The organism is Sphingobacteriales bacterium, assembly GCA_016711285.1.
GTDB lineage: Bacteria > Bacteroidota > Bacteroidia > Chitinophagales > UBA2359 > JADJTG01.
On record JADJTG010000016.1, the window covers coordinates 1 to 57671 of the forward strand.

52 protein-coding genes, 2 tRNA genes and 2 pseudogenes (1 of these 56 running past the window's edge) are annotated in these 57671 nt (G+C 41.4%); 26 read left to right on the forward strand and 30 right to left on the reverse strand.

All coding sequences use genetic code 11. The features are described 5' to 3' along the window. Window positions 1–145: 145 nt before the first annotated feature. Window positions 146–505 (forward strand): sugar transferase, encoded by a 360-nt coding sequence (locus tag IPL35_15235; GenBank protein ID MBK8444669.1) that lies wholly within the window; start codon window positions 146–148, stop codon window positions 503–505. 118 nt (window positions 506–623) lie between these two features. Here the strand turns inward: IPL35_15235 and bioA are convergent. Beyond that, window positions 624–1941 (reverse strand): annotated as a pseudogene (bioA, locus tag IPL35_15240) (adenosylmethionine--8-amino-7-oxononanoate transaminase). 134 nt (window positions 1942–2075) lie between these two features. After that, window positions 2076–2670, reverse strand: a pseudogene (locus IPL35_15245) (glutathione peroxidase). Window positions 2671–3019: 349 nt separating this feature from the next. On the opposite strand from IPL35_15245, the gene IPL35_15250 reads away from it, so the two are divergent. The 7 genes from IPL35_15250 to IPL35_15280 all read left to right on the forward strand — a co-directional run bounded on the left by IPL35_15250 (window position 3020) and on the right by IPL35_15280 (window position 6598). After that, complete coding sequence (locus tag IPL35_15250; protein MBK8444670.1) at window positions 3020–3418, forward strand: hypothetical protein; 399 nt, start codon at window positions 3020–3022, stop codon at window positions 3416–3418. Beyond that, window positions 3333–3857 (forward strand): hypothetical protein, encoded by a 525-nt coding sequence (locus IPL35_15255; protein ID MBK8444671.1) that lies wholly within the window; start codon window positions 3333–3335, stop codon window positions 3855–3857. The genes IPL35_15250 and IPL35_15255 overlap by 86 nt, the downstream gene beginning before the upstream one ends. Then, window positions 3832–4080 carry a hypothetical protein gene (locus IPL35_15260; GenBank protein ID MBK8444672.1) on the forward strand — a complete coding sequence of 83 codons (249 nt, stop codon included), beginning with the start codon at window positions 3832–3834 and terminating at the stop codon, window positions 4078–4080. Before IPL35_15255 ends, IPL35_15260 begins: the two co-directional genes overlap by 26 nt. Before the next feature lie 32 nt (window positions 4081–4112). Next, window positions 4113–4544, forward strand: coding sequence for a hypothetical protein (locus IPL35_15265; GenBank protein MBK8444673.1), 432 nt, complete (start codon window positions 4113–4115; stop codon window positions 4542–4544). A 97-nt stretch (window positions 4545–4641) separates the two neighbouring features. Then, entirely contained in the window at window positions 4642–4968 is a 327-nt protein-coding gene (locus IPL35_15270; protein MBK8444674.1) for a hypothetical protein, read from the forward strand. A gap of 19 nt (window positions 4969–4987) precedes the next feature. Continuing rightward, window positions 4988–5461: a hypothetical protein gene (locus IPL35_15275; GenBank protein MBK8444675.1), complete on the forward strand. Its 474-nt coding sequence runs from the start codon at window positions 4988–4990 to the stop codon at window positions 5459–5461. Window positions 5462–5464: 3 nt separating this feature from the next. Then, a complete protein-coding gene (locus tag IPL35_15280) occupies window positions 5465–6598 on the forward strand; it encodes a glycosyltransferase family 4 protein (protein MBK8444676.1) in 1134 nt (377 codons plus the stop codon). Window positions 6599–6673: 75 nt separating this feature from the next. Here the strand turns inward: IPL35_15280 and clpP are convergent, their stop codons facing one another. The 3 genes from clpP to IPL35_15295 all read right to left on the reverse strand — a co-directional run bounded on the left by clpP (window position 6674) and on the right by IPL35_15295 (window position 8963). Further along, a complete protein-coding gene (gene clpP / locus IPL35_15285; GenBank protein ID MBK8444677.1) occupies window positions 6674–7375 on the reverse strand; it encodes an ATP-dependent Clp endopeptidase proteolytic subunit ClpP in 702 nt (233 codons plus the stop codon). Between the two features lie 45 nt (window positions 7376–7420). Beyond that, window positions 7421–8665: a hypothetical protein gene (locus IPL35_15290; protein ID MBK8444678.1), complete on the reverse strand. Its 1245-nt coding sequence runs from the start codon at window positions 8663–8665 to the stop codon at window positions 7421–7423. Window positions 8666–8881: 216 nt separating this feature from the next. Further along, window positions 8882–8963: transfer RNA gene (locus tag IPL35_15295), tRNA-Leu, on the reverse strand. A gap of 136 nt (window positions 8964–9099) precedes the next feature. On the opposite strand from IPL35_15295, the gene der reads away from it, so the two are divergent. Beyond that, window positions 9100–10410, forward strand: a complete 1311-nt coding sequence (der, locus tag IPL35_15300) for a ribosome biogenesis GTPase Der (protein ID MBK8444679.1) — start codon at window positions 9100–9102, stop codon at window positions 10408–10410. 95 nt (window positions 10411–10505) lie between these two features. Next, window positions 10506–10589, forward strand: a tRNA-Leu gene (locus tag IPL35_15305). 77 nt (window positions 10590–10666) lie between these two features. On the opposite strand, the gene IPL35_15310 is transcribed toward IPL35_15305, so the two are convergent. After that, window positions 10667–11302 (reverse strand): META domain-containing protein, encoded by a 636-nt coding sequence (locus IPL35_15310; protein ID MBK8444680.1) that lies wholly within the window; start codon window positions 11300–11302, stop codon window positions 10667–10669. Between the two features lie 555 nt (window positions 11303–11857). Then, window positions 11858–12022 carry an IS1 family transposase gene (locus IPL35_15315; GenBank protein ID MBK8444681.1) on the reverse strand — a complete coding sequence of 55 codons (165 nt, stop codon included), beginning with the start codon at window positions 12020–12022 and terminating at the stop codon, window positions 11858–11860. A 42-nt stretch (window positions 12023–12064) separates the two neighbouring features. Here IPL35_15315 and IPL35_15320 point away from each other — a divergent pair, with 42 nt between their 5' ends. Further along, entirely contained in the window at window positions 12065–12487 is a 423-nt protein-coding gene (locus IPL35_15320) for a GNAT family N-acetyltransferase (protein ID MBK8444682.1), read from the forward strand. 100 nt (window positions 12488–12587) lie between these two features. On the opposite strand, the gene IPL35_15325 is transcribed toward IPL35_15320, so the two are convergent. The 4 genes from IPL35_15325 to IPL35_15340 form a co-directional block, all read right to left on the reverse strand. Beyond that, the gene (locus IPL35_15325) at window positions 12588–13931 is read right to left on the reverse strand and encodes an MFS transporter (GenBank protein MBK8444683.1); all 1344 of its coding nucleotides are present in this window, start codon (window positions 13929–13931) and stop codon (window positions 12588–12590) included. 92 nt (window positions 13932–14023) lie between these two features. Then, on the reverse strand, window positions 14024–14680 hold the full coding sequence (locus IPL35_15330) for a hypothetical protein (protein MBK8444684.1): 657 nt from the start codon (window positions 14678–14680) through the stop codon (window positions 14024–14026). 47 nt (window positions 14681–14727) lie between these two features. After that, window positions 14728–15936 carry a hypothetical protein gene (locus IPL35_15335; GenBank protein MBK8444685.1) on the reverse strand — a complete coding sequence of 403 codons (1209 nt, stop codon included), beginning with the start codon at window positions 15934–15936 and terminating at the stop codon, window positions 14728–14730. 221 nt (window positions 15937–16157) lie between these two features. Next, window positions 16158–18797 carry a TonB-dependent receptor gene (locus IPL35_15340; GenBank protein ID MBK8444686.1) on the reverse strand — a complete coding sequence of 880 codons (2640 nt, stop codon included), beginning with the start codon at window positions 18795–18797 and terminating at the stop codon, window positions 16158–16160. A gap of 182 nt (window positions 18798–18979) precedes the next feature. Here IPL35_15340 and IPL35_15345 point away from each other — a divergent pair, with 182 nt between their 5' ends. Beyond that, window positions 18980–19987 carry a LacI family DNA-binding transcriptional regulator gene (locus IPL35_15345; protein MBK8444687.1) on the forward strand — a complete coding sequence of 336 codons (1008 nt, stop codon included), beginning with the start codon at window positions 18980–18982 and terminating at the stop codon, window positions 19985–19987. 113 nt (window positions 19988–20100) lie between these two features. On the opposite strand, the gene IPL35_15350 is transcribed toward IPL35_15345, so the two are convergent. Next, window positions 20101–20979: a transposase gene (locus IPL35_15350; GenBank protein MBK8444688.1), complete on the reverse strand. Its 879-nt coding sequence runs from the start codon at window positions 20977–20979 to the stop codon at window positions 20101–20103. A gap of 165 nt (window positions 20980–21144) precedes the next feature. Continuing rightward, window positions 21145–22089 carry a dihydroorotate oxidase gene (locus tag IPL35_15355; GenBank protein MBK8444689.1) on the reverse strand — a complete coding sequence of 315 codons (945 nt, stop codon included), beginning with the start codon at window positions 22087–22089 and terminating at the stop codon, window positions 21145–21147. A gap of 222 nt (window positions 22090–22311) precedes the next feature. Here IPL35_15355 and pyrF point away from each other — a divergent pair, with 222 nt between their 5' ends. The 3 genes from pyrF (at window position 22312) to IPL35_15370 (ending at window position 27479) form a co-directional block, all read left to right on the forward strand. Beyond that, a complete protein-coding gene (pyrF, locus tag IPL35_15360; protein MBK8444690.1) occupies window positions 22312–23715 on the forward strand; it encodes an orotidine-5'-phosphate decarboxylase in 1404 nt (467 codons plus the stop codon). Between the two features lie 215 nt (window positions 23716–23930). Further along, on the forward strand, window positions 23931–25976 hold the full coding sequence (locus IPL35_15365; protein MBK8444691.1) for an alpha amylase C-terminal domain-containing protein: 2046 nt from the start codon (window positions 23931–23933) through the stop codon (window positions 25974–25976). Window positions 25977–26237: 261 nt separating this feature from the next. Continuing rightward, on the forward strand, window positions 26238–27479 hold the full coding sequence (locus IPL35_15370; protein MBK8444692.1) for a hypothetical protein: 1242 nt from the start codon (window positions 26238–26240) through the stop codon (window positions 27477–27479). Here IPL35_15370 and IPL35_15375 read toward each other — a convergent pair. From IPL35_15375 to IPL35_15385, 3 genes are read right to left on the reverse strand one after another with little or no spacing between them, the layout of a single operon-like run. After that, a complete protein-coding gene (locus tag IPL35_15375) occupies window positions 27476–28741 on the reverse strand; it encodes an ABC transporter permease (protein MBK8444693.1) in 1266 nt (421 codons plus the stop codon). The two genes, IPL35_15370 and IPL35_15375, sit on opposite strands and share 4 nt — an antisense overlap. Window positions 28742–28747: 6 nt before the next feature. Then, window positions 28748–28990, reverse strand: a complete 243-nt coding sequence (locus IPL35_15380) for a hypothetical protein (GenBank protein MBK8444694.1) — start codon at window positions 28988–28990, stop codon at window positions 28748–28750. Continuing rightward, complete coding sequence (locus IPL35_15385) at window positions 28987–29811, reverse strand: N-acetylmuramoyl-L-alanine amidase (GenBank protein ID MBK8444695.1); 825 nt, start codon at window positions 29809–29811, stop codon at window positions 28987–28989. Before IPL35_15385 ends, IPL35_15380 begins: the two co-directional genes overlap by 4 nt. A 179-nt stretch (window positions 29812–29990) precedes the next feature. Between IPL35_15385 and IPL35_15390 the strand changes: the two genes are divergently transcribed. After that, complete coding sequence (locus IPL35_15390) at window positions 29991–30458, forward strand: hypothetical protein (protein MBK8444696.1); 468 nt, start codon at window positions 29991–29993, stop codon at window positions 30456–30458. A gap of 20 nt (window positions 30459–30478) precedes the next feature. Then, on the forward strand, window positions 30479–32593 hold the full coding sequence (locus tag IPL35_15395) for a hypothetical protein (protein MBK8444697.1): 2115 nt from the start codon (window positions 30479–30481) through the stop codon (window positions 32591–32593). Between the two features lie 47 nt (window positions 32594–32640). Here IPL35_15395 and IPL35_15400 read toward each other — a convergent pair whose 3' ends face one another. Continuing rightward, window positions 32641–35058 carry a M1 family metallopeptidase gene (locus tag IPL35_15400; GenBank protein ID MBK8444698.1) on the reverse strand — a complete coding sequence of 806 codons (2418 nt, stop codon included), beginning with the start codon at window positions 35056–35058 and terminating at the stop codon, window positions 32641–32643. Between the two features lie 322 nt (window positions 35059–35380). On the opposite strand from IPL35_15400, the gene IPL35_15405 reads away from it, so the two are divergent. Next, a complete protein-coding gene (locus tag IPL35_15405) occupies window positions 35381–38449 on the forward strand; it encodes a leucine-rich repeat protein (protein MBK8444699.1) in 3069 nt (1022 codons plus the stop codon). 320 nt (window positions 38450–38769) lie between these two features. Here the strand turns inward: IPL35_15405 and IPL35_15410 are convergent, their stop codons facing one another. After that, window positions 38770–41979 (reverse strand): UvrD-helicase domain-containing protein, encoded by a 3210-nt coding sequence (locus IPL35_15410; GenBank protein MBK8444700.1) that lies wholly within the window; start codon window positions 41977–41979, stop codon window positions 38770–38772. A gap of 402 nt (window positions 41980–42381) precedes the next feature. Here IPL35_15410 and IPL35_15415 point away from each other — a divergent pair, with 402 nt between their 5' ends. The 5 genes from IPL35_15415 to IPL35_15435 all read left to right on the forward strand — a co-directional run bounded on the left by IPL35_15415 (window position 42382) and on the right by IPL35_15435 (window position 45175). Next, entirely contained in the window at window positions 42382–42735 is a 354-nt protein-coding gene (locus IPL35_15415; GenBank protein MBK8444701.1) for a hypothetical protein, read from the forward strand. Window positions 42736–42775: 40 nt separating this feature from the next. Further along, a complete protein-coding gene (locus tag IPL35_15420; GenBank protein MBK8444702.1) occupies window positions 42776–43258 on the forward strand; it encodes a hypothetical protein in 483 nt (160 codons plus the stop codon). Window positions 43259–43548: 290 nt separating this feature from the next. After that, a complete protein-coding gene (locus IPL35_15425) occupies window positions 43549–43950 on the forward strand; it encodes a hypothetical protein (GenBank protein ID MBK8444703.1) in 402 nt (133 codons plus the stop codon). 225 nt (window positions 43951–44175) lie between these two features. Continuing rightward, a complete protein-coding gene (locus tag IPL35_15430; protein MBK8444704.1) occupies window positions 44176–44718 on the forward strand; it encodes a hypothetical protein in 543 nt (180 codons plus the stop codon). Window positions 44719–44722: 4 nt separating this feature from the next. Next, complete coding sequence (locus IPL35_15435) at window positions 44723–45175, forward strand: hypothetical protein (protein ID MBK8444705.1); 453 nt, start codon at window positions 44723–44725, stop codon at window positions 45173–45175. 304 nt (window positions 45176–45479) lie between these two features. Here IPL35_15435 and IPL35_15440 read toward each other — a convergent pair whose 3' ends face one another. From IPL35_15440 to IPL35_15495, 12 genes are all read right to left on the reverse strand, one after another. Continuing rightward, entirely contained in the window at window positions 45480–46307 is an 828-nt protein-coding gene (locus tag IPL35_15440) for a universal stress protein (GenBank protein MBK8444706.1), read from the reverse strand. 225 nt (window positions 46308–46532) lie between these two features. Further along, complete coding sequence (locus IPL35_15445; protein MBK8444707.1) at window positions 46533–47243, reverse strand: RluA family pseudouridine synthase; 711 nt, start codon at window positions 47241–47243, stop codon at window positions 46533–46535. A 445-nt stretch (window positions 47244–47688) separates the two neighbouring features. After that, window positions 47689–48432 carry a class I SAM-dependent methyltransferase gene (locus tag IPL35_15450; protein ID MBK8444708.1) on the reverse strand — a complete coding sequence of 248 codons (744 nt, stop codon included), beginning with the start codon at window positions 48430–48432 and terminating at the stop codon, window positions 47689–47691. A 148-nt stretch (window positions 48433–48580) separates the two neighbouring features. After that, window positions 48581–49021: a VOC family protein gene (locus tag IPL35_15455; GenBank protein MBK8444709.1), complete on the reverse strand. Its 441-nt coding sequence runs from the start codon at window positions 49019–49021 to the stop codon at window positions 48581–48583. A 14-nt stretch (window positions 49022–49035) separates the two neighbouring features. Continuing rightward, entirely contained in the window at window positions 49036–49407 is a 372-nt protein-coding gene (locus IPL35_15460; GenBank protein ID MBK8444710.1) for a VOC family protein, read from the reverse strand. Window positions 49408–49410: 3 nt separating this feature from the next. Continuing rightward, window positions 49411–49953, reverse strand: a complete 543-nt coding sequence (locus IPL35_15465; protein MBK8444711.1) for an SRPBCC family protein — start codon at window positions 49951–49953, stop codon at window positions 49411–49413. A gap of 143 nt (window positions 49954–50096) precedes the next feature. After that, window positions 50097–50741, reverse strand: a complete 645-nt coding sequence (locus IPL35_15470) for an NAD-dependent epimerase/dehydratase family protein (GenBank protein MBK8444712.1) — start codon at window positions 50739–50741, stop codon at window positions 50097–50099. Between the two features lie 84 nt (window positions 50742–50825). Continuing rightward, window positions 50826–51254, reverse strand: a complete 429-nt coding sequence (locus tag IPL35_15475) for a DUF1801 domain-containing protein (protein ID MBK8444713.1) — start codon at window positions 51252–51254, stop codon at window positions 50826–50828. Window positions 51255–51419: 165 nt separating this feature from the next. Beyond that, the gene (locus IPL35_15480) at window positions 51420–52175 is read right to left on the reverse strand and encodes a hypothetical protein (GenBank protein MBK8444714.1); all 756 of its coding nucleotides are present in this window, start codon (window positions 52173–52175) and stop codon (window positions 51420–51422) included. A gap of 523 nt (window positions 52176–52698) precedes the next feature. Then, entirely contained in the window at window positions 52699–53202 is a 504-nt protein-coding gene (locus tag IPL35_15485; GenBank protein MBK8444715.1) for a YeeE/YedE family protein, read from the reverse strand. Between the two features lie 164 nt (window positions 53203–53366). Then, the gene (locus tag IPL35_15490; GenBank protein MBK8444716.1) at window positions 53367–53792 is read right to left on the reverse strand and encodes a BrxA/BrxB family bacilliredoxin; all 426 of its coding nucleotides are present in this window, start codon (window positions 53790–53792) and stop codon (window positions 53367–53369) included. A gap of 62 nt (window positions 53793–53854) precedes the next feature. Continuing rightward, window positions 53855–55285 (reverse strand): hypothetical protein, encoded by a 1431-nt coding sequence (locus IPL35_15495; protein ID MBK8444717.1) that lies wholly within the window; start codon window positions 55283–55285, stop codon window positions 53855–53857. A gap of 208 nt (window positions 55286–55493) precedes the next feature. On the opposite strand from IPL35_15495, the gene IPL35_15500 reads away from it, so the two are divergent. The 3 genes from IPL35_15500 to phaC all read left to right on the forward strand — a co-directional run. Beyond that, complete coding sequence (locus tag IPL35_15500; protein MBK8444718.1) at window positions 55494–55907, forward strand: hypothetical protein; 414 nt, start codon at window positions 55494–55496, stop codon at window positions 55905–55907. A 173-nt stretch (window positions 55908–56080) separates the two neighbouring features. Further along, window positions 56081–57448 carry a hypothetical protein gene (locus tag IPL35_15505; protein MBK8444719.1) on the forward strand — a complete coding sequence of 456 codons (1368 nt, stop codon included), beginning with the start codon at window positions 56081–56083 and terminating at the stop codon, window positions 57446–57448. A gap of 70 nt (window positions 57449–57518) precedes the next feature. Then, window positions 57519–57671, forward strand: the 5' portion of a protein-coding gene (gene phaC / locus IPL35_15510; GenBank protein MBK8444720.1) for a class III poly(R)-hydroxyalkanoic acid synthase subunit PhaC. It continues 891 nt past the right edge of the window; 153 of the gene's 1044 nt are visible here — the first part of the coding sequence; its start codon is at window positions 57519–57521; the stop codon falls past the right edge of the window.

The following is a 57671-nucleotide window of genomic DNA, read 5'->3' on the forward strand; positions in this document are numbered from 1 at the left end:
GCGGGCAGCATTGGTAGAAATATATCCCGATCTGATGCCTTTGTGTTAACGCCGCATCAAACGCGCCAGATAGACATAAGCGCATCGGTGGCGGTGCTGCTGCTGCTGCTGATATTGCTATACATCGCTTTGCGCGTAAAATGTCATCAAAGGCAATATTCTTTACTATCAGGAGCGGGTCGGCAAATACGGCAAGCCGTTTTACATCATCAAATTCGCTCTATGTACGAAGATGCCGAAAGCCGAGGCCCGCACTTTCCAGCTAAAAAACGACCCGCATGGCTTAAAAAGTATGCGCAAGTGGCGGTTGACGAATTGCCACAGTTTTGCTGTGAATGTGTTGCGCGGCGATATGTCTTTGTGGGGTCCCCGCCCCGAACGCAAATTTCCATATAGACCAAATCATACAACAGGCCCCCGAATACCGCCATCTCCAAAAAGTGCAGCCCGCGACATACTGCGGTATGGTACAACTGGATATGCCGAAAATGTGAACAAATGGTAGAGCAGATGAAATACGATTTGATTTTACATTGAAACATAGTCGCTCATCAACGATTTTAAAGTGATGATTTATACAGTGTTGATTTTTATTGCAGGGCAAAGGAAAATAGAAGAGGAATTTATACTTCAACCTTAGCCTTTAAAAAATCAAATGTCTGTGTAGGCGCAGCCCAATCTGTTGCCAATCCCTTTTCTATTACTTCACAAATAGTGTTCAATTCATCATCACTGATACAATAAGACGGCATTATATACAGCACATTGCCCAAAGGACGCAATAATACACCGTGCTGCAAACAGAAATCGTACATGCAATCGCGCAGGGAATGATGATAATGAGCCGCTTCGCCTGCATTGATTTCTACGGCGATAATAGTACCTTGCTGCCGCAAATCGCGTATTTTATCTTTGTATCGCTCCAAAATACGCTGCCCGAATTGGCGGTGCTGTGCTGCAATATGCGCTCGGGCTTGTGTACAATTTTCTTCCAGCAACAAATCCAAACTCGTTAATGCAGCCCCACACGCCACCGGATTACGGTATAGGAATGTCCGTGATAAAAAGTGTGCAAAGGAGAATCCGAATAAAAGCATCGTAAAATATGTTGTTGGCAGGTGCGATGCCAAAGCCATTGTACCGCCCGTAAGCCCTTTGGAGAAGCACATTATATCGGGGCGAGTGCTGGTTTTTTATTTGTTGTGAAGCAAATAAAGTATCGGTTCTGCCAAATCCCGTCATCACTTCATCGGCAATGGTGAGTACACCGTGCTGTTTGGCAATGCCCAGCAATTCCGCCAAAGCCCTCGGGACTGTGCATACACATACCGCCTGCGCCCTGCACCAAAGGCTCGTAAAAAAGCCGCCGTTTGTCCGTTGCACAGCTGTCGCATAACTGCGATACTTTGCTCTCCAAATTCCCTGCTTCGGGCGGCGGCACAAAATGTACTTCAAACAAAAATCGTGAAAAGCTCGATTGAAAATATTACGCTCGCCCACCGCCATCGCTCCAAATGTATCGCCGTGATAGGCATTTTGCAGGCGATGATATGGCGGCGTTCGCTTTATCGCCATTACTCCAATATTGCAAAGCCATTTTCAGAGCCACCTCCACCGCCGTAGAGCCATTGTCGGAAAAAAACACTTTTTGTTGCTGTAATTGCACGGTTTCCAAGAGGCGGTGTGCCAGAGTTTCGGCAGCGGGGTGCGTAAAATCGGCAAAAATAACATGTTCCAGTGTATGCAGTTGTTCGCTCACCTGCTCGGCGATATACGGGTGTGCGTGTCCGTGCAAATTTACCCACCAGCTTGCAACGGCATCAATATAGGTTTTGCCATCGGCAGCATACAAGAGGGCACCTTTTCCGCTACGATGGTAACGGGAATACGCGCATTTTTTTGTTTGGAAAAAGGATGCCAAACAGGAGTAGTCGTCATCATTGCGGCAATTTTATGAGTTGTAATTGTTCTTTAAAAAGCATAAAATTTTTCAAAACCTGTGTTTTTTATCAAAAAAATACAACTTTAGAAACCGATGTATGAAAATATTACTTTAAAAATTCGTAATTTCTTCATCAAAAGGCTCTACGCGCGAAGCAAAAAGAAGCGACTAAGTATCCGTTTTCGTCTATTAAAAATTTATGAAAATTCCACATTACAGAAGCGTCCATCACGCCGTTTTGCGACTGTTGGGTGAGCCACTGATAAATAGGGTGTGTCTTTTTTAATAGAGATTTTTTCGGTAAGCGGAAAAGTAACGCCGAAATTTTTGCTGCAAAATTGTTGTATTTCAGTGGCAGTGCCCGGCTCTTGCCCGCCAAAATCGTTGCAGGGAAAACCGATAATAACAAGGCGGTCTTTATATTGCTGATACAATTCCTCTAACTGGGCGTATTGTTTGGTATAGCCGCACTCGGAGGCTACATTGACGAGCAATATTTTTTTACCTTTAAAATTCGCCATATCCAGAGGCTTGACATCTATGCCCTTAATGCTGAAATTGTGAAGAGAGGGGGCTTGTTGTGGTGGGTTTTCCATGTTTTTTTGTGTATGAGAAGTAGAAGAAGCTGCAGCAAGCGGAGCGACCTTGACACGTTGTTGGCAGGCAGCCAATCCGAAAAGCAAAGAAATTCCTATAAAACTGCTGATTTTTTTCACCAAGGAATACATGTGTTTTTTTTTAAATTTAGTTTTATAACAAAGTGACAAATAAAAGGTTTGATAGTAAAACAAAATATTTGGCAATATAATCAAGTTTTTATTGGCTCAAAAACGATGGCTTTGTCTATCTTTGTGCTTTCTTTGCTCGTGTTATATTTTGATATTGCAAGCATTTTTTTACATTATATAATATAAATTTTATTTGTTCTGCAATCAAAAAAAGTTTATATTTTACTCTACTATCATCGTATCAATGGATATTAAGGCTCGTTTGATAAATTTAGCAAAAAACTGGTTACCGTATATATTATTAGCTTTGTTTTTGGTGTTTTATGCCATAAAAACAGAAAGTTGGTTTATGATGGTGCCAACAGGTATTGGTTTTTTGGGAATGGTTATTTCGTATTTTTTTCCTTTGCACCATTTGGATAGTCGTCCGCATCGGATATTTACCGCACTGTTTTTAGTTACATCTTTGTATTGTGCCGTATTAGCTGCTTTTCCCAAACTCAACAATAATATCAATATTTATATATCATCTTCTGCCTTCGGTTTGTGGGTATGGGCTTTTACGCTGATGTTGCAGCCTTATTATTTCAATACTTTTGATATAAAAAATCATACACTTTCGGTCGGAAAATTATCTATACCGGCGGCACTCAAAGCACCGCATGCAATATGTATGGCTTTTTCTGCTGTTTGTGCTTGGCTTGGCTTGGCGATGGTATGGTATTTACAACAACGACCCCACCTTTGACGAAAATTTTCATTTATACGCTGCCAAAGATTTGCAGCGCGGTGTGCCTTCGGATTATACACGGGCGTGGTTGGTTAATCACAGCATATCGTGGCTGTATGTATATTTTAATCCCCAAACTTACCATGAGCATGTATATGTAGCCAAAATACCGGGTATTATATTGAGCAGCCTCGCTATTTTTCCGGTTTATTTTTTGGGGCGTTTACTTTCGCCGGCGGCAGGTTTGATGGCGGCTTTTCTGTGGGTGGTGTCGCCTTGGGGCGTGGGTACTTCGCGCGTTATTCGGGAATATGCCTTTTATCCTGTGTTCATCACTTTGGAAATTTATCTGACCTATATTTTGATGCAGGTGGCTTTTTTTGAAAAAGAAAATATCGCTGTGGGGTATTATCGCTATTATTTTGTATTTATTGTTTTTATCTTGGTATATTTTTAATATAGACCCTTCTTCTACCATCAAAATCGGTTTGGTATTTCCGATTATTGCTGCTGTATCTTTTTATTCTGGTGTATGCCGATATTATCATATTAATCAGAAAATCAACTGGAACAGAATTTTATACAGCCTCATTCCTGTTACTATTGCAACTTGGATATTGTACAAACTTTTAGATAAAAAATCCGTGCTTTCAGCTTTACCAACCCCTACGAAAACATAGATTGGTTTAATACATTTCTGTTTCCGAGTCGTTTGGTAGAGCATTGGTGGGGCGACAGCAATTTTATTTATTTGGTTTTAATGGTAATTTTTGCCGGTATGTCGTGGGCAATGCTGCGCCGCAACCGTTGGTTTTATATTGTATTGGTAAGTTTTATGCTCACAGTTGTAGCTTACTATTGGTTCTTTTTCCGTTTATTCCAAATCCGCTATATCTATTACGCACTTCCGTTATTTTGTGTAGTATTTGCGTATGGTTTAATAGCAACAATCAATGTTCAACGCCTTTGTACACGCTTTCCGCTGCGCCCAATAGTGATGGTTACTTCTTTGGTATTGGGTTATTTTATTTTTAATCCTATTTATTTTACAGAAACCTTAGAAACCTACGATCCCAAATACAACCGCTTTTTTTTCATCTACCAAATTGGTACATTTCAAAAAGGACAATGTGGAGGTTTTTAGCCAGATTAGAAGATTCCACTTTACAAAATTCGGGCTTTGTTATTTCCAATGTCTATAAAGATGTTTTAAAATAAATCACAATATTCCGTCTGCCAAATTGGGTATTTTTTTCCAAAATTCGGCGGGGCGTTATAAGGAGATGTGGAAAAACCTGATACGGTTCGACGAGGGTTTTATTATTTTTGACAGCGAAATAAAAGATAAAAAAATGGGTTTGCCGACTTCGCGTGCCTTTACCTTTTTAGATTGGACAATTACCTTAGAAAAAAACTATCCCGATTGCATTATTTACCGTTGGCGGCGTTACGACCCCTTCTTAGATGCTAAACTACCCCGTTTTGAAGCCGACAAAAACGGCAACACGAGCTTTAACGAAACTGAAGGAGAGTCCACCATTTTGTTTCCGTCCCAACATCACAGTTGATTTATCCAAACCTTTTTCGTTGGCTTTTTGGACACACTCCTTCACCGAATTTCCGGGTTCTCCCTACTCCTTGGGCAACAGAAAAAATGAAGGTATTTTGGTAGAGTCGCGCGGCGATACCGAAGAGGCTTCTTTGCGTTTTCGCTACGATATAGCCGGCGACAATGCCTATGTAAGCAGTGGTCTTATTAACGATGGCAACTGGCATCATATCGCATTTTACCAAAAAGGCGGCAAAGTGGGTGATGAATACGGAATATATGTAGATGGTAAAAAAGTAGATACCAAAAAAGTTCCGCGCGAAAAAAACAGCCGTGTGGAGTTCATTATTCTGAATTTTATTGGCGAAACAGACGACACCCGTATCTATAATTTTGCATTAGATGATGCACAGGTGGCAGCCCTTTACAACAAGGGCACACTTACCACTGAAGTATTTTTGGAAGCCAACGGCAAAAAATTCGGACCGCTGCATCATTACCTGAAAAAATAAGGTATGAATATACTGTTTTTAAATTATGAATTTCCGCCTTTGGGCGGAGGCGCAAGTCCTATCAGCTACGACATTGCCCGCCACTACGCCGCTTTGGGTCATGGTGTCGCGGTAGTTACGATGGCTTTTGAGGGGCTGCCCGCCTATGAAGTGCGCGAAGGATTACATATTTATCGCATCGCCGCCGGTCGCCGAAAAAAAGAGATGTGCAGCCCCGATGAAATGTTGCGCTACCTCTGGAATGCAAAGGTTTTTTTAAAAAATCATCTGCAAAAAAATCACTACGAAGTTACGCATGTACATTTTGCTGTTCCGACAGGTATATTGGCGCGTTGGGTAAAAAAAAACTACAATATTCCCTACATTCTCACCAGTCACGGCAGCGATATTCCACACTATAATCAAGACCGTTTTACATTTCTGCACCGTTTTACGAAGCCTTTGCTGCGTGCGGTTGCCAATGGGTCTGCCGGAAATTTTGCGGGTTCTGCCTATCTCGCCCAATTAGCCAATCAACAATTGCAGCCGCATATTCCCTATCAGGTTATCCGCGAAGGTTTTGATGCCGCTACTTTTGTTCCTTTGCCCAAAAAGCAAATACTGCTGTCCAGTGGTCGCCTCCTGCCGCGCAAGGGATTTCGCAACCTCATCGCTGCCGTTGCCGCCGAAACGTTCCCTTTTGAGTTGCATATTTGCGGCGATGGACCCGACCGCCCACATTTGGAACAATTGGCGGCTCATTCGGCTACACCTGTTGTGTTTCACGGCTGGCTCAACAACGAAAGTCCGCAATACCGCACTTTATTGGGCGAAGCGGCGATATATTCGCTTATTTCTTCCAAAGAAAATGCCAGCAAAGCCTTGTTGGAGGCGATGTCGGCAGGCTGTGCCGTGCTCACTTCCAATGTATCGGGCTGCCCCGAAACGGTGGGCGATAGCGGTATAGTGCTGCCGCCCGATGATATAGCTGCCTTGCAAAATGCTTTGCGCAACTTGGCACAGCACCCCACTTTACAACAACAATTAGGGTCGGCAGCACGCCGACGCGTATTGGAACATTACGACTGGAACAAAACAATTCCGCAGTATATAGCAGCATTAGAAACGGCAGCCCACTCGGTGCAGGTTTTAAAATAAAAAAAACAAAAGCCTGAAAGTGCGTACTTTCAGGCTTTTTATAATATATTTTTTTAAAAAAAAGTAAAAAAACGCTTATTTTTTGCGTTCCAATACTTCATCTATCATACCATATTCTTTGGCTTCATCAGCGAGCATCCAATAATCGCGGTCGCTGTCTTTTTCCACTTTTTCAAGTGTTTGTCCGGTATGATTACTCAAAATCTGATACAATTCATTTTTGAGTTTTTTGATTTCATTTACGGTGATTTCCATATCGCTGGCTTGTCCTTGCGCACCGCCCATCGGTTGGTGTATCATCACGCGCGAGTGTTTAAGAGCCGAGCGTTTGCCTTTTTGTCCGGCTGCCAATAATACAGCCGCCATAGAAGCCGCCATACCGGTACAAATCGTAGCCACATCGGGCGATACAACGTGCATCGTATCATAAATACCCAAACCATCATATACACTGCCGCCCGGACTATTGATATATAAACTAATATCTTTATTGGCATCTACCGACTGCAAAAACAGCAATTGTGCCTGAATAATATTAGCAGTATCGGGATATACCGGCTCACCCAACCAAATAATTCTGTCCATCATCAAGCGCGAAAAAACATCTAATTGAGTGATGTTCATCGGACGCTCTTCAATAATATAGGGTTTGAGTATAGCCATTTGCGGATTCATACTATATAATGCGTTCACGTTGCGATCTACATAGCTATCCACACGCATACCTCCCATTCCCAGATGCTTTACTGCATAGTTTTTAAATTCTTTTCCGTACATAAAAAAATAATCTTTTTAGTTTAAGTTATCGCACATTACAACAGATTAATGATGATGATGGTTTTCAAAATATTTGTTAAATTCCTCTTTGCTGATAACTTGCTCTACTTTATTGATACGCTCTATCAATATTCCGTCTATTTTTTGATTGATGAGATTATTGACAGTGCGCGATACACTTTCTTTGTTTTCAAGAGCCTTCGGCAAAATAGATTCCAATTCTTCATCTGTTAAAAAACGACCATATTGCATTTGTACGGCATAGCGAATTTGCGCCGCCACAGCATCAACTACTTCTTCTCCCTGTACTTCTATATTGCTTTCTTGTTTGATGCGGTGTCGTATCAATTCCCATCTGGCTTTCTCTATTTGTTGCGGTATTTGCGCTTTCAACTCTTCTTCGCTGATGCGTTTGTCGGCTTCGCGCTGATTATTATTGTGCTGAATAATTTTATACAAAAAATCTTCCGAAAAGCGCACATTAGTTTTTGATACGATTTCGTGTTCTATATCGTGCATCAAGCGGTGTTCGGAATCTCTTTGAATATAGTCTGCCAAATTCCGGCGAATATCTTCGCGCAGGTCGCTTTCGGTGGCATTGGGATTTTGCAGGGTTTGCATAAAAAACTCGGCATCTAAAGAGGCGGGTTCGTGGTTGGTCACTTTTTTGAGTTGCATCTCAAACAAAGGCGACAACGTATGCACAAACTCAGTGCGCTGCATATCCAGCAAATGACGGGCAATATCTTCTTTTGATTTATTGACGGCTTCAAAAAGTTCTATTTTGATGCTCTCATTGAGGTTCATCGCTTTTACACGCTCGCGGTGGCCGCCTTCTTCTTTGAAAAAATCCAAAGGCAGAGTCGCCGTATTGTCCACCCCGTCATCTTTTACATTGCCCGCTTCGTCCAATTCTACCAAATACACTTCCAAAACATCGCTATTTTCCACCGGTTTGGTCAGTTCTATTTGCTTGCCGTAGCGCATACGCATACTTTCAAGCACTTCATTTACATCACTTTCTTCCACTTTGCGCGTGTATTGCGTCACGGTAAAATTATCCCAGTTGAGTTCATAGGGCGGCACTATTCCGATTTCGTACTCAAAACTGTAAGGTTGAGATTTTTGAATATCAAAAGCTACATCGGGGGCTTTTCCTTCTATGGGCAGTGGCGAGCCGAGCAATTGTAAATTCTCCTTTTTCACATATTCATCAATCCCCTCGCTTACCATATCTATAATAGTATCTACCAACACCTGATTGCCTATCATTTTTTTTAACATAGACATAGGAGCTTGTCCGGGACGAAACCCTTTTTATATTTACATTTTTGGCTTGATGTTGTATTGCTTTTTGAAGCGGTTTATCATAATCATCGGGTACAATTTCAATACGGAGCGTACCGATGAGTTCGGGATTGATTTGGTGTAAAATATTCATTGAATAAAAAAGAAGGGGATTTTTTTAGGTGCTTGAATAGTTAGAGGTTGAGAACAGAAAATGTGTGCGGACGGTGGGACTCGAACCCACACGCCTTTCGGCACCAGATCCTAAGTCTGGCACGGCTACCAATTACGCCACGTCCGCTTATAAATGAGGCGCAAAGGTAACGATTATTTTATTATTCAACAGCATGCTTGAATTTAATTTTCTGTATTCTTAAAAAAAATAAATGCGCTAAAGTCTTCAAAGATGTACCTTTGCAGCCTAAACAGTAATTTTTATGAGCTTTACAGTAGCTATTATCGGGCGACCGAATGTCGGAAAATCTACCTTTTATAACCGCTTAGTGGGCAAGCGCGACAGCATTGTTGATGATATAAGCGGTGTGACGCGCGACCGCCAGTATGGAGTATCGGATTGGAACGGAAAAGTGTTTAATGTGATAGATACGGGGGGCTTTGTGCCGCGCTCCGAAGATATTTTTGAAGCGGCTATCCGCGAACAGGCGCAGATTGCCATTGAAGAGGCTTCTTTGATTGTATTGATGACGGATGTAACCTGCGGTATCACGGATTTAGATGCTGAAGTGGCGAATCTGCTGCGTCGCACCAAAAAACCGGTACTCTTGGGTGTAAATAAGGTGGATAATTCGGCGCGGTTGTACGAAGCCAACGAATTTTATGGTTTGGGCTTTGCCGAAACTTTTTTCATTTCTTCCATTACAGGCAGTGGCACCGGAGAAATATTAGATGCCATAGCGGCTCATATTCCCAAACAGGAAGAGGAGGGCGAAGCCGCCAACACCATTCCGCGCATTGCCATTTTAGGACGACCCAACGTGGGCAAATCTTCGCTCCTCAATGCTTTGCTGGGCGAAAACCGCAACGTAGTTACCGATATTGCAGGCACTACCCGCGACTCCATTCATACCCTCTACAATCAGTTCAATATGCAAACCTTGCTGATTGATACGGCGGGTATTCGCAAAAAAGCGCGTATGATGGAAAATTTAGAGTTTTATTCTGTTATCCGTGTCTTTGATGCGATGGACGAAGCTGATGTATGCATGTTGATATTAGATGCCACACAGGGCTTGGAAGCACAGGATTTGGCGATTTTCAGGCTGATGGTGCAAAAGAAAAAAGGGATTGTGATATTGGTAAACAAGTGGGATTTGGTAGAAAAAGACCACAAAACCGCCAAGCAATACGAAGATGCAATAAAAGCCAAATTAGCTCCGTTCAACGATATTCCGATATTGTTTATATCTGCTTTGGAAAAAACGCGCATCTTTAAAGCAATGGAAACCGCCATGCAGGTATTTGAACGCCGCAAAAAACGCGTTGCCACCCACGAACTCAACGAGTGGCTGCAGGAAATGCAAGATGCTTACCCCCACCCTTCCAACAAAGGCAAACATGTAAAAATAAAGTATGTCACCCAATTGCCTTTGCATTATCCTGCTTTGGCTTTTTTCTGCAATTTGCCGCAATATGTCAAAGATTCTTATCGCCAATATTTGGAAAACCGTTTCCGCGAACGCTATGAATTTTCGGGCGTACCAATTGCGATGTATTTCAGGCAGAAATAGGTTTCTTTTTTAAAAAAATTTAAAAACAGTAATTCTGCATATTTTTTGGCAAATCAGGGAAATGTATTACATTTGCGCCTGCATTGCGCTATATTGCCGGAATGGCGGAATTGGTAGACGCGCACGTTTCAGGTGCGTGTGCTCGTGAGGGCGTGTGGGTTCGAGTCCCACTTCCGGCACTGCAACACAAAAGCCGACTGATTGATATCATATCAAAAAGTCGGCTTTTTTTATCATTCAATTCGTTTTTTTATCCTCAATCCACTTTTTTAAAACGCAACTTTTCCTTTTTGTCGGCATCGTACAAAATTAATTGCAGATTTTTATGTGCATAATAGCGCACCTGTTCCATATTGACATAAAAAATCCTGTCTGTGGAGTTGCCGTCCATACAAGCACGCAAAGTGCCGCCCATTTTACCAAATTGTATTTCACCTTCGGGACTCAGGCGTTGCAGCTCGCCGAAAAAGTTGTTGCAGCCGTCGTAGCCGCCGATGCGGTTATCGCTCAAATGTATTTCGAGGGTGGGTTTAGAGCCTTTGCCGACAGAAAGCGGCGTGCCGCCCTCCATACTTTCCAAAGCCCAAATGTCGTTGAGATGGACGCGGGGGTCGTTATTTTGCTCTATAATTTTTTCTAAAATATATTGTTCTTTGCCGTCGTCGTTTTTTGTTTTTTTTGTGTCTATTTTATAAAATGTACCAAAAGAAAAATTAAACCCTTCTATCTTCTCATTCAGGATATACCATTGCTGCGTGTCCCAGTCGGGGACGGCGGCAGTGGCGGCTTGCACCCAATAGCAGGCGGTTTCGGCTTCGGGGGCGCAAGGTGCTGTCCAGCCCGCCACCCAAAAGGCGGTATCTGATGTTTTTTTTGATGGCTTACTCTTCACTTTACAGGCGATATTTAAAAAGATTATAATTGATACAAGGGCGAAAATGATATATTTCATCATAGAAAAAAATGATTGATGGATAAATATTTCGGATATAGTGCTATTTTTTTAAAACCAACAAAAACTGAATAACGATCTGCCTTTTTAGCCGATTTATAGCATTAGCCGTGTGCTAAATGTGCTTGAATTGCAAATGTATCACATTTTGCGACTTCGGGTATGGTTTGGCTCAATGAAGCAGCTAATAAATCGGACATTTTTATTGCGTATATATTATATTTTAAGCTCATTATTTACAGTATAAAACTACAAGCTCCCTAAAGGTTATAAGCGACAATAATACAAAAGAACTATATCAGCAATTTAAGGACTTTGTTGATACAGGATTTGAAAATCAATGATATTGTACGATACGTTAAATACTACAAGTGGATTATTACAGAAATTGGCAATATATATTATTGGTTGATAGTTTTTTTATTGTATTCAAACGCCCAAAGTTTAAAATACAGGTTGAGCATATACTCTTTCTTTGAAAAAGAGAGCGTTTTCTCACGAATCTGCTAATACCGCTTCTTTATCTATTTGTGCACTTTTGTGTTTGGGGACTAAGACACGACACACTCCACAATCTTTACACTTATAGCGTTGTGAGCCACTTACATTTGTGCCATTTTTCACTATATTTGTGCCGCTACATTTATGACACTGATACATTTGACTTAGCCTTTTTTTTCTTGGCAAGCAGCAGCAGCAGAAATTAATATATTACTCGGCTTTGAACAGGGTGTAATCGCTGCCGAAAGACCTTTTGATAATTCGTTAAAGGAAGGCACTATCCACTATTACAACCTTCCTGAACTCATTAAGTCCGACAAAGCAGAAATTCTTGTGGCGGTGGCTGATGGTGAAATTGTAGGTTCGGGATATGCAAAAATATTGGAGGCAAAACCCTATCATGCATTTAAAGCGTATGCCTATTTGGGTTTTATGTATGTGAAGCCGGAATTTAGAAGATTGGGTATCAATCAAAGAATTTTGCAGCAGCTCATCGCCTGGGCTAAAAATAAAAACCTAACCGAAGTCAGACTTGAGGTATATGAAGAAAATGAAACAGCCAAGCAATCGTATTTAAAGTGTGGTTTCAAACCCAATCTTTTAGAAATGAGATTAGAAATTTAATGCTTTTGAATCGGAATGAAGCCAATAAAACTATTATCACAAAATATAATCCTCTTCTCATCTAAAAGCCACGACTTTGGTATTTTTTCACGCCTTTTTGTTAAGCTGCTTGTATTTGTTTTTCATCTACCGCAAAACAAGCCACCGCCGCCAGCAACAAACAAATTCCTGCCAAAACCAAAGCATTGCGCGGGTCGCCCTGAAGTACACTTTTATAAATAAACGGAATAGTAATCATATTAATAATCTGAGGAATTACAATAAACATATTGAAAATACCCATATAAACTCCCATACGTTTGGCAGGAATGGCATCGCACAGCATCGCATAGGGCATAGACATAATAGAACCCCAAGCGATACCCACCAACAACATTTGCGCTAAAATCACATAAATATCATTGGTGAACAACATCGTAATAAATGCCAAGCCGCCTATACTCAAACAAAGTGCGTGTGCTGCCCGTTGCGACAAATAGCGACAAATAAAAGGCAACAGAATAGAAATCACCACACAGCCGATATTGAACATCGTAAGCCCTAAACCGCCCATTTTTATACCTTCAGCAAAACCGGCATCGCTTTGGTTAGAGGCTTGATATACGTGGCGCGCAATGGATAATCCCAAATATTGCCACATCAAAGGCAATCCGTACCAAGTAAAAAATTTCACCCACCACAATTGGCGCATCGTGCGCGGCATTTCTTTAAAAGCCCTCCCGATGTCTGCCAAAGCGTGTAAAAATCCGCCGCCCTCCTCTTTTTCTCCGTTCGGGTTTTGGGGAGCTTCTTCCTTTGTGGTAAAAAATGTCCACAATACACTCAACAGCAACACAACTGCCCCCACCCAAAAAGGATATTTTACATAATCGGGAATTTTTTGCAGTTCAGAAGTGCTGTCCGACACCGCCACGCCGAGCAAAGGCAAAATAAAGACCATTGTAGTAGCGAGTACCTGCCCGAAGCCCACAAAAAAACTCTGCACCGCAAATCCCAAAGAACGCTGCGAAACCGGCAATTTATCGCCTACCAAAGCCCTGAAAGGCTCCATCGTCACATTTGCCATACCATCTAAGAGCCACATCAGCGATGCAGCCATCCACAGAGCCGAAGACTGCGGCATCAGCACCAAAGCCAAACTCGTAAAAATAGCACCTACCAAAATATAAGGTCGCCGTCTGCCGAGCGGAGTCCAGGTGCTGTCGCTCATAGCACCCACTATCGGCTGAATCACCAAACCTGTAATAGGACCCGCCAACCACAGCAAAGGTATTGTGTGTTCTTCCACTCCCAAGTAGCGGTAAATAGGACTCATATAAGCCTGCTGCAAACCAAAGGCATATTGCACACCCAAAAAACCGATGCTCAAATTAATAATCTGCGAAAAAGACAAAGCCGGCTTTTGCAGTTCTTTATCAGTATGAAGAGAATTAGTTGCGGGCATAATAGAAAGTGATTTTTTTACAATAAATTTTCAAGCGATTAAAACAAAATAAAAACCAATATTTCACCAATAAGAAAAAAAACAGCACTGAATTACGACATAAACACCACCGAATAATCTTTGCGCACAAGTGCATCGGCTGAGGTTTTTGTGGCGGCAATCAGCGGGTGTTCTATGGCTAATACCTTCTCTACAAAAGGACTGAGAATATCTCTGCCGCGCTTTTTTCTTTGTTCATAAGTATCTAAATAAGTTCTTTCCATAAAAATATGATATTGCGCCCGCCGTAGCCTGAAACTATACGTTCCTTCTATAATCAAATAGCTCGCTTTGCCGAAAAACAAACGATTTTGATGTTGTTCATTTGCCGCATAATCCATTATCGGGCGCATAATAGATTGCCGCCCTTGCAAAAAAGCATCTAAATGCTGCTGCAACAAAGGCAAATTGACCTCTTGCGTACCCACCCGATTCAAGTCGGCTTCGCGTTGTTGGTGGTTGCTGCGGGGCGGCAAATAAAAATAATCATCTAAGTGCAATATCCGTGCTTGTTGATAGCGATGACTACTGTTCAGCAAGTTTGCCAAGCAGTGTGCCGTCACCGATTTACCACTCCCCGACTCTCCCGCAATCAATACTACCACACGTCCTTTTTCATCTTTCAACAGCTGTTTGCGCTCCATATCTGTCAATAATTGCGCTGCTGTGCTGTGATATTCGGGTTTTATATCAATAATATCCCCTATCATATTTTCCTTTTTTTTTATTTAAAAACAAAATACATCTCTTGTTTTTGTTATAAGAGTAGAATATTCCAATCATTTGATATTTCACAAGATGCATACAAGTAACCCGCCGCACTAAAACACAAAGCCGCTGTACCGCCGTGCTGTTGGTTTTTAGGATTCCAGTATTCATAAAAAGTAAAAGGCTGTGGTTGTTCACGCTGCAAAGCCGCCTGCATTGCCTCCAAAATAGCTTGTGCCGTATGGTGGCGACCCTGTTTTTTTAATCCCAAACCCAACAAGCCCAAAAAAATAAACCATGCACCGCCATTGTGAAAATGAAAAGGCTCATTTTTGAAACGATAGGCATAATTTTCTTTCAACAAGCCCCAGTCTTTATCGGCAGGAAAAATAGCGGGCGAAAATACCGGCAACAACCAATGTCCGAACGACTGATGCAGGTCGTGGAGGTAATTTTCCAAAGCATCGTACTGAGCCGCCGTACCCATATCGAGCAAAAGAGCCAAAGCGTTGGCGGGCATATCCCAACGCATATCGTAGCCTGCCGGCGATAGGCTGCTATACCAATAAGGTCGGTAAGTTGCTTTTTGCATAGCGATATGGTGATAAAAATCAGCATTTGTTGCTGCTACATCACCGCCCTGAAGCCAATAGTTTTTTTGCAATAAATTTCTCAATGCGGCGGCGGCCTCCTGCCACTCTTCGTTTTTCCACACTTGTGCGGCAGCCTGCAAAGCCCACAGCCGCAGCAGTTGGTCATACAAAGTGTAGCCCTGCGTAACGTATTCGTCTGCCCAGTTGCCGCCTAAAGGGACATACATCAATCCTCTGTTGTTAAATTCATAGCATTTTAAAATTGCAAATGCCCGTTGTATATTCGGAAGCAAAGCAGTTTTCAGGGTTTCGTTTTGTGTATATGCAATATACGCCGCCGCACCGATAATCCACCAAGTAGTTGCATCTACGCGCCCCACCAAACCGCCATAGCTCACTGCTGTTTTTTGCCCATTGGTGTCGCTTGCCACATTAGAAGGGATAGCTCCCAAAGCGTGTTGATGGCGACTTAAAGTAAGAATACTGGCTTCAAAAGCGGGTAATAAATCATCGGCTGCTGCCCACAGTGCCGCCAAACCCGTGAGCATCGCATCGCGTGCCCACACACGGCTATAATTGTCGTGCTTGTGTGCACTTGCCACAAAACCCGCCGAAGTAATGGAGTAGCGAAAAATCCTCAAAGCAGCTTCCTGATATGAATCCATGGCAGCGTTACTGATATAATACTACATTATTGTTTTAATAAAAAAAATCAGGACAAAAGAACAGCTCATTTATTTTTATCAAAAAAAGGACGCAATCCAACCCCCATCTTGTATTACGCCCTTTTTTTCATTTCATTATTTATCTGCAATCGTTATTTAAAATAAGGAAGGGCGTTTCACCCTTCCTTGCGCATGGATTACAGATAATTTATTCACTTAACCTAAAAACTATATCGTATGGTAGCACTGATGCTTCTGCCCATAATCGGGCGCGCACGCACATAATTTACTGCATTTTCGGTGATGCTGCCTTCTTCCGATTCGGTAATACCCAAAGCGTCTAAAACGTTGTTTGCCGCAATAGTAGCACCCAAACCTTTGGTAATCTGGAAAGTAATATATGGATTTAACACTACATATCCGGGCATTTTGAGTTGGTTATTGTCTTGTGCATAAGATGATGCCGTGCCTAAAACAGTGCAGCCCACTGAATGTTCGCCGAAATTATAAACAGGATTGAGGTTGAAAATCAGCGGCGACTGACGGCGTGGGCGATTGTCTATCACTAAAGTATCGGGTGCATCGGTGATGGTAGCATTGGTAAAGGTAAAGCTGCCTCTTATACTGAAATCGGCGAGACTCCACGCACCTTCAACTTCCAAACCGAGCGCATCATAATCATTTTCAATAACTTTTTGTGTAGTTGCTTCATAACCACCCGCTTCGTTGGTCTGCGCATAAAAACCAGTAACAAATAAACCGACATTGCCACGATTATATTTCCAGCCCAATTCGGCTTGTTTTACATAATCAATGGCGAGTCTTTCGTCGGTAATGCTGCCATCGGCTTTAATATTGGGCGAAAACAAAATACGGTCGGCTTTGGCGGCAGCACCACTGCTATAACGGGCAAATACAGCCATATTTTCCTGAATTTTATAGTTAGCACCCAAAGAGAACGACAAATAATCGTAGTCGTAATTAACAGGGCTGGGGTGCGCATTATCTATGGCAGATACGCTGCTTTCGGGAGCAGAGATAGTGCCATCGTTGTTGATGTCATATTCCGATTGTACCGTACCGGCGGTGCTTCCTGTTACGCTGCCGTAATCCCAGCGCAAACCGGCATCTAAAGTAAGATTAGAAATAGGTACGTTTATATTGGCATAAGGTGCGGTGATTTCGTATTGTGTATCGTAGTTGCGTTGGCAGCAGTTGCCCCAAGCAGGTACTCCGTAAGCATATAAACCATTGTCGCTCAACAAGTTGCCATCGCCATCTACTACATTCAGCAAACGAGCATCTTCGCCTTTCAATTCGGTGATGTAGGAGTTCCACAACCACGACATATTGATATTTTGGTGTGCTTTGAATAAACCAACATTAATGGTTACATCTTTAACCTTTTTGCTGATTTTAAAATCATTTACAAAGTTGTTAAAGTTGTTCAATTCGGTATCAAACATGTGGATACGCAACGCCAACTGGTCGCCGCTCACTGCTGTGCCGTCTGTTTGTTGTAGTGTGGCATTTTCGGCGTTAGCATTGCGCAAAGTAGCAACAGAGGCTGCCAAAGCAGCAGCCGTACCCACTTCGGCAGGAAAAGGAGTTATAAATCTGCCCGAATTAAATGCCAAACGCGCACGGTTTTCTATCGTCCAATCATTACCCAACTCAAAACTGAATTCTGCACCCAAAGCATTGGAAACCGGATGCATACCATCGCTTACATTTACGCGGCGCAAAGCTCCGTCAGGACCAATTCCGTTTTCTTTCAATAAATAAGGTGTGTGCATAGTTCCGTGTAAAACATCATAACCGGAAACTGATTCCCATTCGGGGTTTTCATTGGTACCGGATACCTTCATGGGCATAGGCATATAAGCGGCGGCGCGGTCGTTGAGCATTTTATAAGAGATACGCGCATAGCCGTTGTCAAATCTTTTTGTAACACTGGCTTTCAACTGTCCGCCCAAGTGTGCATTATAACCGGCGGTACGCACACCCTCGCCCTGACGGAAAAAGCCGCCCACCTGAAAACTCACCCCATTGCCAATCGGTGCGCCGAAAGCGAAATCGGTGCGCAAATGGCTGTAATCCAAGCCGATGGTAGTGCTGATACCGGCGTTTTGCACTTCACCTGTTTTGCTGATGAAGTTGATGATACCGGCTGGTGTGTTGCTGCCCAAAATAGAAGCCGAGCCTCCGCGAATAGCCTCTATACGGCTGATGCTATTGTCGGCACGCATAAAGATGTCGGCAGTGGCAAAGGCTATATCGCCGAATAATAAAATTGGCAAACCATCTTCCTGCAATTGTACATACTTAGAGCCGCCCGCCGAAATAGGCACACCGCGCACTGTGATATTGGTATTGCCCTCACCTCCTGAAGCCTCTGCACGGATACCCGGAATAGACCTGAAAATTTCGGCAGTCGTGCGAAAAACGGTATTGTCAATAGATTTGGGATTGAGGGTAGAGATAGACACACTGGACTCCAACTTTGAAGTAGGATTGGCAACCCCCGTTACCACTACTGCGTTCAATCCGATAATATCTTCCGCCAAATGAACGTCAACAACCAATTCTTTTTTGGAATCTTCAAGAGTAATTGCCTGTTTTTGGGTCGTATAGCCGATATAAGATACAACAAGCGTATAAGTTCCTTTTTGCGCAACATCTATACTGTAAGTACCGTCATAATCAGTGGATTTGCCCCAAGTGCTGTTTTCTATCATTACGATAGCCCCATACACCGCCTCTCCATTTTCATCTGTCACTGTTCCTTTCACCGAATATTGTGCCCAAGCAAAAGTTGTTGCACATACCATCATCAAGATAAGGTAAATAATTTTTCTCATACATTAAGTGTTTAAATTGAAATCAATAAATTAGGTTGTAGGCAAATGTAATTAGTTGATTTCTATAAAAAAACACCCTATTTTTTATAATTTTACAGCAAACGTTTGCGCAAACGTTTGCTGTGGATAATTTTTTTTTATTTTGGAATAAGATTTTTTTTGTAATAAGATTTTTTTTTGTCATGAAACCTACAACGATTAAAGACATCGCCAAAGCCCTCAATATCAATCCTTCTACGGTATCCCGCGGCTTAAAACGCCATACCGACATCAGCGAAGATATGATACAACGCATACACGAAACGGCGCAGTTGATGAACTACCTGCCCAATCAGTTGGCGGCGGGTTTCAGAAATCATCACAGCAAACTTATCGCGCTTATTTTACCCGATATTAATATGTATTATTTTCCGGCTGTCATCAAAACCATCACGAACCAACTTAAAGAGCAAGGTTATAATTTAATTATGCTCCATTCCAATGAAGATGTAGAGCGCGAAAAAGAAAATGTAGCAATATGCAGGGTGTTAAATATAGAAGGTGTGCTAGCTTGCTTAACTTACGACACGGAAGATCACCACCATTTTGATACACTGAGCCGATATGGTATTCCTTTGGTGTATTTTGACAAAATCCCGACCCAATCTGTTCACCAATCCGTTACTTTTGACGATGTGAGCATTGCGCAAAGAGCCATTGAGTATTTGATAGCTACACAAGCCAAGCGTATAGTAGCAATCATGGGCAACAGCAATTTATCCATCACACAAAGGCGGCAAATGGGGTGTTTTAAAGCCATTAATAATAAACCTGAAGCTCCTACCCTACAATTTATATATGCTAACAATACCCAACAAGCCAAAGAAAAATTGCTGCAAAATTTATTGAATCCCTTTGACAGTATTTTTTGTATGAGCGATGAAATACTGGCAGGTGTAATGCAAGCAGCACACCTTCTGCAATGGGATATTCCAAATAAAGTACAGATTATTGCTATCAGCGATGGCGATACGCCTTATTATTTCCAGCCCAATATTACTTTTATTAAAACTTCTGGACAGGAAATTGCACAAAAGGCTTGCAGTGAACTCCTGAAGATGATAAAGGAAAAAAACGCCCAACTAAACGCTTCTACGGTACTATATGCCGATTTGATAATAAATGGCTCTACGCGCGCGCCCTTGCCATAATAATTTGTACAAAATGGGTATGTCGTTTTTTTTTATATAAAAAAACTCCTTCACCACATAGTGTTGTAGTGAAGGAGCAAAAAAAAAGTTCTGATAGGGTTATCAGAACTTTTTTATAATAAATTGGATAATTTCATTGCCTGCAACAAACGACCGAAACCAATACCGCCGCCGCAACGAGGAATGAAGTTTAGAGTGAAAAAATCTTCCAACTCTCTTTTTACGCGGTCTTCGCCGAAAAGGTCATATACTTTTTGTGCATATTTGCCGTTTTCAATGGTTTGGAATGCTTTGTACATCGCTTCTATATCACAACTTCTTTCTGCCGAGCCGATGGTTTCCATTCCGTGAATAATAACATCCATTTTGTTGGCTAAGTTGTAATGAACATCGTTGCGTTTCATATTCCAGAACGGCGAAGTGCTTTCGGGAAAATATTTCAAGAAAAACACTTTGTCAAAATCCTCTGCGATAGCGGTTTCGTGTTCTTTTTCAATGGTGGGGGTATTGTAGTATTTTGCCACATCTTCATAATTGCCGCCCGAAAACGAATTGGCTTCGCCAAAACCCAAATACTCTAATAATTCGCGCTCCAAAGTTTCCAGCTCCTGCATACCGCCGTGTGTTTCAAACTCAAACATCGGAAAAATGAGGTTGTGGCGACCCACCACCGGATTGGGTTCCAAACGATAGCTGGTGGACAAACAAAAATAACCCGCTACATCGGGTTTGGTCATCAATTCATACTCTAACCACATTTGTCCGGTTTGCGGCAGCGGCCACAGTTTGCCTGCATACTGATACGAAGCTATGGTTTTAGGGTCTTCGCAAGCCGCCATAATAGAAAGACGATTTTGCGTGTGTACTTCTAAAAATCCCTTGCTTTCGAAAAAAAAACGGAGTTTACGAACAAGTGCCGAAAACTCCGTTGGACAAATATTAGGGATTAATCTCGTATCCACATCGGGTACGGATACATTGGTCTTGAACATTGTTTTGGGTTGCATAGATTGATCTGTTAAAATATGATAATAAAAAATAAATTGTGCAAAGGTAATGAAGACAAATTCATATAAAAAAGCATTTTCATGCAAATTAATACTAAAATAACATCAAATTAACATATTATAAGCGGCAGCTGTTCAAAGCACTAAAATCTACAATACTTTGAGTTTTCCTTTAAAATCATCAATACACCGATAGCCTTTGCGCTCCATACAATCCGACAATTCTTTTTCCAAACGAGCAAATACCGCCGTTCCTTCTTTCATCAATTGCGTGCCGATTTGCACTGCCGCCGCCCCACATAAAATATGTTCAAATACATCTGTACCGTTTTCAATGCCGCCACAACCGATAATAGCCACTTGCGGGGGCATCAGTTCATAAAAGCGGCGCACATTTGCCAGTGTGGTGGGCTTGATATAAGCACCGCCCAAACCGCCCAAACCATTTTTGGGTTTGATGGTTACGCTTTCGCTTTCAATGTCCACTATCAAGCCATTGGGAATAGAGTTGATGGAGGTGATAAAATGAATATCGTAGCGGCTGAATAGTTCGGCGTAGCGCACAAAGTCGGGCATATCAAAATAAGGAGGCAGTTTTAATCCGAGAGGTTTGCGGCAATGACGACTCACCAAATCCAGCAGCGAGCGCGTATTTTCGTAGTGGTAGGCGATGAGCGGTTTGTCGGGCAAATTGGGACACGACAGGTTGAGTTCCAAAGCAGCAATGCCTTCTATATCCGACAATTCGCTGATGATGTGCAGGTTTTCTTCTAAATACAATGCCGCCACCGATACGATGTAGGGCACTTGCGGGAAACGGCTCACCTGCGCCGCCGCATAGTCGGCATAGTAGCGATAGCCTTCATTGGGCAAGCCCATAGAATTGATGCTGCCCAAATGATTTTCGTAGTAGCGCGGCGCGGGGTTTCCGGCGCGGTATTCGTGCGTGCAGCTTTTGGAAACCACTGCCCCCACCGCCGCATTTGCCGACAAGTTTTTTAATTCTTCTTGGGTGGTGCAATGCACACCGGAGGCATTCATAAAAACAGAGCGCAAAGCGCAAGAGCCGATATGTGTAGCGAGCGAAACAGCCATTTTTTTTATAATTTGAAAGCGAAGGTAAGCCGAAATGGTATGTCTGACACGAACAGGAGCAAAAATTCACATAAGAGGCTCTGAATATTAATTTATTATTAATTAAATGTTTTTTTTATATAAAAACACTTTCAAAATACTGCTTTTATTTCATTTACGGGTACTGTGCGGCACTGTACAGGCTTGACAAACTTTATTTTATCTTTATCTTTGTATTCCAATATGAATTCAACAGCCCTTATTCTCCGTTTTTTTGAAATCAATGCCGTACAGTTTGGCAATTTCACGCTCAAAACAGGTCTGCACTCGCCCTTTTATCTTGACTTTCGCAAAATCGTATCTTATCCCGATTTGCTGAAAGAAATTTGTGCGCTGCTGGCAGAAAAGGCAGCATCTTTGCAATACGATATTTTATGTGGTGTTCCTTATGCGGCTCTTTCACTGGCAAGCGGCGTGAGCCTCCTCAACGAAAAACCCCAAATCATCAAGCGCAAGGAGCGCAAAGTATATGGCAACAAACAAATGATAGAGGGTGTGTATCGGGCGGGCGATGTGGTATTGCTGCTGGAAGATATAGTGACTTCGGGGGCGAGTTTATTGGAAACAATAGAAGAACTGGAAAATGGCGGCTTGCAGGTGAGCGACTGTTTGGCATTAGTAGACAGGCAGCAGGGCGGAAAAAATGTATTGCACACACGCGGCTATCGCCTCCATACTTTATTTACCATTACACAAATATTTGAAACACTGCTCCAAAACAAAAAAATATCGCAGGAGGTGTATGATAATTGCTGTGATTATATTGCCGCCAACACGCTGCAATCGCCACCGCCCAAAGCGAATAGCGTGCCGCCGCCGCTAAACTATGCCCAACAACTGAGCAGCAGCCAACAGCCCGTACAGCAAAAACTCCTGCAAATCGCCCTTGAAAAGCAAAGCAATTTAGTGCTTTCGGCAGATGTGGACACCTTAGATGCCTTGTTTGATTTGGCAGAACAAGTCGGCGAGCATATTGTAATGCTCAAAACACATACCGACATTTTTGCAAATTTTGATACTGCCGCCATTGAACGCTTGCAGCAACTGGCACAACGCCATCGTTTTTTGCTGATGGAAGACCGCAAATTCGGCGATATTGGAAATACGGTACAAAAACAGTTTTTGTCGCCGCAGTACCAACTGAACCGCTGGGCTGATTGTGTGACGGTTCATTGTATAGCGGGAGCTTCGAGTATAGAAGCCCTGAGCCGCATCACCGATGCCGGACTGATTATTATTGCGCAGATGTCCACCAAAGATACGCTCACCGATGAGGCGTATCAGCAAAAGGCGATAGAAATAGCAGAAAAGTATCCGCAGCAGGTGATGGGCGTGGTGGCGCAAAGCAAAAAGCACCGTGCTTCGCATTTGTTGCAATTTACACCCGGGGTGCATTTGGCGAGTGCGGGCGACGACAAAGGGCAAAGTTACCATTCGCCACGGGCGGCTTTGTTGGAGCGCAACGCCGATTTTGTGATTGTGGGCAGAGGCATTTACGAAGCCGCCAACCCCGCCGAAGCCGCCCGCGCCTACCGCGAAGCCGCGTGGCAAGCCTATATGGAGCGCGTGGAGACACAGGTGGGTTGATGTGGGCAATTAGGCATACAAACCAACATGTGCTATTATAATGTAAATATTTTCTTCGTGATTATACCTGTCAGGCTTTCAAAACTTGACAGATATAATTGCCCCGCCCCCCAAAATCAATAAAATTAAATTCTTGCAGTACGAATATTTTTTAAATATCCGTACTTATTTTTACCTTTGAAAAAAGCTCTCAAACAGCAAGCGTTTTATTGATTATGAGTAAGAAAAAAGTATTGGGTATCGTACAAGATGATGCTTGGTTAGAGGATTATCAGATACAGTTGGAGGCGCGTTTAGACCGCTACCAACGCCGCCTGAAAGCCATTGAAAAAAAATACGGCTCGCTCAAAGCCTTCGCCAACGGACACCGTTATTTCGGTTTTAATTACGACAAAAAGAAAAAAGGGTGGTATTACCGCGAGTGGGCACCCGCCGCTTATGCCCTCGCGCTGGGGGGGGATTTTAACAATTGGAGTCGCCTCTCGCACCCACTGCAACGCAACGAAGAAGGATACTGGGAACTCTTTTTGCCCGATGCCGAAGTGAAAAAATCCCTCATACACGGCTCGCTTTTTAAACTCTACACCAAAACCGCCACCGGCTTGCACGACCGCCTCCCCGCCTACCTCACCCGCGCCGTACAAAACGAAAAAACGAAGGATTTTTCCGGACAATGGTGGCAGCCCGCCGCTGCTTTTCAGTGGTCAGATGACGACTTCGACCTCTCCACTGTCAAAACACCTTTTATTTATGAGGTACACGTGGGTATGGCACAGGAAAAAGAAGCCGTAGGCTCTTATCAGGAATTTACCGAAAATGTATTGCCGCGCATTGCTGCTTTGGGCTACAATTGTATTCAGGTGATGGCGGTGCAAGAACACCCCTACTACGGCTCTTTCGGCTATCACGTTTCCAATTTTTTTGCCGTTTCTTCGCGCTTCGGCACGCCCGAAGACCTTAAACAACTCATCAATGAGGCGCACCGCTTGGGCATTGCTGTTATTTTAGATGTAGTACATTCGCACGCTGTAAAAAACTACGCCGAAGGCTTAAACGATTTTGACGGTTCGGGCAATCAGTATTTTCATAAAGGAGCACGCGGGCATCATATCGTGTGGGACAGCAAACTTTTTGATTACGGACGCGAGGAGGTGCAGCAGTTTCTGTTGTCCAACCTGCGCTATTGGGTAGAGGAGTTTCATTTTGATGGTTTTCGGTTCGATGGCGTAAGCTCTATGCTTTACAACAATATCAATGAGGAACTTTCTTTCAGTAAATACGACGCTTATTTTAAGCAAGATGACTGGGACGCGGTGACTTACCTGCAATTGGCGATGACACTCGTGCACCAGCTCAAACCCCAAGCTATTTGTATTGCCGAAGATGTAAGCGGTATGCCGGGGCTGTGTCGTCCGATAGCGGAGGGCGGCATCGGTTTTGATTATCGCTTGGGAATGGGTATTCCTGATTTTTGGATACGGGCGTTACGCAAACAACGCGATGAGGAGTGGAATTTGTTTGATTTGTGGGGCGCGCTCAATAATCGCCGCCTGAAAGAAAAAACCATCGCTTACTCCGAAAGCCACGACCAGGCGATGGTCGGCGACAAAACCATTGCCCACTGGCTAATGGACGCTGCCTTGTATCACCACATGCTCAAAGGCGACCCCCACCCCGCTATTGAAAGAGGTATGGCTCTGCACAAAATCATTCGTTTGCTCACCATTTCGTTGGGCGGCGAGGGCTACCTCAACTTTATGGGCAATGAATTCGGACACCCCGAATGGATAGATTTTCCGCGAAAAGGAAATAATTGGAGCTATCTCTATGCACAACGCCAATGGAGTTTGGCAGATAATGAAAAATTGCGCTATGAGTTTCTGAAGGATTTTGATGCGGCGATGATACATCTCATCAAAAACAAACAAATTATTGCCGCCCCACCCGCCCAACAACTGCATATTGACCCTTACAACAAAATCATCGCCTATACACGCGGCTCTTTTATTTTTGTCGCCAACCTGCACGCCGACCGTTCTATTTTCAGCTATTATTTTCCAGCTCCGCAGCAAGGCACTTACCGCATCGTACTCAATACCGATGACAAAGCATTTGGCGGCTATGGTCGCATCGACAACGAAGTGCTGCACCCTACACTCAATCAGGGAAAATTGCCGATTATCAGCCTTTATCTCACACACCGCACGATGTTGGTGTTGGAGTTGATTTCTACCGAAATACAAAGACCGACAAGCACCTGATTTTTACTGTATTTAACTTTTATCTTACTGTATCTAGTCTCACAGTTTTCTTGTTCAAAAAAAAACTGTGCGACTTTTTTTATTCAGCAATATTTACAAGTAAAAAACATAAAAAGCGCGCTATCTGCTGCCTTTATCCGCTTTCTTTTGGAAACCGCCGCTATTTTTACTACTTTTGTAAATATACAAGGGGAATATATTCTTTAAATAATCAGTAGAACAAATATTTTCTACTCAAAAACAGTATCATTCATAGGTAATATGAACAAGGTAAAAAACATCGGAATAGGGTTTGTCACGGGGCGTTTATTATTTCAAAAGGTTTTACGGACTTACATCAATAATTGGGTTGAACAAGGGCTTATTGAATATAAAAATGTTAGAATACATCTGTTTATTTCTTATGATTTGCGTTATAAAAATACAAAAATGGAAGATTATACAAATATTCCAAAAGAATTGCAGGATATAGTTGAGGGCATACATTTTTATGGAATAAATGAAATAAACAATGAAGTAGAATACTTAATTCAGGCAAATAATGGCATTACAACAGAGGATTGTCGTATGCTCTTTGGCGAAGGCTATGCTAAAAAAAGAAATCTGATTACTTATTTCGCCATCAAAAACAAAATGGATAAACTCCTCTTTATTGATGATGATGAATATCCTCTGGCTGCTTACAAAAACAACAAGGATAAGTTGGTTTGGATGGGGCAGAGTATTCTGAGTACGCATTTAAAGTTTAATGATGCTGCTGATATTACGCATGGATTTCATTGCGGATATATATCACCGATTCCTTATTTAACATTCAATCATATATTATCTGAAAATGATTTTAAATTATTTATAGAAGCATTAAGCAATGATATTATAACGTGGGATAATTTAAAGAAAATCATTATTCATCAAAAAGGGCTTACTTATGCAGAGGAAAGCATCATCAATAATTCCTATGCTTATGAAGTTGAAGAAAGAAATAAAATGAAGTTTATATCAGGTTCAAATCTTTGCTTTAATCTTAAAAATTATAAACTTTTACCTCCTTTTTATAATCCGCCGCACGCAAGGGGCGAAGATACTTTTATGAGTACTGCTTTAACTGTTTTAAAAGTTGTGAAAGTTCCTTGCTATGCCTTTCACGATGGATTTTCTATGTATAACAATTTATTAGTCGGTGTTTTACCTACTCAGTTAGCTCCCATAGAACAATCAAATACCGGTGTTTTGGAACGATTTGTTCAGGCTGCCATTGGCTGGATACGATATAAACCCTTGTTGGTTTATATTACTGACAGAGAGAATTTTAATGCTGCTATGGATTTAATAGAAAATAATCTCAATACCACTATCCCCAAGTTGTGTAAGTATTTTAATACAGATGAATTTTACAAGATTATCAAAGAATTCAGGAAGTATAAGAAAAATGTTATTCAACATTTTGAAGAATTTGAAAAAACTAAAATTGCTTGGGCGAGATTATTAGATACTATACATTAGCCGCGCATCGCAACAACGGGGTCTAATTTAGAGGCTTGATAAGCGGGAATAAAACCGGAAATAATGCCGACAATTACAGAAATCAAAATACCCAGCGTGATATTGGAACGGCTGAGTACAAACTCCAAAGAATCCACATAATAATTGCCGATTTGCAGCACGATATACACCAATACCAAACCCACCAAGCCACCTAATAACGTAAGCAATACGGATTCGGTGAGAAATTCCAGCAAAATATAGATGCCGCGTGCGCCGAGCGATTTTTTGATACCGATGAGGCGCGTGCGCTCTTTTACCGACACAAACATAATGTTGGCGATACCAAAGCCGCCCACCAAAATAGCAAAACCGCCAATCAGTGCGCCCGCCACACCGACTACGGCAAATATTTTGTCTAAAAATTGGGTGAGGATACTCAATTGGTTGAGTTCAAAATTATCGGCTTCTTTGGGTTGAAGATGCCGCTCGGCACGCAACGTCTGGCGCAAATCGTCCTGCAAGAGTTCCAAAGGTACATCATCGCGGGCTTTTACGGCAATAATGGGGTAAAAACGGCGGCTATTGATGTCCACAAGATTGCGGGCATAATTGAATGTAGTAATCGCCACTTCATCAAAACCATCGCCCAAAATGCTTTTTCCTTCCTTTTTCAATACTCCTATCAGCGTCAAATCTCTGCCCAGCAATTTAATGCTTTTGCCCACCGGATAATTTCCGCTCGGAAACAGCAGCTCCGCCAATTTATTTCCCAAAATAACCACATTAGCCCCCTTGTGCGATTCTTCGGGCATAAAATAACGCCCGCTCTCAATTTGAAGGTCGTAAATAGAGCCAAAATCGTGCGAAACACCGATACAAATGGCTTTTTCTACCGTAGCAGTATGGTATTTTAGGTCTTTTTGCCCGATAAAAGCGCGAATGGCAACTTTGTCGGCAGATTTTACTTTTTCTTTGATCGCTTTAAATTCCGCATAAGTGGGATTGGGGCGTTTGAGGTATTTCCACCAGTTCATACCCGGGTCTTCTTTCCACGATTCGCGCATCACATACAACACATTATTGCCCAAACGTTCAAAAGATTTTTTCAGACCGTCTTCAAAACTGTCAATCACCGCCACTACCGCCACCACGCAAAAAATACCGATAGAAATGCCCATCAGCGACAGCGAAGAGCGCACACGATTGGAAACAATTTCGTGCAGGGCAATGCCGACAGACTCTTGTACGATGCGTAAAGAAAGTAAAATCCGGTGTAACATAAATGTTTATGGAACTGTAATAATGCGCGCTTTGGAAAAACCCAATTTTAGTGCTGTTTGTTGAGCAGCCTCGGCACTGGCGCGGCTGCTGAAACGCTCACTGAGCAAAAAACTTTTAATGCCGTTTGCATCGCTCTCTATATCAATTGTGCCTATTTTGCCGTAATCACCTTTGGGCGGAGTGAAAGCATCATAAGCATCGTAGAGCAATACCCGATATACAACAGCCGAAGCGGGCTGTGTGTTCACGATTTTGACTTCGGCGGCTTCGTCAAAGTCTTTTTTTTTTCACTTTTGCCTTCGGCGGCATATTTGTATTCCTTAAAAGCGCGATAAATGGCAGAAGCGATGTATTCTTGCCCTTCCTGACTATTGAGGTATTTTTCTTCGCTGCTGTTGGTGAGATAGCCGCACTCTACCAATACACTCGGCATGGCGGTTTTCCACAGCACCAAAAATCCTGCCTGTTTTACGCCATTGCTTTTGCGTCCGGCGCGGCTGCTGAATTGATTTTCTATTTTTTGTGCCAATAAAATACTTTGCTCCCAGTTGGCGTTTTGAAACAAAGAAAACACAATTTCGGCATCAGGTGCTTTGGGATCGAAACCCTCGTAATGGGTGGCATAATTTTTTTCTTTTAAAATTACCTCATTCTCGCGCTTGGCAACTTGCAGGTTTTGATCCGATTTATGCTCGCCCATCACATAAGTTTCTGTGCCATAATACGAAGCACTCGACAAAGAATTGCAATGCACCGAAATAAACAAATCGGCTTTGTTGCGGTTGGCAATATTGGCTCTTTCGTGCAGTTCTACAAAAGTGTCGCTTTCGCGGGTGTAGATGATGTTCACATCGGGCAAATTTTCTTTGATGTATTGCCCCACGAGCTTCGCGATATTGAGCGTGATGTTTTTTTCGTGTGCTACACCACCGTGGCAGCCCGGGTCTCTGCCGCCATGTCCGGCATCTAATACAATGGTTTTTATGTTGTAATTACCGTTTTGAGCCGATGCGGTGAAGATACAAGAGCAGAAAAATAAAAGAAAAGTAAAAAATTTTCGTTGCTTCATGTGTCTGATGAATTTTTATGGCGGCAAAAATGAAAAAATTAAGAATTTTGTCGTTGAAAGTTGAATAAAAGGACTTATTGCTTTTTTGACTGATAAAACGAACAAAAATAACATTAATTTTAACAAAATAATTTAGACGCTTGCTACCAAGACTTTTTTTTATACAGCTTCATTTGTTGATGGCATTTTGCGGCATCGGCTTATTTTTTGAAGCTGCGGCTCAAACAAGCATTCCGAATGTGTCCGACAGCTTAACAGTTACCGCCACCGACAGCAGCAAAGCCGCCGGCATTTCCGTATTTCCCATCAGCCCCGACTCCATAGATGCCGCCATTACCTACACCGCCCGCGATTCTATTTTGTACGATATAAGTGCAGGAAAAGTGTATTTGTACGGCGCAGCGCAGGTAGCTCAAAAAGATATTAAACTGCAAGCGGGTATTATTGAATTCGACAGCAATAAAAAAACCGTGACGGCACATTCCGTGCGCGACAGTTTGGGCAATTTAACCGAAAAACCTATTTTCAGCGAGGGTGAAAGGCAGTTTCAGTCGGAGGAGATGGCGTATAATTTTACCACCAAAAAAGGCACTATCAAAGCCGTAGTAACCAAAGAGGGCGAAGGGTATCTGCACAGCAAAAAGTAAAAAAAAATGAAAATGACGTGATGTATGCCGCCCACGCTTATTATACCACTTGCAGCTACGAAGAGCCGCATTTTAAAATTACTACCGAAAAAGTAAAAGTTATTCCGAAAAAAACCATCGTGTCGGGTCCTGCAAATTTGGTTATTCAAAATGTGCCTACACCCCTTATTCTGCCTTTTGGCATTTTTCCTATCACACAGGGGCGTGCTTCGGGCATATTGATGCCTGCCTACGGCGAATCGCCGAGTTTGGGTTTTTTTCTCAAAGACGGCGGCTTATACACCGGTTTGGGCAAACACGCCGACCTCGCATTGCGCGGCGATATATATTCGCGCGGCTCCTGGGGCTTGAATCTCGCTTCGCAATACAAAAAAAGATACCGCTTCGACGGCAGACTGAGCGTGCGCTACGGAAAACTCAAGCAAGGCGATCCTTTAGAGGAGAATTATCAGGAAAGCAAAGATTTTTTTATTACCTGGACACACAACCAAGATGCCAAAGCACACCCTTCGCGGCGGTTCAGTGCCAATGTGCGGGCGGGTTCTAAATCCTACAACCGCAACTTTGTCAATACAACCAACAATTTTTTAACCAATACTTTTAATTCTTCCATCGCCTACAACAAAACCTTTGAAGGCACACCTTTCAGCCTCACCGCCAATGCCACACACTCGCAAAACACCCAAAACGGCAATATAGACATCACTTTGCCCGAAATCAACCTAAATATGCTGCGCCAAACGCCTTTTAAAAGAAAAAAAGTAGTGGGTGCGTCAAAATGGTACGAAAAAATAGGAATAGGCTACACGATGAATGCCCGCAATACCGTATCAACGGTGGATTCTTTGCTACTCACCACCGAAACGCTCCAAAAAATGCGCAACGGCGTAAAACACCAAATTCCGGTGAGTACCAATTTGCAGTTGTTTAATTATATTTCCATCAGTCCGAATTTTAATTACGAAGAATATTGGTATTTACAAAATATTCGTAAAAAATGGGACAACAGCATTTTTTATGATACTACCTACAACGCAAAAAATGAAATCAGCAACATAGATACGATTTATGGCAAGATAGTAACAGATACTTTGCAAAATTTTAAAGCAGTACGCCAGTTCAGTGCTTCTGTGTCGGCAAATACGCGCTTATACGGTTTGTTTCAGTTTAAAAAAGGAACGATAAAAGCCATACGCCATGTGTTCACGCCTACGGTGTCTTTTGCCCTGCGCCCCAATTTCGGCAGCGAATTTTGGGGATATTATGATGAAATACAAGGCGACAACAGTGGTACGGCTTTGCGTTATTCCATTTTTGAGCAGGGTTTGTATGGCACACCGCCAGACGGTCGCTCCGGAAATTTGAGTTTTAATATTGACAACAATTTTGAGATGAAGCTCAAACCTTCGGCAAAAGATACGGCGGCAGGCGACCGCAAAATAAAGCTATTGGAGAGTTTGAGCCTCAGCGGTGCCGGCTACGATTTTGCCCGCGACTCCCTCAACTGGAACGCTTTTGCCATCAATGCGCGGAGTAATTTGTTCAATAAGTTCAATGTGGCGGCGGCGGTGCGCTACGACCCCTACCAACTCAATGAGCAGGGCAAACGCATCAACCGCTTGCTGTGGGAAGCCGAAGGGCGAGTGGCGCGGCTCACTTCGGTCAATTTCAGTATCGGTACTACTCTGAGTTCGGCTTCCAAAGGCGAAAAAAAACGCAAGAACCTCAACGGTTCGCCCGAAGAACACGAAGAAGTAGTGCAACGTCCGCAAAATTATGTAGATTTCACCATTCCCTGGGATATAACCTTCAATTACAATTTTTACCTAAACAAAGTATATAATATAAAAACCAAAAGCGACAGCAGTATCATTACGCAAACATTCAATATGAACAGTTCGCTGCAAATTACGCCGCGCTGGAAAGTAGATGTTCTCACCGGTTTTGATTTTACCACCAAAGACTTATCTTATACCAGCATTACGCTTTTTCGCGATTTACACTGCTGGGAAGCCTCTTTTGTGTGGGTGCCCAATGGCGACCGCCGTTATTACTTTTTTACGCTGCGCGTGAAATCGGCTATGCTACAAGACCTGAAACTCCAACGCCGCCGCGATTGGTACGATTTGGATTGATGAAGCGGTCGTTTCGGCGGGCTCAACGAACTGCGTGTGTGTTCTCTCTACCGCACCTGCACGCTCAAAGTTTGTACTTCCTGCTGACCCTTGTAAAAACGCAGCAAATAAATGCCGCCCGCCGTTTGTCGTTTTAACTCAAAACTGCCTTGGCGGTTGTGGGACAGTGTCTGCTCCTCCAAATATTCGCCGTTTACCGAAAAAACCACCACTTTATCAAGGGGGGCGGAGCTTTCAAAACGAAAAAGCCCTGTGCTCGGGTTCGGAAAAACCTGTACGCTGCCGACGGCAGGGGCTGTTGCAGCGGGTACGGCAGTGGGGGCAGTGTCGCTTTTGGCAAAACAGTATTGCCCCGAAAACAGTTGGGTGAGGTTAAAAGTACCCTTTTTGTCGCTGCTGCTACCGCCGTTGAGGGTATAAAAATCGTATTTCTGCCATTCGTCTGCCGCAGTTTCGCGATACAGTAGCAGCATATTCTGTTCATCGGCGGCTACCAAATCTTCATCTAAATAGTTGCCGGTCGCGCTGCCGTCGTAGCGCAGTTGTGCGCCGGTATAAAGCGGATTAAAATTTCCTTTCACCTCCCAAAAACGGCTCGCCGAAAGTTGCGCGCCCCAGGGATTGTAGCGCAAAGTGTCGGGGGCTGTCCAGTGGTGTGCCACATGCAAAAAGGCAGGTGCGGCAAGCTGCTGATTGAGCGATACCGTCATTTTGGCTTTATCCAAAGTGTAATTTCCGGCATTGCTCAGGAGTGTATCTTGATGCACCGAAGCGAGGTGCAGCAAATAGTTGGGATTAATATAAGCCACCTCTGCCCAAAAAGGCAAATCGGCTTCTATGGTGGTGTATTCGCCAGAAGCGGTGATATTCAAGGTGTCGCGCTGCGAAAAAGTAGGATCTGCCACCACCAACTGCAAAGGCACATTTTGATGGAAAGCAGGTGCGCCGCGCAGTTTTTGCCGGATATAAATGGTAGCATGGAAACCTTGTGTGAGAAAATTGCTTTTCACAGAATCTACCACGAAGTCGGAGTAGCCGCCGTGGAATATCCACGCCTCAAAGAAATCGTGCATATCTTTGCCGCCTGCTGCCGTGAGTTGGTCGCGGAACTGATAAGAGTTGATGGATTGCAGGGCATAATTGTCAATGATGCTGTGAAAACCCGTTTGCAGGAGTTCGTCGCCCAAATAGCCGCGCAGGTTGTGCATCATCGCTGCTCCTTTTTTATAAACGTGCGTGCCGTAGGTGAGTTCGTGCGGCACGCCCGAAATTGCCAGATAGCCGCCCTCTTCGCGGTGTGCCGTTTCCAGCACGCGGATATGGTTTTGCAGGGCTTCCTCTAAATATGCCTTTCTGCCATATACGTCTTCTATAAACAAATGCTCCGAATACGAAGCAATACCTTCATTTATCCACATATCTTCGGCGGTTTCGCAGGTAGCCCAGTTGCCCCACCAGTGGTGCGACAATTCGTGTGCCATCAGCGTTTCCTGTGCGGTAGTGCCATTGACGGCGTTTTTGGGATAGGCGATGTTGGTGGCGTGTTCCATAGCTCCGCTTGAAAAAGGCACCACCGAATAGCCTACCTTGTTCCACTGATACGCGCCATACCATTTTTCGTAGCTTTGCAGGGCTTTGGTGAGGTGAATAAAGGAATTTTTTATTTTGGTGGTATCTTCCGGCACTACTGCCAATGCTATCGGAATTTGTTTGCCGCTGCTGCTCGCAAATTGTTGCTGCACCGTAACATAATTGCCGATTGCCACACAAGCTAAATAAGTGGGAATTTCGGTGTCCATTTGCCACACGCTTGTTACGCTGTTGTCGGCATTGATGGTATTGCCTTCCAAATAGCCGTTGCAGTGCGCATTGCGACCGGCGGGCGAAGTGATGATAAAACGATAAATGCTGCGCTCTACAAAATTATCAAAACAAGGAAACCATACCCTGCCGTAATTGTGCGGATTGGCGGCAAAGCCGACTCCGAGATTAAAGGCGTAATTCCCCGAATAATAAAAACCGCCCCAACCCGAAGCATCTTGCTGCGGCGTACCCTGATAATACACCGTGAGCTGCTGCATAGTGCCTGTCGTCAAAACAGTGCCCAAAGGAATATGCAGCAACTCGCCGCTATGCGTAAAGGGTATGGAGTTGCCCTGATACAGCACCGAATCCACCTGCAAACCCAATAAATCCAAATTAATATAGTCAATGCCGGAAATTTTGGCACTGAAAGCGATGATACAATATCCTTTTATTTTTTTGCCGGAAAAATCGGTAGCGTCTAAATTGATGCTGTATTGATGAATGTCAATACTATCGCTGCGGGCGTTGTTGGCTACATTTTCCAAAGGAAGGGGCAATGCCTGACGATTGCAGCGCGGTTGGTTTAAAAAAGATTGTGCCGACATTTCATTGCAGCACATCGCTATACACAACAATACGAAGCAACAGTATTTTATCATAAAGAAAATTGTTTTTTTTTGATAATAATCCCTCGAAATAAAAGGAATAGAAAAGCATTATAAATGTGCTTCAAAATTACATCATAAAATGAGATAAAATACTGCCTCTGTCGCAAAACCGCTTTATTCTTGTTGTTTTTCAGAGTTTCGGCGGCGTTTTTTTGCCTAAAAGTATTTTTTATTAAAAAAGTGAGCTTAATTGGGTTGTAATAAAATTGTTCTTTTTGCCCCTCCCGACTCCGACAAATTTTGAAACTTTTTAAAAGTAAAAAACTATATTTACGCTTATATTTTTTTACCAAAAAAAACCAAACCGCACCCGATGAACCCCACCCCAGCCGAAGCCCTGCGCCGCATAGCAGCAGCCAAAGAAAACAAAGCAACAACTTTAGATTTGAGTAGATTGCACTTAACCGCCATACCGCCTGAATTGGAGGGATTGGGACATTTACAAGAATTAGATCTTTACGCTAATCAAATCAGCGAAATAAAGGAATTGGATAAACTGATTAACTTGAAAAAATTACACCTTTCCAATAATAACATTTGCGAGATAAAGGGCTTGGAGAATCTGAGCAACTTGCAAACATTATACCTTTACCGCAATCAAATCAGCGAGATAAAGGGATTGGATAAGTTGAACAATTTACGAAAATTATATCTTTATAGAAACCAAATCAGCGAGATAAAGGGATTGGTAAATTTGAGCAACTTGCAAGAATTATACCTTTCCGATAATCAAATCAGTGAGATAAAGGGATTGGAGAATCTGAGCAAATTGCATACATTAGACCTTTATGGTAATCAAATCAGTGAGATAAAGGGATTGGAGAATCTGAGCAAATTGCATACATTAGACCTTTCCAGAAATCAAATCGGCGAGATAAAGAGATTGGAGAATCTGAGCAACTTGCACACATTAAACCTTTCCAGAAATCAAATCGGCGAGATAAAGGGATTAGACAACCTGAGCAAATTGCAAAAATTAGCCCTTTTCGGCAACCAAATCAGCGAGATAAAGGGCTTGGATACGTTGTTGCATACCTTAGCGCAGCTTGAACATTTAGCCCTTTGGGGCAATCCGCTTTCAACAGCAGCAGATTTACACCTCAAAATAGATAACAACCTTTCTCAAATTAAAGAATACCTCAAAATACGCTCTGCGGAGGAGCAATTAATTTCCTTTCATCTTCCCGTCAAGGTATTGCTTTTGGGAAATCACGGAGCGGGAAAATCTTCTCTATTGCACTACCTCACCACAAAGGAATTACCGGAGCATTGCGAAAGCACGCCCATTTTGCAAATAAAAGCCTACCCTTCGCCGGAGAAGCCCGAAATTTTATATTACGATTTCGGTGGGCAGGATTATTATCACGGCTTGTACAAAATATTTATCCGCAACCCTGCCGCTGTTCAGGTTTTGCTTTTTCGGCAGTGCCATAACCGCAACCATATCGCCCCCGACAGCGAGGGTTTAGAAACCGTACATTTTAATGTGCGCTATTGGTTGGGGCAGCAAAAATATGTAGCCGAACATCAAAAAAAGCCCCTGCCTTCGCCGCCCCTCCTCATACGGTCGCACAGCGATTGCGAAGAGGAATTGCCGTTTTCGGCACTTCAGGACTTTAATATTTCGGAGCAGCACGCGCTTATATTGCGCCGCTCCTTATCTACTTCCCTCAACGAATTGCGTTTGCAGGTAGTTGCCGCCCTCTTGAATGAGTCGGTTGAAAAGCATAGAACTCTTGAGAATTTTGCCGACTGGTACGGGGATTTTTATCGGTATATAATGAGGCAAAATCAAACAGCCAATCACGAAGCGGTATCGGTGCAAGCTGTAGTATTGCGACATTTCAAGGGTGCAAAAGCCGACCGCGAAGCCAAAGACAGCGAGCAGAAACGCTTGGATAGCCTGAAAATTCATTTGCAAATGCTATGCGATGCAACGGGTTTGGTATTGTATTACAAAGATATAGCTCCCGACAAAATATGGCTCAATCCGATGGCATTTGTGCAACATATCCACCAAAATGTTTTTGATAAAGAGCGCATCAAAGATAAAAAAGGCAGAGTGGCGGCAACCGTCTTGGAAGACAAAGTGTCTCAGCCGGAATTGGAACTTCTGCAAAAACAAAAGGTGATTTTCAGGCACGAATATAGCGACACAGGCGAACCGGAATATATTTTGCCCAATTATTTACCTTTGGCAAACAGCGACCCCCAATATGAGTTGCTGCGCTTTGGTTTGGAGCAGCAGACCGCTTTTAAAATGCGCTTTACCGATTTTTTGCCCTTGGGTTTCATCAATCAGTTGGTGGATTTATTCGGCAAGCAGCCCGACAAAAAAATATTCTGGCGCGATGCGCTAATTTTTACTTTTGAGCGATTTGCCAAAGTGCTGATAGAACTCAATTTTGAGCAGTTGGAAATTCGGGTGCAGGTTTATTTTCTTCCTCATCATCACCCAGCCGCCCACCACAAAGATGTGCTGCATTATCTGTTTTACACGCTTTTGGCATTGTACCGCGATGTTGAAGTGCTGACTTACGAGGCATATAGAAGCAAAAATACCCAACTGCGGGCAGATAGCGACTTTGAGCAGCATCGGTGGCAGGAGTACGAAGATTTGTTTAGCAAAGCTGCCCCGCAGGATTTATATGTGGCATTGTCTGATGATAATTATGTCCGTTTTCGCGATTTATGCAATAAAGACGAAAATGCCCGCCGTATATCCGCCTGTTGCTTTGATGAACAAAACACGATAAAAAGCGATACGGTGCAGGAGGTAGCCATTTATCCTTATCAGTTTTTTACCAATAAAACATTCAAACGTATGACCCGTATTTTTATCTCTTATTCCAAAATGGATTTACCGCTTATTTTAGAATTTCAAGACCACCTCAGCGCACTCAAGCGCGACAATTTAGTAGAAAGCTGGTTTTGCACGGAGCTGCTGGCAGGCGGCAAATGGAACAATGATATTCAGGAGCATTTTAGTAAAGCGGATATGGTCTGCTTTATGGTGAGTCCGAATTTTATGCGCACCGATTATATTTATGACTATGAAATTAAAAGAGCCTTTGAACGGCAAAACGAAGACCCCAATTTTAAGATAGTGCCTATTATTTTAGATTTTTGCCGTTGGAAAACCCAAGCCTACAATCTAAGCGATTTTACGGCATTGCCCTATACTGCCAAGCCCATTTGTGATTTTGAAAACAGAAATTTAGCTTGGTATATTGTAATTGAGTGTTTGCGCATCAGTATAGAAGAAGGAAAATATCCAAATTCGGAAGATTATTTCGGCAACCACAAACAAATTCCAGAGGATATAAAAGCATATTTTAAGCGCATTGTAGCAGCAAATAAAGATGGGGGGAAAGTTCCGTGAGTTCGCCGCCCTCAATTCCTCCTTTTTGAAGGTGGAAAGTTTTTTTATCCAATTTTTCAACTTTTTCAAAGTCGGAACTTTGACAAAGTTATCCCCTCTACCGATGATGAACCCGATGCACACTAAAAAATTCTAAAAATTATTTAATCCAATCAATCAAGGTTCAGACATTTTTTGAGAGTGCAAACTAAACTGTGCTAAAGCCAAATTTCGATATTGATAATCAGAAAGCTATAAAAAATTGACACAGTTTATTTTACAGACTCTATCCCAAAAAATGATACTTTTTGGCGTATTGCTGTTTTTTTGATGCGCCTCGCTCACCCGATTCCCACCGACAACATTTCGCCGCTTTCGGTGTAGATGATATAGGCAGCCTGCACCGAATAACCCATCGTTTTGAGCCAACGGGCATAGCGGCGGATATGGCGGCGATGTCGTTCGGATTGCTCCTGCTGCTGATAATCAATCAAAATGGCTTCGTGCTCTTTGAACAAAACGCGGTCAGGACGATAGGCTTTTCCTTTTACCATCAAAGTGCGCCCCGACAAAGCCTGCCATTCGCCCGAAAATAAATGTTGCAACTGCTCATTACCAAACATATTGCGCAGTTGTTGTGCAATAGCAGTGCGGCGTTCCTGACTCAGCAAGCCCGCATCTTGCTCGGTACGCAGCACCCACTCCAACTCCGAATAATGCTGTAATTGTTTCAAAATCTGGTGCGTTTGCAAACCCTGCCCAATGCGCTCGCCGCGCTCATCGCCCAATAGCTGCAAATAATCGGCTACATCTTCGCGCAAAGAAAGCGGACGCTCGGCGGTGTAAACAGTGCCATCTTGGAGTACTATTTCGTTGGCGGCTGTATCGGCGGTGTTTGCAAGGGCTTTCGGCTGAAAACTACCTATTTTCAACACTTGCAGCATCGGGTCGTAGTGTGGCGAAGCTCCATATTTTTGCTGTACGGCTTGCTGTGCCAACATACCGAAATTAGTGATGTTTTCGTTGATTTTCAGCAGTTGTTTTTTAAAAGTAAAAAACACATACAAGCGATCGATGGGGCGCGTGAGTGCCACATACGCCACATTAAAACGCTCCATCAAATGCCCGCTGCGCTCCTCGTGGTAGGCTTTTTTGAAATGAGTATTTTCAAGGTTTTTGGTGTATTTAACAGGCAAAATATCAAAACTTTCCCAATCGGCATCGGCGGGCGGCTGCACCCACAGGAGTTTGCCGCTTTTGGGCGAAAAAGGAATATTGGCATAAGGAAAAATAACGATGGGGGCTTCCAAGCCTTTGGCTTTGTGGACGGTCATAATGCGCACCGCCTCCATTTTGGAGGGCGTAAGTACCGAAAGGCGGTTTTCCTGCTCGCCGTACCACTTCAAAAAATCGCCCAACTGCATTTTGCTCTCCTGCGTTTTGGTAAGTGCCAACTCCGACAACTGCAATAAATAAGGGTCGTTGAGTGCATCAAAACCCAAATAATGATACAACTGTGTGATACATTCAAACAAATTTTTGCTATACAGGCTGTCAAAATGCTGCACCAAAGCGGACGGCAGCCATTGTGCGAAAAGTTGGCGGTCGGTGGCGGCATCGCTGAAGAGGAGTTGTGGCTCGGAAACGGGTAATTGTTGTATTTCGCGCCACTGCCACAGCAAAGCGGTATAGGCAAGTGCATCATCACGGCGGTGGAGGTAGCGCAACAGATTGACCACACATTTTACATACACCGAATTATCCAATAGCATAGAATTGCCGGAAATAAAAGGGATATGCTGCTGCACCAACACAGGAGCAACGAGCAGGGCTTGAAAATTGGTGTCCACCAAAATCAGAATATCGGAATAGTTGTAGCCGTCTGCCATTGCCTGCTGAATGGCTGCAAGGAGGTGCGTGGTGGCGGGGTCGTTGGCGATGCGCTCGCTGTCGTCTGCATCACTGCTGCCGCCCTTGTCGGAAAGTTCTTTGGCGGGGCTGTTGTCCTGCGTCAGAAAGCGCATTTCTACATAACCACCTTCGCCGTCTTTTTTGGCAGGTTTTTGTGCTAAGTTTTTATAGGCTTTTTCCAATAAAGATTGTATTTCGGGCTGTTCTTGCTCTTGCGCTATCAAAATATCCAAAGCAGCCGAAAAAAAGTCGTTGTTGAAATGCACAATATCGTGGCGGGTGCGGTAGTTTTCGGCGAGTTGCACCTGCTTTGGTTGAAAATGTTTTAAATCTTCATAAATTTTATTGAGCAGCAGGTGCATATTGCCACCGCGCCAGCGATAAATGGATTGTTTTACATCGCCCACCATCAGGGCTAAGTTATCTTCGGAGAGTACGTTTTTGATGAGTGGCAAGAGGTTTTTCCATTGCACATCGGAAGTATCCTGAAACTCATCAATGAGGATATGTTTAAAATAGCTGCCCATTTTATCCATCACAAAAGGCGCGTCGTTGTCGTTGATAACAGAGCGCAGCAAAAATCCGGTGTCGGAAATCAGGAGGAGGTTGTTTTCATCGCGGTAGTGTTTGAGGTTTTCGTTGAGAATACCGAGCAAGCCATAAGTATAAATATTGTACAATACTTCGGCATTGGAATAATAGGCACGATGATGCTCCTGATAATAGCGGTAAGCATTTTGAGCAATACTATCCAACTGCTCCTCTATCGCCAATATATCCTGAAGGCGTTTGGCGGTTTTGGCATACCATTTTTTTTCGCCATTGATAATGTCAATAAAAGTTTGGTTGGGCGGATATTTTTTTTGCGGAATATTGCTCTCGAACCAATTAAAACTATGATTAAGGAGGTCTTTGGGGCTTAAATTTTGCTGTTGTAGCAGCGTTTTGGCTTCTTGTGCATAGTTGAGCAAAGTTTGTTCAAAATGGGCATTGGCGACTTTGGTATTTTTTATCCAGTGTTTGAGTTCTTCGAGCGTCAAGCCGCCCTCCATCAAAAATTTAAAAAAATCTTCTGTAAACAGTTGCGTGCCCATGGTGCTGATGGCTCCGTCTATGTGCCAGCCTTTGCTTTCCTGCATGCGGTCGAGTACAAAGTTTTCCAACCAATCCAAAACGGCGGTATTTTGCTGCAAATCTTCGTACATTTTTTTGATGCCCGCTTGCAGTGCGTCCAACTGCTCAATATCCAATCGATAGTTGAGGGGCAACTGAAATTCGGCGGCAAAACTATGAATAAGACGGCTGAAAAAGCTATCAATGGTGCATACTTCAAAGCGGGAGTAGTCGTGGAGCAAGCGAGCGAGGGCTTCGCGGGCGTGGCGGCGCACCTGCGCTGCGGGCATTTGCAAAGCCTCCGCAATGGCTTGTTCCATATCGCTGCTCGGCGTGTCGGGGGCTGCCATCGTGCGCAGCTCTCTGATGATGCGCTCTTTCATCTCTTCGGTGGCTTTGTTGGTGAAGGTGATGGCGAGCACATGGCGGTAGTCGGAGGGGTTGTTGATGACGATTTTGAGGTATTCCTTCACCAAGGCGAAGGTTTTTCCGGAGCCGGCAGAGGCTTGATATACAAAAGCGGGCATAGCGCAAGCAAAAAGATGAGAAAAGATGGTTTACAGCGGCAAAATAAGTGTTTTTTTTTAACAAAAAATTTGCTGTCAATAATTTTCAGGCAGCTTTTGGAGTTTTATGAATAAAAACAATTTTCGCAATAAAAAATAACCGTTAGATTTATACAGCATTTATTGAAAATCTGTGTTCAATAAGTGCCTTTTATGGCTCTTTTTGCCAAATATTGCCTAATTTTTTAAAAATTAAGATGATACAATGTAGCGAAATGCTTAAATATATTCCTGCAATTTTGCACCTTGCCGCCATACTTTTGGGCGTTTATATTATTACTGCGGTGCTTGCTTTGATGTATAAAGCAAAATACCCTTGCGAACACTACTTTGAGTTTATAACAACTGATACTTCTCAAAACAATGATGATTTCAGGCTTATTATTGCTGGGCAGGAGACTATTATTTTTTCCTGCGAAGATAGATACAACTCATCTTTGCAATAATCCTATATTAGATACGCTGTTGATGCGTTTTATCAATAAAAATTTCAAAGATAAAATGTTGAGCTTTCAGCAAAAGACACAGATAGAACATATAGATGTGTTTTTATGCACTCAAAATTTTAATATTACCAATACCAAGTTTATCCTTGATGGCGAATGCATTTCATTTATGCAAAAAAATTATGTTGCCGCAACTTACAACTTAGCTTATAACAATAAGCATCTTACTATAAAAAATAAAAATACAAACAAAATAAAATGTAATCCTTAGATGGTATATGAATTTTTTAAAAGTATTGACTTATATAACAGTGGCAGGGTTTGTAGCCTATATAATAATATTTTGTATAGTAATAGTTGGTTTTTCTTTACAGGATTGTGAAGTAGCTGTAAGAGAAATTTATCATAAACCACACAACAGTGATGTCATTAACTTAAAAGTTCTTTATCCTGCCTTTCCCGATACAACCTACTCAACACAATATTATGTATTTCCTCAATATATAGACACCTCCGCAATAGAAGACGTATTAAATTATCCCAAAATGGATACAGCTATCATCTTACTATTACGTTCGCACAGGAGTTTTCATGTGAATACTGTATGGGTTTCGTTGAGTGATTTTAATACCAATACCAAAAAGACCGCTTGTATAGAATCGGTTATCAAAAAAAAGTGCCTGTTTTCCTATTCTGTTTATTATGAGAACGGCTATCCGCACATAGAGAAAAAAGAATATGTGCCCGAATCTATTAAATTAATTATGTTACGCAAGCATACAAGAAAAAATTAAAAAATATTATTCCCTTTCGGAAGAATGATTTTACTTTTTGATAACGATTGATTTTATATATTATAAGATATTTTTGCTGATATTCAAGGGCTAAATCAAAAAAATACTGAGCTGCTGCTATCGTATAATTTTATAAAATATAATCAAAAAAGAAATAAAATGTAATCCTTAACAAGTTGAACACGGTTATCCCCTAAAAAATGATAATAATACTGTATATAATCTTCATTAGTTTATTGATATATCTATTGCTTTATGCTTTATTTTATTTAATTGTAGCTATTAGCCTTATGTCGTATAATGGCAATGCAGATTGTGAAAAATATTATAAAGAAATCATCTTTGATACAAGAAAACTTAATGATTCTACCATTGATTTAAAAATATTATATCACAACGATAACGACTATTATATTTACCCTATTTATCCTCCCGAACAATTACACCTGCACCGAGCAGCATTGGATACAACTTTAGTTGAATTTATGAATACAACCCAAAACCCGAATATTAAAAATGTATTTTTGTGTAAAAAAAACTTTTCACCTTTTCACGGTACTTATGAAAGTCAGTGTATGTATTATTTGGGGCGTAAATATTGCAGCACAGGATATGAAGTATCTTATAAAAATGATTGTTATAGCATTGTAAAAAAACGCAATTGTCCGGTAATCAACTACGATATAGAATAATATATTGAAAAGATTTATGAAATATACAGTACAGATATTAACATACAAATAAAGACGATTTATTTTTTTAATGGAAAAGAGAAGGGCTACAGAATACCTCAACTTTGCAAATGTCCCTGAATTTGTTTACCCCCCTAAACAAACTACTACACTGCCCAATTTTTTAAAAAAAAATGGTAGTTTTTTTCAAGTCGTGCAGTTTTATCACAAAACAACCCTTCATTTATGAACAAATCCTCTCTTTTTTTTATACTCGGTGCTTTATTGGTTTTTGTGTCAGCAGGTGCGATTCTAATATTTTTTTCCATACGGACATTCAACTTTGATGCTAAATACCCTTGTGTCGGCTATTTTAAAGAGATGCCTTTTCCTCAGCCCGATTTTACCCAACCTATACAATTAAATCTAATATTAAATGGACAGGCTAAATACTTTTTCCCCTTAAATGCAGATACGAACCAATTGTGTAATAATTCCGCTATTGATGACCTCGTAATAGCATATAGTAATAAATATATGATGAATGATTATTTTGATAAATTAGAAATGAATAGCAGACCCATATCCAATGAACTAATCATGTTGTATGTAAATATTTGTACCAAACCAATAGAAATACTAAACAGTGATGTAATGCTAAATTCCTGCACGGATACGATAGATAAGTATTATGTAGCAGCTTACTATACTTTGGGCTATACGCAGGAAAAGGATTTTTTTATTAAAGAAAAAACAAGCAATCCTTTAAAATGCAAAAAAACTTACTAAAAGCATGAAATACGTCCTTTTTTTTATAGAAATTGTAGAAATTGTAGTCCTGCCTTTGTTTTTTTTGTTGGCATTTAGGTTTATGTTCTCTATTATTTCCAAAGCAAACAAAAAAAGAGGAGCTGTTTTTTATATGTTTTGGGGGGCTATATCTTGTATTGTTATCATAATAGCTACTTTTATAATAAGTGGCTTATTTCAAATGTTGAATTATGAGCTTTTCAAACAGGCACAACAAAAACCTGCCTCGTATAAGAAAGAAATCCCCTATTCTGCACCCGACTTTAGTTTACCTTTCTGTTTAGAGCCTGTTGCCCCCCAATGCAATTATTTATTGGCATATAATATAGACACCGCCACTTTTTGTAAAAACGAAAAATTAGACAGTGCCATCATTGTTTACAGCAATGAGCATTTTAAAGATGACTACAACCGCAAAAAGATTTGGCAGATTTAAAGTTTACGAGCCTTTTTATTTGCTCCACTCCCCTGACTATTGACGAAACAGTTAAATGCAAAAACAGCGTAAAAGAAGAGGAGGTGCTGATTCGTTATATTTTGGGTTATGAAAAAAAAGAAGGTTTTTTTATAAAAAAGAAAATAACAAACCCCTTCAAGTGTGGTGATAGGTAAGCAGTATTTGTACGGAAAATAATTTATCCACCTTATTGCGCTGAGACGATACCTCTTTTGGGTATTAAAAAAAAACCTCACCGACACTCCGAAAATGTCGGTGAGGTTTTATCATATCGCCACTTCCGCTATGCCTCGTGCAATACAAAAATCGGTTTGATGGCTTTGAGTGCCATAGATTTGGTGACGCTTTTGCGCACAAACAAACGGTATAAAAAGCTGTGATGATGCGTAATAGAGCACAACACATCTATATTGTCGGTTTCTACAAAATTATTAATAGCCTGCGCCACGTTGGAGTCGTGGGTATAGTGAAACTGATAAGAAAGATGATGATGAATGGCATCTTTTATTTTGCCTTCTATCTTTTTATTCACTTTTTCTTCATCGCGTATTACATGCAATACTTCCAGCGTATCAGTGCGGTGGGCTTCCAAAAATTCTTTCAATGCCTTTTTATTATTATCTTGTAAAATAGTATCAAAATCGGCGGAGAGGCATATTTTAGATTTTTCTTTAAAACGTGCAAGAGGCGGAACCAAAAGTGTGGGTACTTTTACGGCAGCTATGAGTTGGGCGGCATTGCTACCCAAAATACCTGCTATACCCGAAGCACCCATCGTTCCCATCACTACTATATCTGTTTTATAGTTTTCTACATAGCGTTCAATACTGTTCGGCATAAAGCCCACCTCACAAGTTCCATTGATTTGTACATCTTGATAGGCTTCCATTTTTTTGTATTTCCGTATCCAACGGTTCATAGTTTCTTTTTTAACACCGATATAATTTCCCACAAAATAGGTACTGTACAAACTGCTATCAACATCTTCGGTAGGATAAATAAGATTGATAGCATTGACGACAGCACCGTTGCGTTTTGCCAGTTCCAAAGCATAGAGCATAGCATTGCCCGCACATTTTGAAAAATCCGTAAGTACTAAAATAGATTTCATAGAAAAAAACAATATTTATAGTTAAAAAAATCAATACATAAAATATTGAAAAACAATACAAATATACCGACACGCAAAATACAAATTATTCGTGCAGCATGTAAAGTTTCAATTGAATGCAGGAATCATAATTGCTTTCCAATTATTATGTAAAATTACCATAAAAAGGGCAAAAAAGCAAATTTATCTATGTTAAGTTTTTGCTAACAACAGATGGGAGTTTGGTTATGCCAAACGGCGCATAATTTCGTTCCAGATGGGGTCGTCGGGCGGCGGTGCTGCTATATCTATGGGTTCTTTTTTGATAGGGTGGATAAATTGTAGGCGGCGGGCGTGCAGGTGTATGCTGCGCCCGTCTGCATTGGGGCGGCGCGCACCGTATTTTACATCGCCTTTGATGCTGCACCCTATCGTGGATAGTTGTACGCGGATTTGGTGGTGTCTGCCGGTTTTGGGTTTTACTTCCAGCAAATAGTAATTATCCAAACGCAAAAGGGTGCTGTACGAGAGTTCGCAGCGTTTGGTGAGGGGGCGTTCTTCTTTGTATGCCCTTGAAATATTGGTAGCGGTATTTTTGATGAGCCAGTGCACGAGTTCGGCTTCGGGCTGCGGGGGGGCATTGCGCACCACCGCCCAATAGGTTTTTTCTATTTCGCGCCGCCGGAACATCTCCGTGAGGCGGTCGAGGGCTTTGCTCGTTTTGGCGTACATCAGCAGCCCCGACACCGGACGGTCGATGCGGTGCACAATCCCCAAAAAAGCATTGCCCGCTTTTTGGTGTTTATCCACCAAATATTTTTTCAAAATATCCACCAATGCCATATCACGGCTTTGGTCGCGTTGGGTGGGCACGCCGGCGGGTTTGTTCACAATAAGGATATGGTTATCCTCGTATAAAACAGGTGGTACTTGTTGAATAATATCCGGATAATTCATAAAGGTAAATTTTCAATTCTATTATTTTGTATTTTTCATTGCAATTATCTATTCAGATACTCCCCTCTCCACAATAAAATATATACTACTTTATTATAGACAGATGGTAGCGTTAGGTACAAACAACTTCTTTATTATCTGCGCATTCCTATTCTCCCCCAATTTATCACATACTTTCAGACAAAGTTCTGATAATTTATTGTTTTATTGATGATTTTTTTAAAAAAAATGGAAAAGCACAGGATTTGCCGCCCAAATTTACAGCAGCAAAAAAATTATCCCGACAGCAATTAAGTCTTTGCACCAAGATTTTCGGAATGGGCAAAAGGGCGAGGATTTTTAGCATAAAAGTTCAATAAAAAAAACAGGCTTTGAATCTTGAAAGAAAATACCCAATCAAAGCCCATTCATCTCCGTTTTTGGCAAATATCTGCCTTTTTTTGTGTCATTTAGTCGTTATTCGTCCTATTCGTAAAAGCAAAGGAAAATAAATTTCTTTTGTGTGTTTGTTTCCCCAAAGTTGTTCAATATCTTTTTGCAATTTTTCTATTGGATTGAAGTTGTTTTGTTTGATAAAATGTTTTACAGCCGACCAAGTGTTCAAATAACCAATTAAATGCTCCAATGTCCAATGTTGTGTGTTTATAAAATTTGGTGTTCGGATTTCATCAAACGGAAACGGAATAGTAGTGTAATTCTCGTCAATATATTTTCGTTCTTTGTCCCAATACGCCCCAATTACATTAGTATAAAAGTCAGTAATTACCTTATCAATTTGTTCAGAAATTTTTACACGACTATAGCCGACAACACAAAGTAAAGCGTTGTTTTTTGCTGTCCGACTCACTTCTGCGTAAAATTTGTCAAAGTCAAACCAATGAATAGCTTGTGCAACAACGATTAAGTCAAATTGTCCCTTGTCAAAATCTGTTTTTTCGGCAGGTTGAACGGAATATAAGATGTTGTCGGCTCGTAAAGCATTGTTTATTTGGGATTGGCTGATGTCTGTTGCAAAAACATTATCAAATGTTTTCGCTAATTCAGCAGCAACTTGTCCGTTTCCTGTTCCGCAGTCCCAAGCGTTTTGTTTATTTGGAATAATTGAGTTCAGGTAAGCAAAAAAGTCGCTTGGATATACCGGACGATATTTTGCGTATTTGTCTGATTGTGTGGAAAAGTTATCTTTCATACTTTCGTTGTCTTTACGCACTTATTCGTAAGGTTGTCCATAAACAAAATTACATACGCAGTTGTGCGTATGTAATTTTGTATTTCTTTCTCAATTTTTTTTTAAAACCAAACGCTAAACACCACTCCGCTATATATAACTATTTTTTCTACGCTGTTGGTTCTTCGTCAAAATTCACCATCCAGTTGATACCAAATTTATCAGTAAACATTCCAAAATAAGCTCCCCAAAAGGTGCTGTTCAAGGGCATAGTCACTTGTCCGCCTGCTGAAAGCGCATTGAAAAGTTTATCGGCTTCTGCCTTGCTTTCCGCATTGATAGAGATAGAGAAATTGTTGCCTTCCTTATGATTTGGAGTCCATTCTCCGCCGATGTCGCTACCCATCAGGCAAGTTTCTTTACTGATGGGTAATACCACGTGCATAATTTTTTTTGCATCTTCTTCAGAGAGCGGCTTGCTGTTTTCACCTTGCGGCATTTCGCCAAAAGTACCCATATAGGGATATTCTCCGCCAAATACGGATTTGTAAAAATCGAATGCTGCTCTACAATTTCCGTTGAATGTCAAGTAAACGTTTACGGTAGCCATACTTAATATTTTTTTTATCTATGTTGGTCTATTAAAATATTATTTCCATCGGGGTCGGTGAGGGTTATGTATTCCGCACCTTCTGTAGTTGGGTCTGCTTCTCTGGTTAAAGCTATTCCATTATTTTTTAAGGTTTCTTGAATTTTCCTTACATCGTCAAACTCATCAAGGTTTTGAGCATTGCCGTCCCAGCCCGGATTAAAGGTTATAATATTGCCTTCAAACATACCCTGAAACAAACCGATGACGGCGTTTTCGTTTTTTAAAACCACCCAGTTTTGGTCTATGTTTCCTCCTTTGTAAGTAAAACCTAATTTTTCATAAAATGCTTTAGATGTATGTATGTCTTTTACGGCAAGACTGATAGAAAACGCTCCGAGTCTCATGATTTAATTTTTTTCTAAAATTGTTTTTAAATTATTTAATCCTGTTTCCAAATCGCTGCCTATTTCCTTATCCATATTCAAAAATAAACCCATCAGGTTCATAGGATAAGGAAATGCGCCTTTGAATCCCCATTTCACTTTTGTTTGATTATTTTCTGCATCTTCGGTAATCATATAAGCGTCATCTTGCGCCTCAAAAGGTGCTTTGAAACGTAGTTTTGTGTCTATTCTTTCTCCTTCCGTGATTTTCAGAATTTCTTGTTCGCCAACGCCCACATTTTCGTTTTTACTTTCCCAAGCCGAAATAAAGCCGACCGTTCCATCTGTTCCTGTGTAGGTCTTTTTCATATTCGGATCTATTTTGTTCCATTTGCTGTAATTGTCTTGGTTTTTAAGAAATTTAATATATTCAAAAACTTCTGCTTTGGGTGCATTGATGACAATTTCCTTTTCTACGGCATAATCTTTCTTCACGAACAAAGCAACAATTAATGGAATCGCAATAATGATTGCTAATGCGATTAAAATCTTTTTTAAAATTCTCATATTTTCTTTAGTTTAAATATATTCACAAAATTATAAAATTTTGTTGTTTGTTTCGCTCTCTTTTGGAAAAGCAACGCTCAAGCGTTTTCAACTTTGTGCAGGTGGGATATTAAAAAAAACGCTTGCTTTCATTAAATACGCTTTTATTTAGCCAATACTTTAATGTCATTTACTTCCAAAATTTTTGTTGGATAGCCTTTTGACACAGCGTTAATCATTGCTCGCCCTACTTGTGTAAGTGATAATGTATTTGCGGAGAAAAATGGAGCTAATAAAGTACCGATTATTCTGTAAATGGTTTTTACATTTTTTTGTCCTTTGGTTGCCTTCATTATAGCTGGTCTGAAATTGTATTGCCCCTTGAATGGCAGTCTCATTAGTGCGTTTTCTGTTTTGCCTTTTACTCTTGCCCACATCACTTTTCCTTTTTCGGTGCTGTCGGTTCTACTTCCTGACACATAAATGAACGTCATTTCTGGATTTATTTGTGACAACTTTGTGGCAAAGGGAACTACAAAATCGTATGTTTTTTTTGTAAAACTTTCTTCGTTTTCACCCACCGAACTTACGCCGGCACAAAAGAAACAAACATCGTACTGTTTTAATATTTCGGAATGTTTGTTGATTTCAGAAAAATCTTCCAAAATTAATTCTTCCACTTTGGTATGTTGTAAGTCGTATTTTTTTCTGCCCAAAACTAAAATTTCGGTAACAAGGGTATTGCTTAAACATTCAAACAATACGCCTTCGCCTACCATTCCTGTTACTCCTGTGATGATTACTTTCATTGATGTTTTTTTGAAAATTATTATGTGAGGTTACGAATTATTATCGCATACACGTTGTTAGTGGTTCGTTTTTTTCGGTTGCCATCAGCCACTTGTCCTTTTAAGTCCGTCCTGTATTGCTTCTTTAAGTATGTCAATGTTTATATCCTCTAAAGTTTTGAACTTAATGCAATAACCCGTTACGCTTGCCTTTCCTATTGTTTTTCCGTATGTTTCAGGTAGATATTTTTTGTCTTCAATACCCATAACATAAACCGAAATACCTGTTGTATTGCCGCTAACGCCAATCTGATAAAACTCTTTGGTTTTACCATCAGCGTACTTTATAGTTTGCACTCCATAGCCGATATTCGGATTAGTAACAATTTTTCCTTTATCGTCTTTACCATCTAAAAACCATAGTTTACTCTTGGGCATTAGTTTCAGAAGATTGTCGTGTAATGTTTGCAAATCAACACGTTTTTGTTCTGAGTGGCTGTTTATATATTCCGCAATTTCTTCTTGGATATTCATATATATATATATATATATATCGGCGGGTTACGGCTTTGCGTTCAGTCGGAAAATTGAAGTACAAACGTTGATATTATTACTAAAGTTCAATTAAAAGCTGTAGTTGAGTCTTTGCACTTCAGTCCGCCTGATGCAAATCTTGTGTTGGAGGCTGCCTTTCTGTCATCATACGTTGATTGCTGTTGTGAATACTACTACCGTTCCAAGTTCTTCTAAAAAGTCTTTTAATTCTTTAATTTTCGGATTGATTGTCGATTTACTTACAATAAAAAGCAGTAAATTGTTGTTGTAGAAACGTCTTTTGTAATAAACCACTTGTCCGATAATTCGTTGCATATCAGTCGCACTCAAGTTGTCTGCAATTTTAAGTTCAATTCCAACTTGTCCATTACCCACATCAATGTCGGTTTTGAGTGCAAGAAAACCACCAACACTATATTGTCTGTGAACATGTTCTTTGCCAAAAATGTCGGCAAGCTGTCCTGTTACCAATTTCTCAAAGTCAGTTTCTGATGTAAGTCGTCTTTTAGGGATTATTAAATTCTCTAAAACGATTTGAACTGTCTGCAATGAAATAGGAATTACTTTATCGTTGTCTAACTTATCAAGGTCTGATAACGAAGTCCTGCTATAATCAATACCACCTAAGTCGCTGTCAAAGATTTTTCGCAAATCTGAATGTAAAGTCAGTTTTACATTTTTATTTGTCCTATTATTTTTTACACTTTTAGCGGCAGAAGTTAAGTACCTAATAATTAGCTCAATCTTTTGCCTGTAAAAATCGCTGTCTGTTAGATGTCTCTTTTTGTACAAGCTATCAACCGTTGAAATTAATTCTAACACTTCAGTCTCCGTTATAAAGTCTTTATCAACTAAGGTCAGAAATTCACTAATAATTGTCTTTTGTATCCTGTTAGTCATAATTCGCGCTGTCGTTGTTTATGCTTGCCGCTAACTACTACACCCGCACAATATTGCACACATAATCTAATACCTACAAATATACGCAATTAGCTAACATATCTACAATACTAATTTTATTTTTTCTCATTTTTTTTTGAATGGTGATATTTTATCAAAACATTCGGTGAGGACAAAAGAGGTAGCAGTTTTTGATAGGGATAATATAAAAAAACCGTAACAAAAAATGATCTTGTACGGTTTATTTTACATAAAAATGTGCAGCTCTATTCCAACCGAAAAATGCCAAAGAGCTATTTAGATTGGAGGAGAGGAATTAAAGGCAAATGGGGGAGTAATTTTTATTATTCAGCAATTTTCCCGAGTCTCAGCATTTAGCTTTCAAGAAATTGCTGAATTTTACAAAAAAAACATTGGCAAATAGAATCCTTTTTTAGATTTTATTAAGCAAGAATTGAGTTTTTAAACATTATTTTTATCAGAAGCAGTTTTAACATCACTTAAAAAAAGTTCTGAAAGTAATTTAATGCGGGAGTTTTTCGCGGAAATAGCCGTAGAGCCAAGTTCCGGCGATGGCACTGAGCAGCGTAACCACAATTACCGTAGCTCCACTGCCGATTTGGGCAAACAAAGGTCCCGGACAAGCTCCTGTAATAGCCCAGCCGATGCCGAACATCAAACCGCCAAAAATTTGTCCTTTGTTAAAAGCTTTAGGGTGAAATTCTATCGTTTCGCCATTCAAAGTGCGTACATTAAAACGCTTTATCAGCCACACCGATACCATACCCACCAACACAGCACTGCCGATAACACCATACATGTGAAACGATTGCAAACGAAACATCTCTTGAATACGATACCAACTGATAATTTCCGCTTTTACGAATATGATGCCAAAAGCAATGCCTACAAGCGTATATTTCAGTTGTTTGTACCAAGCCGTATTTTGTTGTTGGCTCTCGTTTACACAGATACTGTCCTGTCTTCTGAGGTCGGTTTGTTGTGGTGTTTCTACGGTATTTATCATAATTTTTTTTTAAGAGCCGCAAAAATAGAAAGTGGCTTTCCGTTTTAAAGCAACAAAAGTTACATTACGGCATAGTAAAAAGATATTTTAACAAAAAGGGGTTCTGCTTGCTTGAAGCAGAACCCCTTTTGTTTTTTTAATAATATTTTTTGCTTTTTTCCATATCAACAATATTGCTCAAAAGCAGCTTTCAGATTGTCGGCTATCAATTCGGCGGGTCTGCCCTCTATTTGGTAGCGTTCGATGATATGAACCAATTTTCCGTCTTTGAACAAAGCCATAGCAGGCGAAGAAGGGGGGTACGGCAGCAAGTGTTCGCGCAAACGGTTCACGGCGGCAGTATCTACACCGGCAAAAGCAGTGATGAGATGGTCGGGGCGTTTGCCGCTGTTTTGTACGGCATGTTTGGCGGCAGGGCGGGCATTAGCAGCAGCGCAGCCGCAAATGGAATTGATAACCGCAAACACAGTACCTCCTTGCTGAAGTACAGTATCTACGGCTTCAGGGCTTTCTACTTCTTCAAAACCAAAATCAGTGAGGTCTTTTTGCGCGGAATAACATGTTCGGCAGGATACATAATCGTTGAAAATAAGTTGTTGTTGTTTATAAAAATAAAGCGCAAAGTTAATACTTCGCACATTTACAACAACAACTAAACACCCGAAGTGTTCATCAGCGCACGCGCTTTTTGAACGATATTGTTCATGTGTGGCTGCAAGGTATCTAACAAATCGTCCATTGCATAGCGTTTGTTGTTGTCTTGCAAATGTATTTTTCCATTTTCCAAAATTATTTTTTTCAAATCATCTTCCGGCAATTCACCTTCTTTATATTGCGACAACGCATAATACCACCAGATTGTGGGCAGATAATTGGCATTGTGCTGATATTTTTTTTCATATTTCATTAATTGCAGCCGATGCACCACCGTCAGCAGGCGACCATATTTGCGCTGTGCCAGAAAAGTTTCCAAATATGCCGAAAAAAACAAATGCCAGCGATGCGTAAAAATCTCCTTGCGATATACATTAAAAAACGACTCGGCAAAATTTTCGGCTTGTTTGTATTGTTTATTGTAGAGCAAACATTTTATATAAAAAGCCACAAAACCGATTTTACTGTGATAATTGGAGGTGGTTTTCATATCGGGTAGTGCCGCTTGCAACAATACAAAGGCTTCCTGATATTTGTGGCGGCGCAACAATACAGCACATAAATTATTGACATAATGCAAATATTCGGTGGTATGATATTGCAGCGACAAATAGCCGAAATACTCCGCCTGCTCCCACTCGTGGCAGCGGGCATGGTACATCAGGCGATTGCCGTAGTAGTTGATGAGCAAACGTCTGCTGTAAAAAGTGCCGCCGGCAAATATTTGGTCTAAATAGGTCAGTTTTTCGCCGAGTTGCTCAAAATTGCGGCGGTTGAAATACCAAAAAATCAGCCGTACAAATGCCAGATAACGGTTGCTGCCGTCTATGGTTTCGTCATAAAAAATATCGGTGAGGTGCTGCTCCCACGAGGGGGTATTATTTTGCTCGGCGGTGGCGGCATATTCATTTACAATATCTAAGGTAGCGCGGTGAATTTGCTCATTTACTGCCAAAGCCCGCTGATAACTCGCCGCCATACGCTCCAAAAACTGCTCCACCAACTGATATTCGGTATAGCGCATTCTGATGAGCAAATAATGGCGGTAAGTAAGTGCCAGTTCATAAAATTTGGTAAAATAAAACGTAACAGCATTGTAATTTTTAATCGCTTTGAGGAGTTGTTTTTCTTCGGCAGGTGTAATGGAGTCGGTATTGATTTGTTGCTCCAAATGGTGCATCCACGCCAATTGCACATCTACATCAATGCTGTTTAGTTTTTCTTCTATCCATTTTTTTATATTGGAATAGCGGCGTTTGTCGAGCGCAGTATCAAAAATAATATCTTTGCTGCTTTGACGCTGAAGGATTTTTTCCAGAATAGAACGATTATTCTCCTCTTTGAAATGCTGCTGCTGCCACAGATAACGTACCTCGTGTGGCAGGAGGCTATCCGAAAAACGCTTGAATTTTCGCAATTTATCTCCCATAATTTTATTTTTTATCACAGAAAAGTGCACAAGTCAGCACAAATATTATACAACATAAAACACTGATAATCAAATATATATTTTAAATAAAAGACAAATTTAACTAAAAAGTCATTATATTTATTTAAAAAAACAACTTGTATAGCCCCGCCATCTGCCGCTATCTTTGCAGTATCAAATTCAAATTTAACAAAAAAAAGACAATATCATGAAAAAAGCAGTTGAAAATAACAATACTTACGAGCAAATTGTAAACAACAATTTGGATTTATTGAAAAATGTAAGCGACAGCACTAAAATATTAGTGGAAACTTTGGGCGCAAATGAAAAATTGGTACAACAAGCTCAAAAATTAACAGTTGATTATTTCAACGCCAACAAAAATCTGTTGCAAAACGACAGCAAACACCAGCCTGCCGAATTAGTGGAAAAATGGATAGAACTCCAAAGCAAACAAGTGAGCCAAAGCGTAGATTTTTGCACCGAACTCGTTCAAGAGTTTTCTTTTGCAAAAGTACAAGAGCGCAACGCACGTTTGGGCAAATCATATTTGGAGCTTTTTAATCAAATGACCGATACTATGGTTAAAAACACAAAAGCCGTACAAAATTTGTTTGCTTAATTTTTTTTGAGGATTAGTTAATTGAATAAATATTGATTGTAATCAAATTTTAGGGTTTAGCGGCGGTTTAAACGGTTATGGATATAATTTTCCGACACCTTTAAACCGTCGCTTTTTTTATACCCGCTTTTTAATCTTCATTTATTTTTAAAAAAAAATACCTTTTTTATAATATGAGTAACAATAAAACGTGGTGGGAGCAATGGGCAGATAGTTCGTTGAAAATGATGAACAACTGGAACAATACCAACACCGAAAATAAATCCGACACACCGCAGCAATTATCGGAAGAATGGCTCAAAGCCAGCCAACAATGGCTACAACAATGGAGTGCCAACAGCGAAAAAAACGACCCGATGGCGCAAATGCCGCAACAAATGCAGGAGTGGGCAAAAATACAACAACATTTCGGCAAACGCTGGAGCGACTGGGCACAAGAGCAAAGCCGCCATTCCCAACAAACGATGGAACAATGGAATCCTGCCAAACAATGGCAACAATGGGCAGAACAAGGAGAGCGTTTTTTTCAAAATGCCCTCGCCGACAAAATTCCTGCTGCTATGAAACCCTACTACCACAGTTTTGAACAACTCCAACAACACCTCAAACAAGCGTGGAGCCGTACTGCCGACCTGCTCAAAAACGGCAACTTTGATGCCGAACAAATCAAAAACATTTTTGATACCAAAGCATTATTGCAATTTGTAAATCCGGTGATGGGTTTCAACAAAAATTTCTTCCCAAAAGAATGGCAAGAGGCTTCCGACAAAATGTTTGACAGCTTTATGAGTGCTGCCCAAAACCTTCAGCTCAAAAATAATGCGTGGCAGCCTTTCCAACAACAATGGGCACAAGGCAACACCGACCAATGGTTTTCGTTTTTGCTGCAACTCAACGACACTTTGCAGCAGCAAATGGCTCCTTTTGAAAATATGATGGCAAAAGGACGCGAAACCGAAATTTTGCGCCTACTCAACGAAGCGCGTTTTGCATACAACCGCTATGTACAGCAAAGTATGCAACTCCAAAGCCTCAGTCAGGCGGCAGCAGCCCCTGCCCTCTCCGAAACTTTGCAGGCAATGGAAAAAAGCTATCGCGCCAACAACACGATGCCCGACTTCGAAGATTTCAGCAAAACCTACATGGATACACTCGAAGAAAAACTCATTGCTCTGATGCGCACCGACCAGTACGCCGCTTTGCAGGGCAGCAGTTCAGCAGCAGCCGTGCAGGTAAAATCGCTCGTGGACAAAGCCACCGAACTGTATTTGGAAAATGTGCCGCTCGTTACGCGCTCGCAATTTGACGATGCCGCCGCAGAATTGGCAGCTTTGCGCAACAAAATCCGCCGTTTGGAAAAACGCCTCACCGCCATAGAAAATAGCCCTGCCGCCGCCGCACCCAAATCTGCTACCACAACCGCACTAATTGCCGCCGATACCAAAAAAGTGGATTTGTTTGCAGAAAAAAACGTAGATAATGACAATACGCCGCCGGCAACTACGCCCAAACGCAACACCACACCGCGCAAAAAAGCATAAATAATACAGAGAATAAGATATTTTTATTTTTTGTGCACCTATTTTTTACTCTTTTTTAAAATAAAAAATCATGAAAACAACCATAGAGCAATGGGCCGACCGCTTATCGGAAATGAGCAATGCCTTGCGCAACATACAAAGCGTGAATACTGTGGACATTGCCACTGCACCCCGCGAAATAGTGTGGAGCGATGGAAAAGTAAAACTCTACCGCTTTAAGCGC

Bases quoted from the DNA above. Each gene is read 5' to 3' on its own strand.
- IPL35_15250 (MBK8444670.1), top strand. From the start codon at position 3,020: ATGATGGTGCCAACAGGTATTGGTTTTTTGGGAATGGTTATTTCGTAT.
- IPL35_15255 (MBK8444671.1), top strand. From the start codon at position 3,333: ATGCAATATGTATGGCTTTTTCTGCTGTTTGTGCTTGGCTTGGCTTGG.
- IPL35_15280 (MBK8444676.1), top strand. From the start codon at position 5,465: ATGAATATACTGTTTTTAAATTATGAATTTCCGCCTTTGGGCGGAGGC.
- clpP (MBK8444677.1), bottom strand. From the start codon at position 7,375: ATGTACGGAAAAGAATTTAAAAACTATGCAGTAAAGCATCTGGGAATG.
- IPL35_15290 (MBK8444678.1), bottom strand. From the start codon at position 8,665: ATGTCTATGTTAAAAAAAATGATAGGCAATCAGGTGTTGGTAGATACT.
- der (MBK8444679.1), top strand. From the start codon at position 9,100: ATGAGCTTTACAGTAGCTATTATCGGGCGACCGAATGTCGGAAAATCT.
- IPL35_15315 (MBK8444681.1), bottom strand. From the start codon at position 12,022: ATGTATCAGTGTCATAAATGTAGCGGCACAAATATAGTGAAAAATGGC.
- IPL35_15325 (MBK8444683.1), bottom strand. From the start codon at position 13,931: ATGCCCGCAACTAATTCTCTTCATACTGATAAAGAACTGCAAAAGCCG.
- IPL35_15330 (MBK8444684.1), bottom strand. From the start codon at position 14,680: ATGATAGGGGATATTATTGATATAAAACCCGAATATCACAGCACAGCA.
- IPL35_15335 (MBK8444685.1), bottom strand. From the start codon at position 15,936: ATGGATTCATATCAGGAAGCTGCTTTGAGGATTTTTCGCTACTCCATT.
- IPL35_15340 (MBK8444686.1), bottom strand. From the start codon at position 18,797: ATGAGAAAAATTATTTACCTTATCTTGATGATGGTATGTGCAACAACT.
- IPL35_15345 (MBK8444687.1), top strand. From the start codon at position 18,980: ATGAAACCTACAACGATTAAAGACATCGCCAAAGCCCTCAATATCAAT.
- IPL35_15350 (MBK8444688.1), bottom strand. From the start codon at position 20,979: ATGTTCAAGACCAATGTATCCGTACCCGATGTGGATACGAGATTAATC.
- IPL35_15355 (MBK8444689.1), bottom strand. From the start codon at position 22,089: ATGGCTGTTTCGCTCGCTACACATATCGGCTCTTGCGCTTTGCGCTCT.
- pyrF (MBK8444690.1), top strand. From the start codon at position 22,312: ATGAATTCAACAGCCCTTATTCTCCGTTTTTTTGAAATCAATGCCGTA.
- IPL35_15365 (MBK8444691.1), top strand. From the start codon at position 23,931: ATGAGTAAGAAAAAAGTATTGGGTATCGTACAAGATGATGCTTGGTTA.
- IPL35_15370 (MBK8444692.1), top strand. From the start codon at position 26,238: ATGAACAAGGTAAAAAACATCGGAATAGGGTTTGTCACGGGGCGTTTA.
- IPL35_15375 (MBK8444693.1), bottom strand. From the start codon at position 28,741: ATGTTACACCGGATTTTACTTTCTTTACGCATCGTACAAGAGTCTGTC.
- IPL35_15385 (MBK8444695.1), bottom strand. From the start codon at position 29,811: ATGAAGCAACGAAAATTTTTTACTTTTCTTTTATTTTTCTGCTCTTGT.
- IPL35_15390 (MBK8444696.1), top strand. From the start codon at position 29,991: ATGGCATTTTGCGGCATCGGCTTATTTTTTGAAGCTGCGGCTCAAACA.
- IPL35_15395 (MBK8444697.1), top strand. From the start codon at position 30,479: ATGTATGCCGCCCACGCTTATTATACCACTTGCAGCTACGAAGAGCCG.
- IPL35_15400 (MBK8444698.1), bottom strand. From the start codon at position 35,058: ATGATAAAATACTGTTGCTTCGTATTGTTGTGTATAGCGATGTGCTGC.
- IPL35_15405 (MBK8444699.1), top strand. From the start codon at position 35,381: ATGAACCCCACCCCAGCCGAAGCCCTGCGCCGCATAGCAGCAGCCAAA.
- IPL35_15410 (MBK8444700.1), bottom strand. From the start codon at position 41,979: ATGCCCGCTTTTGTATATCAAGCCTCTGCCGGCTCCGGAAAAACCTTC.
- IPL35_15415 (MBK8444701.1), top strand. From the start codon at position 42,382: ATGATGATTTCAGGCTTATTATTGCTGGGCAGGAGACTATTATTTTTT.
- IPL35_15425 (MBK8444703.1), top strand. From the start codon at position 43,549: ATGTCGTATAATGGCAATGCAGATTGTGAAAAATATTATAAAGAAATC.
- IPL35_15430 (MBK8444704.1), top strand. From the start codon at position 44,176: ATGAACAAATCCTCTCTTTTTTTTATACTCGGTGCTTTATTGGTTTTT.
- IPL35_15435 (MBK8444705.1), top strand. From the start codon at position 44,723: ATGAAATACGTCCTTTTTTTTATAGAAATTGTAGAAATTGTAGTCCTG.
- IPL35_15440 (MBK8444706.1), bottom strand. From the start codon at position 46,307: ATGAAATCTATTTTAGTACTTACGGATTTTTCAAAATGTGCGGGCAAT.
- IPL35_15445 (MBK8444707.1), bottom strand. From the start codon at position 47,243: ATGAATTATCCGGATATTATTCAACAAGTACCACCTGTTTTATACGAG.
- IPL35_15450 (MBK8444708.1), bottom strand. From the start codon at position 48,432: ATGAAAGATAACTTTTCCACACAATCAGACAAATACGCAAAATATCGT.
- IPL35_15455 (MBK8444709.1), bottom strand. From the start codon at position 49,021: ATGGCTACCGTAAACGTTTACTTGACATTCAACGGAAATTGTAGAGCA.
- IPL35_15460 (MBK8444710.1), bottom strand. From the start codon at position 49,407: ATGAGACTCGGAGCGTTTTCTATCAGTCTTGCCGTAAAAGACATACAT.
- IPL35_15465 (MBK8444711.1), bottom strand. From the start codon at position 49,953: ATGAGAATTTTAAAAAAGATTTTAATCGCATTAGCAATCATTATTGCG.
- IPL35_15470 (MBK8444712.1), bottom strand. From the start codon at position 50,741: ATGAAAGTAATCATCACAGGAGTAACAGGAATGGTAGGCGAAGGCGTA.
- IPL35_15475 (MBK8444713.1), bottom strand. From the start codon at position 51,254: ATGAATATCCAAGAAGAAATTGCGGAATATATAAACAGCCACTCAGAA.
- IPL35_15480 (MBK8444714.1), bottom strand. From the start codon at position 52,175: ATGACTAACAGGATACAAAAGACAATTATTAGTGAATTTCTGACCTTA.
- IPL35_15485 (MBK8444715.1), bottom strand. From the start codon at position 53,202: ATGATAAATACCGTAGAAACACCACAACAAACCGACCTCAGAAGACAG.
- IPL35_15495 (MBK8444717.1), bottom strand. From the start codon at position 55,285: ATGGGAGATAAATTGCGAAAATTCAAGCGTTTTTCGGATAGCCTCCTG.
- IPL35_15500 (MBK8444718.1), top strand. From the start codon at position 55,494: ATGAAAAAAGCAGTTGAAAATAACAATACTTACGAGCAAATTGTAAAC.
- IPL35_15505 (MBK8444719.1), top strand. From the start codon at position 56,081: ATGAGTAACAATAAAACGTGGTGGGAGCAATGGGCAGATAGTTCGTTG.